Source organism: Streptomyces sp. NPDC004266 (assembly GCF_042874095.1).
Taxonomy (GTDB): Bacteria; Actinomycetota; Actinomycetes; order Streptomycetales; family Streptomycetaceae; genus Streptomyces.
Window position 1 is genome coordinate 36,235 of sequence record NZ_JBIAMM010000015.1, and the last position, 57,671, is coordinate 93,905.

At 73.1% G+C, this 57,671-nt stretch carries 48 protein-coding genes (1 of these 48 running past the window's edge); 33 read left to right on the forward strand and 15 right to left on the reverse strand.

The genetic code is table 11. From position 1 onward, the window contains the following. Positions 1-124 precede the first annotated feature (124 nt). From ACFYUZ_RS30315 to ACFYUZ_RS30330, 4 genes are all read right to left on the reverse strand, one after another. A complete protein-coding gene (locus tag ACFYUZ_RS30315) occupies positions 125-1,015 on the reverse strand; it encodes an amino acid ABC transporter permease (RefSeq protein WP_389314564.1) in 891 nt (296 codons plus the stop codon). Beyond that, the gene (locus tag ACFYUZ_RS30320) at positions 1,012-1,686 is read right to left on the reverse strand and encodes an amino acid ABC transporter permease (protein WP_389314566.1); all 675 of its coding nucleotides are present in this window, start codon (positions 1,684-1,686) and stop codon (positions 1,012-1,014) included. The genes ACFYUZ_RS30315 and ACFYUZ_RS30320 overlap by 4 nt, the downstream gene beginning before the upstream one ends. 119 nt (positions 1,687-1,805) lie before the next feature. Then, positions 1,806-2,627 (reverse strand): glutamate ABC transporter substrate-binding protein, encoded by an 822-nt coding sequence (locus ACFYUZ_RS30325; protein WP_389314568.1) that lies wholly within the window; start codon positions 2,625-2,627, stop codon positions 1,806-1,808. Positions 2,628-2,680: 53 nt separating this feature from the next. Further along, positions 2,681-3,478: an amino acid ABC transporter ATP-binding protein gene (locus tag ACFYUZ_RS30330; protein WP_389314570.1), complete on the reverse strand. Its 798-nt coding sequence runs from the start codon at positions 3,476-3,478 to the stop codon at positions 2,681-2,683. A 283-nt stretch (positions 3,479-3,761) separates the two neighbouring features. Here ACFYUZ_RS30330 and ACFYUZ_RS30335 point away from each other — a divergent pair, with 283 nt between their 5' ends. Beyond that, positions 3,762-4,475, forward strand: a complete 714-nt coding sequence (locus ACFYUZ_RS30335) for a response regulator transcription factor (RefSeq protein WP_389314572.1) — start codon at positions 3,762-3,764, stop codon at positions 4,473-4,475. Between the two features lie 18 nt (positions 4,476-4,493). Beyond that, on the forward strand, positions 4,494-5,891 hold the full coding sequence (locus ACFYUZ_RS30340) for an ATP-binding protein (protein WP_389314574.1): 1,398 nt from the start codon (positions 4,494-4,496) through the stop codon (positions 5,889-5,891). Positions 5,892-5,909: 18 nt separating this feature from the next. Here ACFYUZ_RS30340 and ACFYUZ_RS30345 read toward each other — a convergent pair whose 3' ends face one another. Both ACFYUZ_RS30345 and ACFYUZ_RS30350 read right to left on the reverse strand, forming a co-directional pair. Further along, a complete protein-coding gene (locus ACFYUZ_RS30345) occupies positions 5,910-6,908 on the reverse strand; it encodes a TAXI family TRAP transporter solute-binding subunit (protein WP_389314576.1) in 999 nt (332 codons plus the stop codon). Positions 6,909-7,557: 649 nt separating this feature from the next. Further along, positions 7,558-9,192 carry a glutamate--tRNA ligase gene (locus tag ACFYUZ_RS30350; protein WP_389314578.1) on the reverse strand — a complete coding sequence of 545 codons (1,635 nt, stop codon included), beginning with the start codon at positions 9,190-9,192 and terminating at the stop codon, positions 7,558-7,560. A gap of 235 nt (positions 9,193-9,427) precedes the next feature. On the opposite strand from ACFYUZ_RS30350, the gene ACFYUZ_RS30355 reads away from it, so the two are divergent. The 13 genes from ACFYUZ_RS30355 to hemL all read left to right on the forward strand — a co-directional run bounded on the left by ACFYUZ_RS30355 (position 9,428) and on the right by hemL (position 23,586). Then, a complete protein-coding gene (locus tag ACFYUZ_RS30355) occupies positions 9,428-10,648 on the forward strand; it encodes an MFS transporter (protein WP_389314580.1) in 1,221 nt (406 codons plus the stop codon). Then, positions 10,645-11,562 (forward strand): TIGR03619 family F420-dependent LLM class oxidoreductase, encoded by a 918-nt coding sequence (locus ACFYUZ_RS30360; protein ID WP_389314582.1) that lies wholly within the window; start codon positions 10,645-10,647, stop codon positions 11,560-11,562. Before ACFYUZ_RS30355 ends, ACFYUZ_RS30360 begins: the two co-directional genes overlap by 4 nt. Positions 11,563-11,590: 28 nt before the next feature. Beyond that, on the forward strand, positions 11,591-12,511 hold the full coding sequence (locus ACFYUZ_RS30365; RefSeq protein ID WP_389314583.1) for a LysR family transcriptional regulator: 921 nt from the start codon (positions 11,591-11,593) through the stop codon (positions 12,509-12,511). 157 nt (positions 12,512-12,668) lie between these two features. Beyond that, complete coding sequence (locus tag ACFYUZ_RS30370; protein WP_389314585.1) at positions 12,669-13,598, forward strand: DMT family transporter; 930 nt, start codon at positions 12,669-12,671, stop codon at positions 13,596-13,598. A gap of 119 nt (positions 13,599-13,717) precedes the next feature. Further along, the gene (locus ACFYUZ_RS30375) at positions 13,718-14,308 is read left to right on the forward strand and encodes a LuxR C-terminal-related transcriptional regulator (protein WP_389314587.1); all 591 of its coding nucleotides are present in this window, start codon (positions 13,718-13,720) and stop codon (positions 14,306-14,308) included. A 25-nt stretch (positions 14,309-14,333) separates the two neighbouring features. Beyond that, positions 14,334-14,768: a 4-oxalocrotonate tautomerase family protein gene (locus tag ACFYUZ_RS30380; protein WP_389314588.1), complete on the forward strand. Its 435-nt coding sequence runs from the start codon at positions 14,334-14,336 to the stop codon at positions 14,766-14,768. A 163-nt stretch (positions 14,769-14,931) separates the two neighbouring features. Beyond that, positions 14,932-15,711: an arylmalonate decarboxylase gene (locus ACFYUZ_RS30385; protein WP_389314590.1), complete on the forward strand. Its 780-nt coding sequence runs from the start codon at positions 14,932-14,934 to the stop codon at positions 15,709-15,711. Continuing rightward, positions 15,708-16,958 (forward strand): FAD-dependent oxidoreductase, encoded by a 1,251-nt coding sequence (locus ACFYUZ_RS30390; protein ID WP_389314592.1) that lies wholly within the window; start codon positions 15,708-15,710, stop codon positions 16,956-16,958. Before ACFYUZ_RS30385 ends, ACFYUZ_RS30390 begins: the two co-directional genes overlap by 4 nt. Next, on the forward strand, positions 16,927-17,727 hold the full coding sequence (locus tag ACFYUZ_RS30395; protein WP_389314594.1) for an aspartate/glutamate racemase family protein: 801 nt from the start codon (positions 16,927-16,929) through the stop codon (positions 17,725-17,727). Before ACFYUZ_RS30390 ends, ACFYUZ_RS30395 begins: the two co-directional genes overlap by 32 nt. Before the next feature lie 112 nt (positions 17,728-17,839). Beyond that, positions 17,840-18,859 (forward strand): porphobilinogen synthase, encoded by a 1,020-nt coding sequence (gene hemB / locus ACFYUZ_RS30400; RefSeq protein ID WP_030692336.1) that lies wholly within the window; start codon positions 17,840-17,842, stop codon positions 18,857-18,859. 4 nt (positions 18,860-18,863) lie between these two features. Continuing rightward, positions 18,864-20,219 carry a glutamyl-tRNA reductase gene (hemA, locus tag ACFYUZ_RS30405; RefSeq protein ID WP_389314596.1) on the forward strand — a complete coding sequence of 452 codons (1,356 nt, stop codon included), beginning with the start codon at positions 18,864-18,866 and terminating at the stop codon, positions 20,217-20,219. Next, positions 20,216-22,288: an acetate--CoA ligase family protein gene (locus tag ACFYUZ_RS30410; RefSeq protein WP_389314598.1), complete on the forward strand. Its 2,073-nt coding sequence runs from the start codon at positions 20,216-20,218 to the stop codon at positions 22,286-22,288. Before hemA ends, ACFYUZ_RS30410 begins: the two co-directional genes overlap by 4 nt. After that, entirely contained in the window at positions 22,285-23,586 is a 1,302-nt protein-coding gene (gene hemL / locus ACFYUZ_RS30415; protein WP_389314599.1) for a glutamate-1-semialdehyde 2,1-aminomutase, read from the forward strand. The genes ACFYUZ_RS30410 and hemL overlap by 4 nt, the downstream gene beginning before the upstream one ends. A gap of 67 nt (positions 23,587-23,653) precedes the next feature. Here the strand turns inward: hemL and ACFYUZ_RS30420 are convergent, their stop codons facing one another. Further along, a complete protein-coding gene (locus ACFYUZ_RS30420) occupies positions 23,654-24,070 on the reverse strand; it encodes an organic hydroperoxide resistance protein (RefSeq protein WP_389314601.1) in 417 nt (138 codons plus the stop codon). A 152-nt stretch (positions 24,071-24,222) separates the two neighbouring features. On the opposite strand from ACFYUZ_RS30420, the gene ACFYUZ_RS30425 reads away from it, so the two are divergent. After that, the gene (locus ACFYUZ_RS30425; RefSeq protein ID WP_389314603.1) at positions 24,223-25,308 is read left to right on the forward strand and encodes a CaiB/BaiF CoA transferase family protein; all 1,086 of its coding nucleotides are present in this window, start codon (positions 24,223-24,225) and stop codon (positions 25,306-25,308) included. Here ACFYUZ_RS30425 and ACFYUZ_RS30430 read toward each other — a convergent pair. The 3 genes from ACFYUZ_RS30430 to ACFYUZ_RS30440 all read right to left on the reverse strand — a co-directional run bounded on the left by ACFYUZ_RS30430 (position 25,293) and on the right by ACFYUZ_RS30440 (position 27,864). After that, positions 25,293-25,937: a response regulator gene (locus tag ACFYUZ_RS30430; protein WP_389314604.1), complete on the reverse strand. Its 645-nt coding sequence runs from the start codon at positions 25,935-25,937 to the stop codon at positions 25,293-25,295. The two genes, ACFYUZ_RS30425 and ACFYUZ_RS30430, sit on opposite strands and share 16 nt — an antisense overlap. Then, positions 25,928-27,085, reverse strand: a complete 1,158-nt coding sequence (locus ACFYUZ_RS30435; RefSeq protein WP_389314606.1) for a sensor histidine kinase — start codon at positions 27,083-27,085, stop codon at positions 25,928-25,930. The genes ACFYUZ_RS30430 and ACFYUZ_RS30435 overlap by 10 nt, the downstream gene beginning before the upstream one ends. 68 nt (positions 27,086-27,153) lie before the next feature. Next, positions 27,154-27,864 carry a DedA family protein gene (locus ACFYUZ_RS30440; RefSeq protein ID WP_389314608.1) on the reverse strand — a complete coding sequence of 237 codons (711 nt, stop codon included), beginning with the start codon at positions 27,862-27,864 and terminating at the stop codon, positions 27,154-27,156. Between the two features lie 183 nt (positions 27,865-28,047). On the opposite strand from ACFYUZ_RS30440, the gene miaB reads away from it, so the two are divergent. Beyond that, a complete protein-coding gene (gene miaB / locus ACFYUZ_RS30445) occupies positions 28,048-29,571 on the forward strand; it encodes a tRNA (N6-isopentenyl adenosine(37)-C2)-methylthiotransferase MiaB (RefSeq protein ID WP_389314610.1) in 1,524 nt (507 codons plus the stop codon). A gap of 320 nt (positions 29,572-29,891) precedes the next feature. Beyond that, positions 29,892-30,632, forward strand: coding sequence for a class III extradiol dioxygenase subunit B-like domain-containing protein (locus tag ACFYUZ_RS30450; protein ID WP_389314612.1), 741 nt, complete (start codon positions 29,892-29,894; stop codon positions 30,630-30,632). A 99-nt stretch (positions 30,633-30,731) separates the two neighbouring features. Here the strand turns inward: ACFYUZ_RS30450 and ACFYUZ_RS30455 are convergent, their stop codons facing one another. Continuing rightward, on the reverse strand, positions 30,732-31,028 hold the full coding sequence (locus ACFYUZ_RS30455) for an antitoxin (RefSeq protein WP_389314614.1): 297 nt from the start codon (positions 31,026-31,028) through the stop codon (positions 30,732-30,734). Positions 31,029-31,282: 254 nt separating this feature from the next. Between ACFYUZ_RS30455 and miaA the strand changes: the two genes are divergently transcribed. The 6 genes from miaA to hflX all read left to right on the forward strand — a co-directional run bounded on the left by miaA (position 31,283) and on the right by hflX (position 39,723). After that, positions 31,283-32,221 carry a tRNA (adenosine(37)-N6)-dimethylallyltransferase MiaA gene (gene miaA, locus ACFYUZ_RS30460; RefSeq protein ID WP_389314616.1) on the forward strand — a complete coding sequence of 313 codons (939 nt, stop codon included), beginning with the start codon at positions 31,283-31,285 and terminating at the stop codon, positions 32,219-32,221. A gap of 108 nt (positions 32,222-32,329) precedes the next feature. Then, positions 32,330-32,842 carry a hypothetical protein gene (locus tag ACFYUZ_RS30465; protein WP_389314843.1) on the forward strand — a complete coding sequence of 171 codons (513 nt, stop codon included), beginning with the start codon at positions 32,330-32,332 and terminating at the stop codon, positions 32,840-32,842. A gap of 288 nt (positions 32,843-33,130) precedes the next feature. Next, positions 33,131-34,009: a diaminopimelate epimerase gene (gene dapF, locus ACFYUZ_RS30470; RefSeq protein WP_389314618.1), complete on the forward strand. Its 879-nt coding sequence runs from the start codon at positions 33,131-33,133 to the stop codon at positions 34,007-34,009. A 175-nt stretch (positions 34,010-34,184) separates the two neighbouring features. After that, positions 34,185-36,323 carry a RelA/SpoT family protein gene (locus tag ACFYUZ_RS30475; RefSeq protein ID WP_389314620.1) on the forward strand — a complete coding sequence of 713 codons (2,139 nt, stop codon included), beginning with the start codon at positions 34,185-34,187 and terminating at the stop codon, positions 36,321-36,323. 269 nt (positions 36,324-36,592) lie between these two features. Beyond that, entirely contained in the window at positions 36,593-38,083 is a 1,491-nt protein-coding gene (locus ACFYUZ_RS30480; RefSeq protein ID WP_389314622.1) for a M1 family metallopeptidase, read from the forward strand. Between the two features lie 146 nt (positions 38,084-38,229). Next, positions 38,230-39,723, forward strand: coding sequence for a GTPase HflX (gene hflX, locus ACFYUZ_RS30485; RefSeq protein ID WP_389314624.1), 1,494 nt, complete (start codon positions 38,230-38,232; stop codon positions 39,721-39,723). Between the two features lie 101 nt (positions 39,724-39,824). On the opposite strand, the gene ACFYUZ_RS30490 is transcribed toward hflX, so the two are convergent. Then, entirely contained in the window at positions 39,825-40,997 is a 1,173-nt protein-coding gene (locus ACFYUZ_RS30490) for a trypsin-like serine peptidase (protein ID WP_389314626.1), read from the reverse strand. Positions 40,998-41,113: 116 nt separating this feature from the next. Beyond that, entirely contained in the window at positions 41,114-42,286 is a 1,173-nt protein-coding gene (locus tag ACFYUZ_RS30495; protein WP_389314628.1) for a trypsin-like serine peptidase, read from the reverse strand. A 327-nt stretch (positions 42,287-42,613) separates the two neighbouring features. Here ACFYUZ_RS30495 and ACFYUZ_RS30500 point away from each other — a divergent pair, with 327 nt between their 5' ends. From ACFYUZ_RS30500 to ACFYUZ_RS30520, 5 genes are all read left to right on the forward strand, one after another. Further along, entirely contained in the window at positions 42,614-44,059 is a 1,446-nt protein-coding gene (locus ACFYUZ_RS30500) for a diaminobutyrate--2-oxoglutarate transaminase family protein (protein WP_389314630.1), read from the forward strand. Positions 44,060-44,402: 343 nt separating this feature from the next. Next, positions 44,403-46,274: an IucA/IucC family protein gene (locus tag ACFYUZ_RS30505; protein WP_389314844.1), complete on the forward strand. Its 1,872-nt coding sequence runs from the start codon at positions 44,403-44,405 to the stop codon at positions 46,272-46,274. Positions 46,275-46,334: 60 nt separating this feature from the next. Next, positions 46,335-46,991, forward strand: coding sequence for a GNAT family N-acetyltransferase (locus ACFYUZ_RS30510; protein ID WP_389314632.1), 657 nt, complete (start codon positions 46,335-46,337; stop codon positions 46,989-46,991). A 60-nt stretch (positions 46,992-47,051) separates the two neighbouring features. Further along, positions 47,052-48,896: an IucA/IucC family protein gene (locus ACFYUZ_RS30515; RefSeq protein ID WP_389314634.1), complete on the forward strand. Its 1,845-nt coding sequence runs from the start codon at positions 47,052-47,054 to the stop codon at positions 48,894-48,896. Positions 48,897-48,933: 37 nt separating this feature from the next. After that, positions 48,934-50,907, forward strand: a complete 1,974-nt coding sequence (locus ACFYUZ_RS30520; RefSeq protein WP_389314636.1) for an ATP-dependent DNA helicase — start codon at positions 48,934-48,936, stop codon at positions 50,905-50,907. 74 nt (positions 50,908-50,981) lie between these two features. Here ACFYUZ_RS30520 and lexA read toward each other — a convergent pair whose 3' ends face one another. Next, positions 50,982-51,770, reverse strand: coding sequence for a transcriptional repressor LexA (gene lexA, locus ACFYUZ_RS30525; RefSeq protein ID WP_389314638.1), 789 nt, complete (start codon positions 51,768-51,770; stop codon positions 50,982-50,984). A gap of 437 nt (positions 51,771-52,207) precedes the next feature. On the opposite strand from lexA, the gene nrdR reads away from it, so the two are divergent. Together nrdR and ACFYUZ_RS30535 are read left to right on the forward strand one after the other, a co-directional pair. Further along, positions 52,208-52,717 carry a transcriptional regulator NrdR gene (nrdR, locus tag ACFYUZ_RS30530; RefSeq protein ID WP_030325324.1) on the forward strand — a complete coding sequence of 170 codons (510 nt, stop codon included), beginning with the start codon at positions 52,208-52,210 and terminating at the stop codon, positions 52,715-52,717. A gap of 174 nt (positions 52,718-52,891) precedes the next feature. After that, positions 52,892-55,792 carry a vitamin B12-dependent ribonucleotide reductase gene (locus tag ACFYUZ_RS30535; protein ID WP_389314640.1) on the forward strand — a complete coding sequence of 967 codons (2,901 nt, stop codon included), beginning with the start codon at positions 52,892-52,894 and terminating at the stop codon, positions 55,790-55,792. Positions 55,793-55,898: 106 nt separating this feature from the next. Here the strand turns inward: ACFYUZ_RS30535 and ACFYUZ_RS30540 are convergent, their stop codons facing one another. Next, positions 55,899-56,429 (reverse strand): TerD family protein, encoded by a 531-nt coding sequence (locus ACFYUZ_RS30540; RefSeq protein WP_389314642.1) that lies wholly within the window; start codon positions 56,427-56,429, stop codon positions 55,899-55,901. A 142-nt stretch (positions 56,430-56,571) separates the two neighbouring features. Between ACFYUZ_RS30540 and ACFYUZ_RS30545 the strand changes: the two genes are divergently transcribed. Further along, positions 56,572-57,402, forward strand: coding sequence for an arylamine N-acetyltransferase (locus ACFYUZ_RS30545; protein WP_389314643.1), 831 nt, complete (start codon positions 56,572-56,574; stop codon positions 57,400-57,402). Positions 57,403-57,444: 42 nt separating this feature from the next. Beyond that, positions 57,445-57,671, forward strand: partial view of a YdbC family protein gene (locus ACFYUZ_RS30550; protein WP_389314645.1) — the 5' portion only. It continues 379 nt past the right edge of the window; the window shows 227 of its 606 coding nt (coding positions 1-227); the start codon lies at positions 57,445-57,447; its stop codon lies off the right edge, out of view.

Genomic DNA, 57,671 nt, shown 5'->3' on the forward strand with positions numbered 1-57,671 from the left:
CCCGGGGAAACGGGGGGGGGGGGGGGGGGGGGGGCGCCCGGGGGGCCCGCCCCGCCCGGCCCCCCCGGGGGGGGCCCCGGGGGGGGGCGGGGGCCCCCCCCCCCCCGGCGCCCCCCCTCCGGGGTCAGGCGCCGCTGACGGCGTCCGACTTCACCTCGGTGGCTCCCGCCTGGGCAGGGAGAGTCACGGAGGGGGACTTCCTGCCCTGCCGCAGCCGCTTCTCCAGACGGCCCGCGAGGGTGGTGAGGAGGGCGTTGAGGGCGATGTAGAGCAGGGCGATGACCGTGAGGGTGGCGATCGTGTTGGCGCCGTAGTTGGCGGTGATCTGCCGGTTCTGGCTGAGCAGCTCCGCGAAGCCGAGCAGGGCGCCGCCGAGCGCGGTGTCCTTGACGATGACGACGAGCTGGCTGACCAGGGCGGGCAGCATGACGGTCACGGCCTGCGGCAGCAGGACGTACAGCATGGTCTGGCCCTTGCGCATGCCGAGCGCCACGGCCGCGTCGCCCTGGCCCCGGGGCAGCGAGAGCACGCCGGCCCGGACGACCTCGGCGATCACCGAGGCGTTGTAGAGGACCAGGCCGGTGACGACCGCGTACAGCGGGCGGAAGTCGGAGCTGACCGTCGTGAACTCACGGTAGAGGGCGCTCGCGAACATCATCAGGAGCAGCACCGGGATGGCGCGGAAGAACTCCACGACCGCGCCGACCGGCACGCGCACCCAGCGGTGGTCGGAGAGCCGGCCGATGCCGAGCACCGCGCCGAGCGGCAGGGCGATCACGATGGCGAGGGCCGCGGCCTTGAGGGTCTCGGTGAGGCCGGGCAGCAGATACGTCGTCCAGACCTTGGAGTCGGTGACGAACGGACTCCACTTGTCCGCGTCCAGCTGGTGCTTGTCGTCCAGGGCTCCCAGCACCCACCAGGCCACCAGGGCGAGGACGGCCAGGAACACGATCGTGTAGACGACGTTGCGCCGCTTCGCGCGCGGGCCGGGGGTGTCGTACAGGACGGAGCTCATCGCTTCACCGCCAGTCGCTTGGCCGCCCAGCCGAGGATCAGGCCGGTGGGGAGGGTGAGGACGATGAAGCCGAAGGCGAAGATCGCGAACACCACGAAGAGCGCGTCGGTCTCGTTCTCCATCATCGTCTTCATCAGGAGCGACGCCTCGGCGGCGCCGATCGCGGCCGCCACGGTGGTGTTCTTCGTGAGGGCGATCAGGACGTTGGCCAGCGGGGTCACCGCGGCGCGGAAGGCCTGCGGAAGGACCACGAGCCGGAGGACCTGGGTGAAGCTCAGGCCCAGCGCGCGGGCGGCCTCGGCCTGGCCCGGGGGAACGGTGTTGATGCCCGAGCGCAGCGCCTCGCAGACGAAGGTGCCGGTGTAGGCGACGAGGCCGAGGACGGCGAGCCGGAAGCCGATGTCCTCGGACCGGTCCGCGCCGAGCGAGACGAGGAGGGTCTGGTTGAGGCCCAGCAGGCAGGCGACGAGGACGACCGTCAGCGGGGTGTTCCGGACGACGTTCACGTACGCGGTGGCGAAGCCCCGCATCAGCGGGACCGGGCTGACCCGCATCGCGACCAGGGCCGTGCCCCAGATCAGCGAGCCGATCGCCGAGTAGAGGGCGAGCTGCGCCGTCACCCAGAAGGCGCCGAGCAGGTCGTACTGCCCGGAATCAAGAAAGTCGAACACGATGCCCCGCGCTCTCCCCTGGTGGTCGGTCGGTGTGGAGGCCGCCGCGTCGGCGGCGGCCGGTTCCGCCGTGACGGCCGCCCGTGCGCGGGGCGGCCGTCACGGCGTGGCGCGTGGGGTCAGTTCTGGACCTTCGGCGCGGGCTCGTACTTGTAGCCCGAGGGGCCGAAGTTCTGCTTGACGAGCTTCTCCCAGGTGCCGTCGGCGACCATCTTCTCCAGCGCCTTGTTGATCTTGCCGCGGAGCTCGTCGTCACCCTTCTTCAGGCCGATGCCGTAGTTCTCGTCGCTCATCTTCAGGCCGACGAGCTTGAACTTGCCCTGGAGCTCCTTCTGCGAGGCGTAGCCCGCGAGGATGGAGGCGTCCGTGGTCAGGGCGTCGACGGCCTTGTTCTCCAGGCCGGTGAGGCACTCGGAGTAGCCGCCGAGCTGCTGGAGGTCGGCCTTCGGGGCGAGCTTCTCCTTGACGTTCTGCGCGGAGGTCGAGCCGGTGACCGAGCAGAGCTTCTTGGAGTTGAGGTCCTCGACCTTGGTGATCGACTTGTCGTCGGCGCGGACGAGGAGGTCCTGGTGGGTCAGGAAGTACGGACCCGCGAAGTCGACCTCCTTCTTGCGCTTGTCGTTGATCGAGTAGCTGGCGACGACGAACTTCACGTCGCCGTTCTTGATCAGGTTCTCGCGCTCGGCGCTCGGCGCCTGCTTCCAGTTGATCTTGTCCTCGGAGTAGCCGAGCTCCTTGGCCACGTACTTGGCGACGTCGACGTCGAAACCGGCGTACGTGCCGTCCGGGGTCTTCAGGCCGAGGCCCGGCTGGTCGAACTTGATGCCGATGTTGATCTTGTCGCCGTTGCTGCCGGAGTCGGAGCCGCCGCCACAGGCGGTGGCGGTCAGGGCGAGGACGACGGCGGCCGCGGCGGCGGCGGAGGCGCTGCGAAGCTTCATGGTGGAAAGTCCCTTGAGTAGGCGTGAGTTGGGAAGAATAGGTCCGAACCCGCTCAGTGGTGAAGGATCTTGGAGAGGAAGTCCTTCGCCCGGTCGCTGCGCGGGTTGCTGAAGAACTCCTCGGGCGTCGCCTGCTCGACGACGCGTCCGTCGGCCATGAAGACCACCCGGTTGGCGGCGGAGCGCGCGAAGCCCATCTCGTGGGTCACGACCACCATCGTCATGCCGTCCCGGGCCAGTTGCTGCATGACCTCCAGGACCTCGTTGATCATCTCCGGGTCGAGGGCCGAGGTCGGCTCGTCGAAGAGCATGACCTTCGGGTCCATCGCGAGCGCGCGGGCGATCGCCACGCGCTGCTGCTGGCCACCGGAGAGCTGAGCGGGGTACTTGTCCGCCTGGGTGCCGACCCCGACCCGGTCGAGCAGGGCCCGGGCCTTGGCCTCGGCGGCCTTCTTCTCCGTCTTGCGGACCTTGATCTGGCCCAGCATCACGTTCTCGAGCACCGTCTTGTGCGCGAAGAGGTTGAACGACTGGAAGACCATGCCGACGTCGGAACGCAGCCGGGCGAGCTCCCTGCCCTCCTGTGGCAGCGGCTTGCCGTCGATGGTGATGGTGCCGGAGTCGATGCTCTCCAGCCGGTTGATCGTGCGGCACAGCGTCGACTTGCCGGACCCGGACGGTCCGATGACGACCACGACCTCGCCGCGGGCGATCGTCAGATCGATGTCCTGGAGGACATGCAGCGCGCCGAAGTGCTTGTTCACGTCGGACAGTACGACCAGGTCGTCCGCGGCACGCGGGGTGTCCTCGGGCCCCCTGGGCACGGACTTGGACACTGACTCTCCGCTCATCGGCCTCTTGCTCCGTCCTCCTCGGTTGGGGAGGACACTAGAGACCCGATGTGACGAGCGTCATCACATCTGAGCGGAAATTGAGGATAACGATACGGCCGCGAACGGACACGGCGCGTGAAGGCGGCACCCGGGCCGTACCGGCTCCATAACGGAAACGGCGCCGTCACCGGGGGACACTTGACTGTGACACCCATGTTCGGTGTTCATGCCCTGGTAGCACCTGGTACACAGAGAGCCGCCATCGGCACATCACCACGGAATCATCACGGAGGAGGTACGCATGCGACTGCTGCTCGTCGAGGACGACGACCACGTCGCCGCCGCACTCTCCGCGATCCTCGCGAAGCACGGCTTCACGGTCACGCACGCACGCAACGGTGAGGAGGCGCTCCAGGCCGTCCTGCCCACCGCCCAGGGCGAGCGGCCCTCCTACGGGGTGATCCTGCTCGACCTCGGCCTGCCCGACCAGGACGGCTACCAGGTCTGCGGCCGCATCCGGAAGCTCACCACCACCCCGGTGATCATGGTGACCGCGCGCGGTGACGTGCGCTCCCGCATCCACGGGCTCAACCTCGGCGCCGACGACTACGTCGTCAAGCCCTACGACCCCGGCGAGCTCCTCGCCCGCATCCACGCCGTCAGCCGGCGCAGCACCGGAGCGGAGGAGACCGGCGGGACCGCGAGCGCCGCCGAGGGGACCGTGCTGCGGCTCGGCCCCGTCACCATCGAGCTGCCCACCCGCCGGGTCAGCGTCGACGGCGAGAGCGTCCCGCTCACCCGCAAGGAGTTCGACCTGCTCGCCCTCCTCGCCCAGCGGCCCGGTGTCGTCTTCCGCCGCGAGCAGATCATCAGCGAGGTCTGGCGCACCAGTTGGGAGGGGACCGGCCGCACCCTGGAAGTGCACGTCGCCTCCCTGCGCTCCAAGCTGAGGATGCCCGCCCTGATCGAGACCGTACGGGGCGTCGGCTACCGCCTCGTCGCCCCCGCCGCGTGATTCCCGACGGCCCCTGACGTGCGCACCCGACTCCTCCCCCTGCTCATCGTGCTGATGGCCGGCGTCCTGCTGGCCCTGGGCTTCCCGCTCGCCGCCAGCCTCGCCGCGTCCGAGCAGCAGCGGGTCGTCGTCGACCGGCTCGACGACGCCGCGCGCTTCGCCGCCCTCGCCCAGTTCGTCGACGAGAGCAGCGACGGATCCGACGAGCGGCGCGCCACCCTCGGCGGCGAACTCGCCAGCTACCACGACGTGTACGGCATCCGCGCCGGGATCTTCTACCGCGACAACCGCGCCATGGCCGCCGCCCCCGAGGACTGGGTCGTCCCGTACGACGGAGAGGGCCGGCGCGCCTTCAACGAGGCGCTGCTCGGGCGCCGCAGCCACGACCCGCCCCAGGTCTGGCCCTGGCAGGGGGACGCGCGCCTCCCCATCGCCTCCCCCGTCGTCCGCGACGGGGACGTCGTCGCCGTCGTCGTCACCGACTCGCCCACCGGACAGCTCCGCTCCCGCATCCTGCGCGGCTGGCTGCTGATCTTCGCGGGCGAGGCCGCCGCGATGCTGCTCGCCGTCGGCGCCGCCTTCCGGCTCACCGGCTGGGTGCTGCGACCGGTCCGCGTCCTCGACGCCGTCACCCACGACATCGCCACCGGGCGGATGAACTCGCGCGTCGCCGCCACCGGCGGCCCGCCCGAACTGCGGCGCCTCGCCCACTCCTTCAACGAGATGGCCGACAACGTCGAGGACGCCCTCGAACAGCAGCGGGCCTTCGTCGCCGACGCCTCCCACCAGCTGCGCAACCCGCTGGCCGCGCTGCTCCTGCGGATCGAGCTCCTCGCCCTGGAGCTCCCCGAGGGCAACGAGGAGATCGCCTCCGTACGGACCGAGGGCAAGCGCCTCGCCCAGGTCCTCGACGACCTCCTGGACCTGGCGCTCGCCGAGCACGCGGCGGCCGAGCTGCGGCTCACCGACGTCGGGGCGCTCACCGCCGAGCGGGTCGCGTCCTGGCGCCCGGTGGCCGAGGACAAGGGCGTCACGCTGACCGGGGCGTACGGCGCGGTCACCGCCTGGGCGGACCCGGTGGCCCTCTCCAGCGCCCTCGACGCGGTGATTGACAACGCGCTGAAGTTCACCCCCGCCGGGGAGGAGGTCACGGTCACGGTCGTCCCCGACCGGTCGACCGTCGCCGTGGTCGTCGCCGACCACGGGCCCGGCCTCACCGAGGAGGAGCTCGGCCGGGTCGGCGACCGCTTCTGGCGCTCGGGCCGGCACCAGAACGTCAAGGGCTCGGGCCTCGGCCTCTCCATCGCGCGCGTCCTGCTGACGGCGGGCGGCGGAGGCGTGGCCTTCGCCCCGAACGAGCCGCACGGCCTGCGGGTGACGGTCACCGTCCCCCGGCGCGCCCCCGCCGACCTGTAGGACGCGGTACGCGGCGCCTCAGGGCTTCACCGACCGGTAGTAGCGGCGGGCGCCGTCGTGGAGCCGCAGGGGTTCCGTGTACACGGCGGTGCGCAGGTCCACCAGCTGGGCCGGGTGGACCTGGCGGCCGATCCCGTCCCGGCTCCTGATCACCGTACGGGTGAAGCCCTCGACCAGGTCCTCGTCCGCGTCCACCGTGGTGACCAGCAGGTTCGCCACCGCCAGGGTCTCGATCCGCTGCCCGTCCTGCGCCTCGGAGTACGAGTCCGCCGGGATCACCGCCGACCGGTAGTAGCGGGTCGAATCGCCGACGTCGTGCAGCGCGTCGACCAGGTGCGCGTCCAGCGGGATCAGGCGGATCGGGAAGCGCTCGGACAGCGTCTGCACCGCCTGGGTGGGCAGTCCGCCGGACCAGAAGAAGGCGTCGAGCTCGCCCCGCTCCAGGAGGTCCGGCATCGTGTCGATGCCCGCCGAGACCGGCCGGACGTCCCGGTCGGGGGTCAGGCCCGCGGCCGCGAGGACCCGGTCGGCGATCAGGCGCACGCCGGACCCGTCCTGGCCGACCCCGACCCGGAGCCCGCGCAGGTCCTGGACCTTCTGCAGCGAGGAGCCCTTGCGCACGACGAGCTGTACGTAGTCGTCGTAGAGCCGTGCGCAGCCGCGCAGCCGCTCGAAACCGGGCCTGCGCTCGCGCTGGTACTGGGCCACCGCGTCGGCCGTCGCGACCGTGAAGTCGGCCTCGCCCGTGGCGACCCGGGCCAGGTTCTGCTGGGATCCCTCGCTCTCCTCGAGCGTTATCGACACCTCGGGGAGGTCCTGCGCCAGGGCGTTCTTCAGGAGGTTGCCGTACCGCTGGTAGACGCCCGTGCGGACTCCCGTACTGAAGGTGACCGAGCCGCTCGGTGCGGGGGAGCCGAAGGGGACGAGCCACCACACCAGCACCCCGCACAGCGCGAGCAGCGCGGCCGAGACCGCCAGGACGCGGCGGCGGGCGGTACGGGAGAGCGAGGTGGGCATGCCTGCGATCCTGCCAGGTCGCCGGCGGGTCTGGCCAGGCTCGACGGTGCGGGCCCCGGCCCGGCCCGCGGACGACCCGGATCCGGGCCCCGGGGCGGACCCGTGAGTGCGCTCCGCCGAAGTGGTGAGCGGGGCCGTCGGCGCGCACCGCGCCGTGTGTCCTGCCGGGGTGCCGGGGCCACGGCGGTTAGCGTCGGGGCACGCTCGGTGATCTTGAGGACAGTCCCCGTCCGCCCCTGGCACTTCCCGCCGAGCTCGGCGACCGACCTCCGTCCCGAGGGAGTCACCGTGCCCGGATCGAGGAGCCGGGCGGCACGTCGTGTGCCGCCCGCCCCTGACCGCGACCCCGGTCGGGGCGGACGCGCCCGCGAGCTCCGGCGACAAGGGCCTCGAAGCGCCGGCGCCGACCGCGCCGGTGCCGACCGCGCCGGGCGTCCGTGTGGGGCGTCCGCGGCGGTGTTGACCGCACCCGGCGTCCGTGTGGGGCGTCCGCGGCGGTGTTGACCGCACCCGGCGTCCGTGTCGGGCCTCCGCGCCGGTGCCGTCCGCGCCGGGTGTCCGCGCCTCGGCCCGGAGCCTGCCGCCGGAGCAGGTCCCGTCCGGCGGCTCCCGTCGGGCCCGGGTCGTCCGGCACGCGGGCCCCGCCGCCTCACCCCGCCACGGCGGTGAGGCGGCGCACCACCTCGTCCCGGCCCAGGGCGCGGGCCACGGCGGAGAGGTCCGGGCTGCGGGTGGCGCCCGTCAGCGCGACCCGGACCACGTTCGCGACCGCCCTCGGCGGCCCCGCCCAGCGGTCCGGCTCCCGGCGCCAGGAGGCCGTGTCCGGGGCATGGCCGTGGCGTACGGCGATCTCCCCGAGCCGCGCGAACCACTCCTCGGGGGGGACGGCGGCGAAGTCGGCGGCGATCCGCCGCACCCGGTCCTCGGGAAGGCCGCCGTAGCGGTCGTCCCCGGGCGCCGGCACCGGGCCGAAGAGCTCCGCGAAGAAGAAGCCGTACCGGTCGCGGAAGCACGACCAGCGCTCCAGGTCCTTGCGGGCGGGCGCGCCCTCCGGTCGGCCCGTCGCCACGGCCGCCAGGGCGAGGTCCTCGTGGCGGGCGAGGACGGAGGCGAGCTCCGGGTCGTGCTCCCGCGCCCAGGCGAGCAGCTGCCCGTACAGCTCCCGGGGGGTGAGCGAGGCGATGAACTCGCGGCTCAGCGAGTGCAGTTTGGGCAGGTCGAGCAGGGGACCCGAGGGGCGCATGCCGTCCAGCCGGATGTCGGCGGCGAGCGCCTCGGCGGTGGGGACGTCCATCAGCCGCACGTTGGCGAGGCCCCGCAGATAGTGCTGGACGGCGGCCGGGGGATACCCGGCGGACAGGTAGTAGTCCACCGACGCCTCGGGGTCCTTGCGCTTGCTCAGCTTGCGGCGCGAGGGGCCCTCCGCCTTCATGAGGGGGGCGAGGTGCGCGTACGCGGGCGGCTCGAAGCCGAGCGCCGCGTGCAGCTGCAGATGGACCGGCGTCGAGGAGAGCCACTCCTCACCGCGCACCACCAGCGTCACCCGCATCAGCCGGTCGTCCACGACGTGCGCGAAGTGGTAGGTGGGAAGCGGCAGTTCCTCCTCGGAGGACTTCAGGAGGACGATGTCGTTGCCGTTGTCCTGCATCGTGACGGAGGCCCGGATGCGGTCCGTGAACCGGACCCGGCCGGGGAACTCGTACGGGCAGCGGAACCGCACCACGTACGGCTCGCCCGCCGCGAGCCGCCGCGCCGCCTCCTCCGGCGCCAGCGTCCGGCACGGCGCCCACCGCCCGTAGTAGCCCAGCGGGGAGCGGCCCGCGCGCTGCTCCTCCGCGCTCCGCGCGAGGAGGTCCTTGCCGCAGAAGCAGGGGTAGGCGCGGTCGCGGCGAAGGAGGTCCCGGACATGGCTGAGGTAGACGTCCCGGCGCTCCGACTGGAGGTACGGTCCCCACGCCCCGTCCCCGGCGGCGCCCCCCTCGTCCGGGGCGAGGCCGAAGGCGCCGAGCAGCCGGGAGAACTCCTCCGCGGCGCCCGCCACCTGCCGGGACCGGTCGGTGTCCTCGACGCGCAGCACGTGCACCCCGCCCGACTGACGGGCGAGCGCCCGGGCCACGGCCGCCGTGTAGAGGCCGCCGATGTGCAGGTGTCCGGTGGGGCTCGGGGCGAAGCGCGTGACCTCGGCGCCGTCCGGCAGGGCGCGCGGTCCGAACCGCCGCTCCCAGTCGGCCGGTTCCGGGAGGTCGGGCGGGAACATCGCGTTGATGACGGACAGGTCGAGCACGGTGGACTCCCTCCTGGAGAGCCAGGGTTCCTGGAGAGATCCACCGTAGGCCGGTGACCGGTCGATCCGAGAGGAGCGGGGACCGGAGGCTGCGGAACTCCGAACCCTCTTCGGCCTCGTGGGCTGCGGCGGGGAAGCCCGATCAGTAGCGTCCCGAGGACCGCCCCGTACGCGAACCGTTTCCGTACGAGGACCGTACGAGGACCGTTCCCGACGACGACCACAAGGGGGTGTGATGGGCGGCACGCGCGCGGTGGGCCTGCTCGCGCTCGGCTCCTTCGCCATGGGGACCGATGCCTACGCGATGGCCGGACTGCTCCCGGACATGGGCGCCGACCTGGACGTCTCCGTCTCCCTCGCGGGCCAGTCCGTCACCGCCTTCACCCTCTGCTACGCGCTGGCCGCGCCGCTCCTCTCGGCCGTCCTCGCCCGCCGGGGCACCCGGGCGGTCCTCGTCGCCGCGCTCGTCGTCTTCGTCCTCGCCAACACCGGCACGGCGCTGGCCGGTTCGTACGCCGCGCTCCTCGGCACCCGTGCCCTCGCCGGCGCCGGCGCCGGCCTCTTCACCCCCGCGGCGGCCGCCGCGGCCGTCGCGCTCGTCCCGCCCGAGCGGCGCGGACGCGCCCTCGGCCTGGTCCTCGGCGGGATGAGCGCGGGCACCGTGCTCGGCGTGCCGCTCGGGCTGCTCGTCGCGGCCGCCTCCGGCTGGCGGGCCGCCCTGTGGCTGATCACCGCGCTCGGCCTGGTCGCGCTGCTCGGCGTCGCGACGGCGCTGCCGCCCGTGCGGGGAGCCGCCGCGCCCTCGCCGCGGGCCCGGATCGGCGCCCTCGCCCGGCCCCGGGTCGCCGTGGTCGTCGCCGTCACCTTCACCCAGACCGTGGCCAGCCTCGGGCTCTACACCTACCTCGAACCGGTGCTGCGCCGCGTCGCCGACGTGGACAGCGCGGTGCCGTACCTGTGGGTCTGGGGCGTCGGCGGGGTCTGCGGCAGCCTCCTCGCCGGCACCCTCGTCGACCGGACGGGACGGCCCGCCCGCCTCGCCGTCGTGCTCCTCGGCGTCCTCGGCGGCGCCCTGGCACTGCTGCCGTGGACCGGCGCCCCGCCCGGCCTCGTCCTGCTGCCCCTGCTGGTCTGGGGCGCGGTCGGCTGGGCCTTCGTCGTCCCGCAGCAGCACCGGCTGCTCGCGCAGGACGGCGGGGCCGCCGCCGTCGGCCTCAACAGCTCCGCCACCTACCTCGGCGGTGCCGTCGGCTCCGCGCTCGGCGGCCTCGCCCTCGCCCGGGGGCTCGACGCCCGTCTGCTCCCGCTCCTCGCCGCCGGGGTCGCGCTCGCGGGGGTCCTCTTCCACCTCGCGGTGGCCCGACGCGTCACCGGGCCACCCCTTCAGGACAACGCCCACGGGGCCGGAGCCGCGGACGCGCCCGCGGCCGGGGCCCCCGAAAGGAACGCCTCATGAAGTTCGGCGTCAATCTGCCCAACTACGGCCCCGAAGCCACCCCCGACGCCCTCGCCGACTGGGCGCTGCGGATCGAGGCGATGGGCTACCACTACGCCATGGTCTCCGACCACGTCGCGCTCACCCCGGACGTCCAGCACCTCTTCCCCGCCCCGTTCTACGACCCCTTCGCGACCCTCGCCTGGCTCGCCGGCGTCACCAGGACGGTGGGGCTCGGCACGACGGTGACGATCCTCCCGTACCGGCACCCCGTGCACACCGCCCGCGTCGCCGCCAACATCGACCGGTTCAGCAACGGCCGGCTGGTGTTCGGCGCGGCGGCCGGCTGGGCCGCCCGGGAGTTCGCGGTCCTCGACGTCCCGTACCGCAAGCGCGGCGCCATCAGCGACGAGTACCTCGCCGCCATCAAGGCCTGCTGGGCCGACGAGGTCGCCTCCTTCGACGGCGCCCACGTCTCCTTCCGCGAGGTCCACACCGGGCCGCTGCCCGTGCAGCGCCCCGGGCCGCCCGTCTGGGTCGGCGGCCACAGCTACGGGGCGCTGCGCCGGGCCGTCCGCCTCGGCGACGCCTGGCACCCCACCTCCGTCTCCGGCGACTGGCTCCTCGGCGTCGGCCTGCCCACGCTCCGCCAGGTCGCCGAGGAGCAGGAACTGCCGGTGCCCGGCCTCTGTCCCCGGATCAAGCTGCGGGTCACGTCCCGGCCGCTGGGCCCGGGCCGGCTGCTCGGCGAGGGCACCCTGGCGCAGATCGCCGACGACCTCGGGCTCCTCCAGGACCTGGGCGCCCGGGCCGTCGTCCTCGACCCCACCTACCCGGGCGACCGGCGGGAGGCCGGGCGCACGGCACGGGACCTGGACGTCCTGGAGACGCTGGTCAAGGAGGTCATCGACGTGGACGCCGGCTGCGTACGATGAGAAAGCGCTGACGGAGGGCGGGGGAGGGGTGCGGGACGTGACCGATCTGGACCTGCGGAAGCTGCGCGTGCTCAGGGAACTCAGCGAGCGCGGCACCGTCAGCGCCGCCGCCCGGGCCCTCCACCTCACCCCCCAGGCCGTCTCGCAGCAGATCAGCGCCCTGGGACGGGAGTTGGGCGTCCCGCTCACCGAGCCGTCCGGGCGCCGGCTGCGCCTCACCGGCGCGGCGCGGATCGTGCTCCGGCACGCCGACGCCGTCTTCACCCAGGTCGAGCAGATGCGGGCGGAGCTCGCCGCGCACGGCAGCGGCGAGCGCGGCGAGGTCGCGGTGGCCGGTTTCTCCACCACCCTCTCGGCGCTGATCCTGCCCGCCGTGGCCCGGCTGCGGGAGAGCCGGCCGCTCCTGCGGACCTCGCTCGCCGAGGTCGACCCGCCGGAGAGCTTCTCCATGCTGCACCGCGGCGAGACGGACGTCGTCATCTCCGCGGACACCGCGGGGACGGCCGGCGAGGACCCGCGCTTCCACCGGGTCGCGCTCTGCGAGGACCCCTTCGACATCGCCCTGCCCGGGGGCCACCGGCTCCTCGGCAGCCCCCGGCTGCTCCTCGCCGACCTCGCCGAGGAGACCTGGATCTTCGCGACGACGGGCCTGTGCCACGACATCGGCGTCGCCGCCTGTACGGCCGCCGGGTTCACCCCGCAGGCCTCCCACGCCATCGGCGACTGGGACGCCACGCTGGCGGCGGTGCGATTCGGCCTCGGGGTCGCGCTCGTCCCGCGGATGGCCAAGCCGGCGCCGCGGCCCGAGGTGACGATCCGCGCGTTCAGCGAGCGGGCCCCGTCCCGCACGGTCTTCGCGGCCGTGCGGGAGGGCAGCCAGACCTCCCCGGAGATCGCCGCCGTCCTGGACGCGCTCCGCACGGTGGCCCGGGCGGCCGTCGCCCTCTGACCGGGCGGAAGACGATTCGCCACGGCTCGTGGACGGTACCGTCCACGAGCCGTTGCTGGACCCGCCCGGCCGCCGCTGCGAGGCTCGTTCCCGTACCGCGGACCACTTCGCGCGCCCCTTCTTCTCCGCCTTCTCCCCTCCTGGATCGGGAACACCCATGTCCAAAGCCACGTACGCGCGGCTGGCCGCGCTGAGCCTCATCTGGGGCTCCGTCTTCCTGTGGATCAAGATCGCCGGATACGGCTTCTCACCCGTGCAGATGGTGCTGATCCGGCTCGCCCTCGGCGCCGTCGTCATCCTCGCCATCGGCTACGCGAAGGGGCTCAGGCTGCCCAGGGAGCCCGCCGTCTGGGGACACCTGACGGTCGCCGCGCTCCTCGGCAACGCCGTCCCCTGGACCCTCTACGCCGAGGGCGAGATCGCCGGCTCCAGCAGCGTCGCCGCCGTGGTCAACGGCAGCGCGCCGATCTGGACCCTGGCCGCCGCCCTGCTCCTCGGCCAGGAGAAGCGGGTCTCCGGATTCAAGGCGGGCGGTGTGCTGCTCGGCCTCGGAGGCACCGCGCTCATCGCCTCGCCCTGGAACGCGGCCTCGGCGGGCACCGGTTGGAGCATCCTCTGCTTCGTCCTCGGCTCGATCAGCTTCGGCGCCAGCTTCGCGTACATGGGCAAGTTCCTCGTGGGCAGGGGCGTTCCGCCGCTGATGCTGGCGGGCGGGCAGCTCAGCGCGGCGACCGTGCTGCTCCTCGCCGCCTTCCCGTTCCTGGGCCTCCAGGCCGTGACCTGGCGCGCCGACTCGGTGATCTCGGTCCTCGTCCTCGGCGTGGTCTGCACCGGCTTCGCCGCGCTGCTCAACTTCGAGCTGATCATCAAGGACGGGCCCACGGTGGCCTCCACCGTCACCTATCTGATGACCGCGGTGGCCGTCGTCCTCGGCGCCGTCGTGCTGCGCGAGCCGCTCGGCTGGACCGTGTGGCTCGGCGCGGTGGCGGTGCTCGCCGCCACCGGTCTGCTGCGGCGCAAGCCGAAGCCGGCGGCCGAACCGGCCCCCGAGGCCGCCCCCGTGCCGGCGCCGGCGGCAGCAGATTAGCCGGACGCATTCAGCAGGACCGAGGAACCCAGAAATGCCGGGCCGTCATCCGCAATATTGTGTTCACCAATGGAGCGGGTGCCGGGTGATAGCGTCGCAAGCGGAAACACCCGGCCTTTATGGGGGAGTCGCACGTGGCTTTTGTGGTCGAACTCGTTTTCCGTGGAAATGAGACGGACCGGTTGAGTTTCGGAGAAGCTCACCGGGCCTACTGGAAAAGAATGGCCGCGCGCGGCATCCTGCTCGGCGGCGGGCCCTGGCGGGACGGCACCGGGGAGTTCCTGGTCTGCGAGGCCCCCGACCGCCGCACCCTCTTACGGGTGCTGTACGCCGACCCGTACGCGCAGGCGCAGGTCATCGGCGAACTGCGGGTCCGGGAGTGGAACGCCGTCATGGGCCACGTGGTGCTGGCCGGTCTCGAACGGTCCACCGGAGGCGCCGGGACCCACGAGCGAATACGCGGGGGCGTGCCGGCACCCGTCGCGCCGCTCGCCCCGCCGAGCGCCCGTGAGGAGCTGACCGCCCACGAGCGGCGCATCGCCACGATGATGCTCGACGGCCTGACCAACAAGCAGATCGCCGAGTCCTTCACGGTCTCCACCCGGGCCGTGGAGCTGCACATCACCCGGATCTACCGGAAGCTCGACATCCGCAGGCGCGCCCAACTGGCCGCTGCCATCGACCGGTTCGAAGCCGCGCTGGCCTGCTGATCCGCACCTCCGCACGCACACACCGATGATGGGAGTCGTCATGCCGCTGGTCGAGATAACCGTTCCCGAGGGCACCCTCTCCGAGGCCGCCGCGGAGGTCCTGCAGCAGCAGGTCGCCGACTCCGTGCTGACGGCCATGGAGCTGCCCCGCACCGACTTCTTCGCCGCCGCCACCTGGGTGTACGTCCGCGAGGCCGCCAAGGGGCTCGCCACCACCGGCGCCGGCCGGCCCCCGGGCGTGCTGGTCGTCGTCACGCCCCTGGAGGGCTTCCTCACCCCCGAGCGGAACGAGGCGCTGGCCGTCGAGGTCACCCGGCACGTGCACGGGGCCACGGGACCCGACACCGTCGTCTGGCTCGTCGTGAACGAGATCCCGGAGGGGAACTGGGCCGTGAACGGCGGACTGACCCGCCGCGCGAAGATCGACGAACTCGTCGCCGAGGCGGCCCGCGCGAGCTGAATTCCGTATTCCAGCCGGCGGAAGGCGCCGCACCGTATTCACGGTGCGGCGCCTTCCGTATTTCCGGCGCCTCGTGGAGGGGTGCGGATTCCCGTATCGATGTGCGGGTCGCCCCGCCCGTACGGTGATGTCAATGGCACCGACGGATGGGAGAGACTCGTTCATGGCTCTGCAATCGGCGCCGCGGCTCGGTGTGGTGGTTCCGTCCGGAAACGCCGCCGCCGAACCCGAGATCGGCAGCCTCGTCAGCCCCGCGTTCAATGTCCACACCTCGCGATTTCCGGTGCTTCCCGGAAAAGACCTGCGCGGTCGTCTGGAGAAGTACAACGACGTGCTCCCCGAAGTGCTGGGGAATTTCGGCGGCCTGCGTCTCGACGCCGCCGTGGTCTCCTGCACCGGCTCGCACTACCTCCTCACCCCCGAAGGCGACCGCGCCCTCTGCGCGGAGCTCTCCGAGCGCGTCGGAGCACCCGTACGGTCCGCCGCCCTGGCCATCCTCGACACCGCGCGGGCCGTGGGCGCCGAGCGGCTCGTGCTCGTCTCGCCGTACGAGCCCTGGCTCACCGAACTCTCCCACGCCTACTGGGAGTCGGCCGGACTCACGGTCGACCGGATCGTGAAGATCCGGGCCGGTGCGCGCTTCTCCCCGTACGACGTGACCACCGAGGAACTCGTCGCCCAGGTCCGGGACGCCGAACTCCCGGAGGACGCGACGCTGCTGTTCACCGGCACCGGCATGTTCACCTTCGACGCCCTCGCCGAGCTCGGCCGGGACAGCGGGCGCACCCTGCTCACCTCCAACCTGGCGAGCGCCTGGTGGGCCCGCGACGCCCTCGGCCTCCCGGCCGACGGCCCCGACGCCCACCCGCTGCTGCGCCGGCTGGCCGAGAAGACCGGCGGCCGGGACGGTGCCCACGGGCCCGCCGCCGTGGCCGTGTCGTGAGCGGCCACAGAGCACCCCACGGCCCTGTCGCGGTCGTCGGCGCCGGACCGGTGGGACTGACCGCCGCGCTCGTCCTGGCCCGCGCCGGGATCCCGGTGACCGTCCTGGAGTCCAGGAGCGAACTGGCCACCGAGTCCCGCGCCTCCACCTTCCACCCCGCCACCCTCGACCTCCTCGACGAACTCGGCGTCGCGGCCGCCCTGCGCGTCCGGGGCCGCACCGTCGACCGCGTCCAGTGGCGCGACCTGGACGGCGGCGTGCACGCCGAGCTGGACTACGCCCTGCTCACCGGACACACCCGCCATCCGTACCGGCTCCACGTCGAACAGGCCCGGCTCACCCCCCTGCTGCTCGACGCGCTGACCGCCACCGGCCTCGCCGACGTGCGGTTCGGGGCCACCGCCGTCGGGGCCGACGAGACCGGCGGCGGGGTGCGGCTGCGCACCGAGGACGCGTCGGGGCGGGCCACCTCCACCCACCACCCGTACGTCCTGGCGGCCGACGGCGGCCGGAGCCGGCTGCGGGCGCTCGCCGGGCTGCCCGGCACGGCCGAGGAGTACCCGGACTACGCGCTGCGCGTCGTCACCGACGCCCCGCTGGACGAACTGGTCCCCGGACTCGCCGCGCTGACGTACGTCCGCGACCCCCGGGGGTCGGTCAGCGTGCTCGGGATGCCCGACCACTGGCGGCTCATCTTCCGGATCCGGCGCGGGACGCCCCGCGACGAGGTGCTCGACCCGGACGCCGTGCGCGCCCGGGTCGACCGGGCCCTGCCGGGCGGCGCCGGACGGGCCGTGCGCGTCACGGACGCGCACACCTACCGGCTCGCGCGGTTCCTGCTGCCGCGCTACCGGGCCGGCCGGTTGCTGTTCGCCGGGGACGCGGCCCACCTCACGTCCACCGCCGGCGGACTGAACATGAACTGCGGGATCCACGACGCCGTGGAGACCGGCCGGGCCCTCGCCACCGTCCTGCGGACGGGCACGGGCGACGAGACACCCCTCGACGCGGCCCTCGGCCGACGCCGCTCCGTCGTCGAGAGGGCCGTCATCCCGCGCAGCGAGGCCCGCACGGCCGGCCTCGACAGCCCGGCCGAACTCGCCGCCCGGATCGACGGCCTGCGGCGCACCGCGGCGGACCCCCGCGCGGCCACCGACTACCTGCTCAAGGCATCACTTCTCGACGTCGCACCACGACCCCTGAAAGGTGACGCACATGCGGATCTGGTTTCACAAGCACACCGTTGAGGGACGCCTGCCGCTGCTCGACCAGTGGTACCGCGAGCACCTCGACGCGATCGCCGCACCCGGCACCACCGTCGACATCAAGACCCTGCCGGCCGACACGTACCCCGACCGCACCCCCTTCGGCCTCGTCGGCCACCACTCCGCCCAGGTGCTCTTCAGCCGGCACTTCTCCGAGTCCGCGCTGGTCGCGGAGCGGGAGGGCTACGACGCCTGGGTGATCGCCGCCGGCCAGGACCCCGGCCTGCGGGACGCCCGCCACCTCGCCTCCATCCCGACCCTCGGCTACGGCGAGACGGCCTTCTTCCTCTCGGCGCTCACCGGCCAGCGCTTCGGCGTCCTCGGCTTCATGCCGCCGCTGGAGGAGCCCATCAGGGCCAACATCCGCCAGTACCGCCTGGAGTCCTCGCTCAGCTCGTACGAGGTCGTGCCCGGCGGCTGGGACTCCGTGCACCGCTCCCTGGAAGGCGACTTCGACGAGTTCGTCGAGGTGTACTCGGCGGCCGCCGAGCGGGCCGCCCGGGCCGGCGCCGAGGTCATCATCCCCGCCGAGGGCATCCCCAACGAGATCCTCTGGCACCTCGGCATCCACGAGCTCCACGGCCTGCCCGTGATCGACCCCGCCGGACTCGCCGTGAAGCTCGCGGAGACCCTCGTCCGGCTGGGCGAGCTGAAGCTCTTCCAGCGCAGCGGCCACGGCTACTGGTTCAGCCGCCCCGACGAGCCCGTCTCCAAGCACCTGGAGCAGGTCTTCCTGGGCTCGGCCCTCTAGGAGATGCCGTGTCCGCAGGACCGGCCCTGCCAGGGGCCCGACGCCCCGCCCCGCGCCCGTACCCCCACCGTCACGCACCGCACGCCGTCACGCCTTCGAGGGAGTCACGCCCATGACGTACGACGCCTACGGCCGCAACACCGCGGCCACCGACCCCGCCGCCCCCTACTACCGGCCGCGCCGCCTCCGCCGCACCCCCGCGCTGCGCCGCTTCGCCGCCGAGACCCGCGTCGGCCCCGCCAACCTCGTCCAGCCCCTCTTCCTCCGCGAGGGCCTCACCGAACCGCGCGAGATCCCCTCCATGCCGGGCGTCTTCCAGCACACCCGCGACACCCTCCGCAAGGCCGCCGCCGAGGCCGTGGCCAACGGGGTCGGCGGACTCATCCTCTTCGGCATCCCCGAGCACAAGGACCCCACCGGCACCGGCGCCGTCGACCCGGACGGCATCCTCCAGGTCGCCCTGCGCGACGTCGTCGCCGAGGTCGGCGACTCCACCGTCGTCATCGGCGACATCAACCTCGACGAGTACACCGACCACGGCCACACCGGCGTCCTCGACGCGAACGGCGACGTCGACAACGACGCCAGCATCGAGCTGTACGCACGGGCCGCAGTCGTCCAGGCCGACGCCGGCGCCCAGATCGTCGCCCCCAGCGGCATGATGGACGGCCAGGTCCGCCGCATCCGCGAGGCCCTCGACCAGGCCGGACACCAGTCCGTCGCCATCCTCGGCTACTCCGCCAAGTACGCCTCGCACTTCTACGGCCCCTTCCGCGACGCCGTCGAGTCCACCCTGCGCGGCGACCGCAAGGGCTACCAGCAGTACCCCGGCAACATCCGCGAATCCCTCCTGGAGGTCTCGCTCGACGTCGCCGAGGGCGCCGACCTGGTCATGGTCAAGCCCGCGCTCGCCTACCTCGACATCGTCCGGCTCATCGCCGACCACGTGCAGGTGCCCGTCTCCGCCTACCAGGTCTCCGGCGAGTACTCCATGGTCGAGGCGGCCGCCGCCAAGGGCTGGATCGACCGCGACCAGGTCGTCCGGGAGAGCCTCGCCTCCATCCACCGCGCCGGCGCCACCCAGATCATCACCTACTGGGCCTCCGAGTTCGCCCAGAGCCTGGACCGGTGACCCGGTGACCTCGTCCTCCTCCATGCTGGTCCTCGGCATCAGCCACGCCAGCGCCCCGCTCGACCTCCTGGAGAGACTCGCCGGCACCGACCGGCCCGCCGAGGAACTCGTCTCCGACGTGACCTCCGTCGACGGCATCGACGCCGCCGTCGTCGTCTCCACCTGCAACCGCCTGGAGATCTACGCCGAGACCCGCGGCGGCGCCTCCGACCTCGGCGACCCCTCCTCCTCCGTCCACGGCGACCTCGGCGAGCTGTTCGCCCAGCACACCGGCGTCGACCGCGCCGAGATCGCCCCGCACCTCTACAGCCACCACGCCGACGGAGCCGTGCGCCACCTCTTCGCCGTGGCCTCCGGACTCGAATCGGTCGTGGTCGGCGAGGACCAGATCCTCGGCCAGGTGAAACTGGGCCTCGAACGGTCCCAGCGCCTCGACCGGACCGGCCGGGTCCTCGCCAAGGCCGTCCAGACCGCCCTGCGGGTCGGCAAGCGGGCCCGCAACGAGACCGGGCTCAACGAGGCCGGCCGCTCGCTCGCCACCGCCGGACTCGGCTTCTTCGAGCGCCGCGTCGGCTCCCTGCACGGCAAGACCGCCCTCGTCATCGGCGCCGGCGCCTTCGCCGGCGTCGTCGTCGCCGCCCTGCGCCGCTCCGGCCTCGACCGGGTCCACGTCGCCAACCGCACCCCGGAGAAGGCCCAGCGGCTCGCCGAGACCACCGGGGGAGCGGGCTACGACCTGGCCGACGTGCCCCGGCTGCTCACCGAGGTGGACGTCGTCGTCGGCGCCACCGCCGCCACCGGCCACCTCGTCACCGCACGGCACGTCGAGGAGGCGCTCGCCGCCCGGGACGGCCGCGAGCTGTTCCTGCTCGACCTGTCGCTGCCGCACAACATCGCCCCCGCGGCGGCGGAACTGCCCGGCGTCACCTTCGTCGACCTGCGCCGGATCGCGGAGGAGGGCCAGGAGGACGAGATCTCGGCCGCCAGCGTCCAGGCCGCGCACGAGCTGATCGACGCCGAGGTCGAGCAGTTCCGCACGGGCCTGCGGCTCGCCGGCGCCAAGCCCGTCCTCACCGCCCTGCGCACCGCCGCCACCGAGGCCGCCGAGGCCGAGCTCGACCGGCTCGCCCGCCGCCTCGACGGGCTCGACGGCGCGGCCCGGCAGGAGATCGGCCGCAGCGTCCGCCGCATCGTCGACAAGGCCCTGCACCAGCCCACCGTCCTGGTGCGGGAGCTGGCGGCCGACCCGGACGGCGCCCGGCACATCGCCGCCTTCACCCGCCTCTTCGCCGCGGCGGAACCTCCCCGCGACAGCGACACGAACGACCCGAACGAGAAGAAGATCGAGGCCATCGCATGAGTGACATCTCGGCCCTCTGGGAAGCCGAATCCATCGCCGTCATCGGGGCCAGCGAGCGCCCCGGCGCCCTGGGCCGCAAGCCGCTCGACTACCTCCTCCGGTACGGCTACAAGGGCCGCATCCTGCCGGTCAACCCGCGCTCCCCGGAGATCCTCGGCGTCCCCGCGTACCCCAGCGTCAAGGACGCCCCGGGCCCCGTCGACCTGGCCCTGATCATGGTCTCCGCCGAGCGGGTCCCCGGCGCCGTCGACGACTGCGTCGCCGCCGGCGTCAAGCTCGCCGTCATCGCCTCCTCCGGCTTCGCCGAGACCGGCGAGGAGGGCGCCCGCCTCCAGGCGGAGGTCGTCGCCAAGGCCCGCGCCGGAGGCCTGCGGATCATCGGCCCCAACTGCATCGGCGCCGTCGGCTACGAGAACCGCGTCCTCGCCACCTTCAGCCCGCTCTTCGGCGCCGAGTCCGTGCCCTTCGAGCCCGGCACCCTCGCCTTCGTCAGCCAGAGCGGCGCCCTCGGCTTCGGCGCCGCCAGCCTCGCCCTGGAGCGGGGCCTGCGCCCCGGCTGGGTGGTCAGCACCGGCAACGACGCCGACGTCACCGCCCTCGAAGTCCTCCGCGAACTGGCCGCCGTCCCCGAGGTCACCGGCCTCCTCGGCTACCTGGAGGACACCCCGGACATCGGCACCCTCCGCGAGCTCGCCGGCTCCGGCAAGCCCGTCGCCCTCCTCAAGTCCGGCCGCACCGAGGCGGGCGGCCGCGCCGCCGCCTCGCACACCGGCGCCCTCGCCACCGACGACCGGGTCCTGGACGCCGCCCTGCGCGGCCTCGGCATCGTCCGGGTCGAGGACATCGACGAACTCCTCGACGTGGCCCGGGTCTTCGAGTCCGAGCGCCGCCCCGCCGGCAACCGCGTCGCCGTCGTCACCACCTCCGGCGGCTCCGGCATCCTCGCCGCCGACGCCGTCGAGGCCCACGGCCTGGAGCTCAGCACCCTGGAGCCGCGCAGCAAGGAGGCGCTCGCCGAGATCGTCCCCGCCTTCGGGGCCATCGACAACCCGGTCGACATCACGGCCACCGTCCTCAGCGACCCCTCCCTCTTCGACCGCTCCCTCGACGTCCTGATCGCCGACGACACCGTCGACATCATCGTCGCCGCCTTCTGCGTGATGGCCGGACCCGACGTCGAGAAGGCCGTCAACGCCCTCTCCCGCGCCGCCGAGAAGGGCGGCAAGCCCATCCTCGTCGCCCGCACCGGTGCCGACTTCCTCGCCCCCGACGCCCCGCGCGACCTGCGCGAGGCCGGGCTCCCCGAGTACCCGACCCCGGCCCGCGCCCTGCGCGCCGCCGCCGCCCTCTGGGAGGTCAGCCGCCCCCGGACGCTGCCCGAGGCACCGCGCCCCGGCACGGTGCCCGGCCCCGGCGCCGAGGCCACGGAGCCGCAGCTGAAGGCACTCCTCGCCGAGGCCGGGATCGCCGTGCCGAAGGGCCGGATCGCGGCGAGCGCCGAGGACGCGGCGGCCGCCGTCACCGAGGTCGGCGGCACGGCGGTCCTCAAGGCCGTCGTCCCCGGCCTGCTGCACAAGACGGAGGCCGGCGGCGTCGAGATCGGCGTCACCGCCGACACCGCGCCCGAGGCCTTCGGCCGGCTCGCCGCGCTCGGCGGCCAGGTGCTCGTCGAGGAACTCGTCGACGAGGGCGTCGAGCTGATCGTGGGCGTCCACACCACCGACCTGGGCCCCGTCCTCACCGCCGGCCTCGGCGGGATCTTCACCGAGGTCCTCGACGACGTCGGCCACCGGCTCCTGCCGCTGGCGCCGGGCGAGGGCGCCGAGCTCCTCGCCGGGCTGCGCGGCGCGAAGATACTCGCCGGCACCCGCGGCCGGGACGCCGTGGACGTCGAGGCCGCCGCCGAACTCCTCCACAGGGTCGGCGAACTGGTCCAGGACTGGCCGGCCGGCTTCGCCCTCGACCTCAACCCGGTACGGGTCCTCACGAAGGGCGCGGTCGTCCTGGACGCCGCCCTGAGCCTCGACGCCGCCCCCGGCCCCGACGCCTCCGAGGAGACGGTCCGATGAGCACGGGAGAGACGAACAGCAAGGCCCTCTTCGAGCGCGCCCGCAAGGTCACCCCCGGCGGCGTCAACTCGCCCGTCCGCGCCTTCGGCGCCGTCGGCGGCACCCCCCGCTTCATCGCCTCCGCCGAAGGGCCGTACCTCACCGACAGCGACGGCAACGAGTACGTCGACCTCATCTGCTCCTGGGGCCCGATGATCCTCGGCCACCGCCACCCCGCCGTCGTCGAGGCGGTCGCCCGGGCCCTGGAGCGGGGCACCTCCTTCGGGGCGCCGTCCACCGGAGAGGTCGAACTCGCCGAGGAGATCGTCGACCGGGTCGCCCCCGTCGAGCAGGTCCGTCTGGTCAGCTCCGGCACCGAGGCCACGATGTCGGCGATCCGCCTGGCGCGCGGCTTCACCGGCCGCAGCAAGATCGTGAAGTTCGCCGGCTGCTACCACGGCCACGTGGACGCGCTCCTCGCCTCGGCCGGCTCCGGCCTCGCGACCTTCGCGCTGCCCGACACCCCGGGCGTCACCGGCGCCCAGGCGAGCGACACGATCGTCCTGCCGTACAACGACCTGGCGGCCGTCGAGAAGGTCTTCGCCGAGATCGGCGCGGAGATCGCCGCCGTCATCACCGAGGCGGCCCCCGGCAACATGGGCGCCGTCCCCCCGCTGCCCGGCTTCAACGCCGGCCTCAAGGAGATCACCGCCCGCCACGGCGCGCTCTTCGTCTCCGACGAGGTCATGACCGGCTTCCGGGCCAGCCGCTCCGGCTGGTACGGCCGGGACGGCGTCGCCCCCGACCTGCTGACCTTCGGCAAGGTCATGGGCGGCGGCTTCCCCGCGGCGGCCTTCGGCGGACGCGCGGACGTCATGGCCCACCTCGCCCCGGCCGGCCCCGTCTACCAGGCGGGCACCCTCTCCGGGAACCCGGTCGCCACCGCCGCCGGCCTCGCCACCCTGCGGCACAGCACCCCCGAGGTGTACGAGCGGCTCGACCAGGTCTCGGCCACGATCGGCGCCGAGGTCTCCGCCGCCCTCACCAAGGAGGGCGTCGCACACCGGCTGCAGTACTCCGGCACCATGTTCTCGGTCTTCTTCGGCGAGGACGAGGTGGTGGACTTCGACGGGGTCCGCGCCACCGAGGCGTACCGCTACACGCCGTTCTTCCACGAGCTGCTGCGCCGGGGCGTCTATCTGCCGCCCTCGCCCTTCGAGGCCTGGTTCGTCTCGGCCTCGCACGACGACCGGGCCGTGAGCCGGGTGGTCGAGGCGCTCCCGGCCGCGGCGGCGGCCGCGGCGGCGGCGAAGCGCTGACGGCAGGGCCGTACGGAAGAGGGAAGAGCCCCCGTGGACCACGGGGGCTCTTCCTGTGCCGGGCGGTTCAGGCCGCGAGGTCGATCCGCACCTCGACGTTCCCCCGGATCGCCTTCGAGTACGGGCAGCGCCCGTGGGCGGCCTCCGCGAGCCGCCGCGCCTCGGCCGCGTCGAGTCCGGGCAGTTCGACGGTGAGGACCACCGACAGGTGGAAGCCGCCCTCCTCCTTGTGCAGCGCCACCTCGGCGGTGACCGTGTCGTCCGTGAGCGCGGTCCGGGACTCGCGCGCGGAGACCCGGAGCGCGCTGTGGAAGCAGGCGGCGTAGCCGGCGGCGAAGAGCTGCTCGGGGTTGGTCGCGGTGCCGGAACCGCCGACGGCCTTGGGGCTCGACAGCGGCAGGTCGAGAAGCCCGTCGGAGGAGCGCACGGCGCCGTTGCGCCCGTCTCCGGTGGAAGCGACCTCGGCGGTGTAGACGACGGCCATGCGTCATTCCTTTCGAAAGCGGAGAAGGGGAATTCCTCCCAGTCTCCGGCGCCGCCGAATTCCCGGCGCTACGGATCTCCGCAGTCCTCCCCGGCGGAACGCGCAATAGCGTGAGGGGCGTCAAGTAATCATTTCTTCCAAGGGAGTTGGCCATGGCCGGACCGCTGACCGGAGTGCGCGTACTGGAATTCGCGGGCTCGGCGCCCACCGCGTTCGTCGGCACCGTCCTGTCCGGTCTCGGCGCCGATGTCGTACGCGTCGACAGGGCGCCCGCCGCCCCCGAGGGCGCACGGCCCCCGGAGAACCCGCTCTCCCGAGGCCGCCGTTCGGTCGCCCTGGACCTCAAGAGCCCCGAGGGGATCGAGCGGGCGCTCTCCCTCGCCGAGCACGCCGACGTCCTCGTCGAGGGCTTCCGCCCCGGCGTCGCCGACCGCCTCGGCATCGGCCCCGAGGCGGCCCTCGCCCGCAACCCGCGCCTCGTCTACGGACGGCTCAGCGGCTGGGGCGGCCAGGGCGAGTGGGCCGGACGCGCCGCCCACGACCTCGCGGTCCTCGCCCTGACCGGCGCCCTCGATACCGACCCCGCGACCGGAGCACCGGTGCCGCCCCCGACCGCGTACCTCTCCAGCTTCGCCGGGGGCGCCAACGCCCATGTGCACGGGCTGCTCGCCGCGCTCCACGAGCGGGAGCGCTCGGGCCGGGGCCAGGTCGTCGACACCGCCCTCGCGGACGGTGCCGCCCTGATCGCCACCCTGATCCACCAGTGGCGCGCGGTCCCCGGCAACCACACCGTCACCGACGCCCCGCACTACTCCTTCTACGCGGCCGCCGACGGCCTGCACCTCGCCGTCGCCGCCATCGAACCCCGGCTCTACCGGAACCTCCTGGAGCAGCTGGACCTGACGGACGGCGACGCCCTCCCCGACCGTGCCGACCCGGCCGCCTGGCCCGAGCTGCGCGCCCTGATCGCCGCCCGCTTCGCGACCCGGGACCGCGCGCACTGGGTCAAGGCCTTCGACGCCGTGGACGCCGGAGTGGCCCCGGTCCTGACCGCCGCCGAGGCGGCCGAGCACCACCAGCTGGCCGCGCGCGGAGCCTTCGTGGACGTCGGCGGGACCCTCCAGCCGGCCCCCGCCTCCCGCTTCGGCCGCACCCCGGCCGACGCCCCGGGCCGTGCCCCGCTCCCGGGCGAGCACACCGACGAGGTGTGGGCCGAGTGGGCTCAGGCCTCCAAGTAGCGCAGCACCGCCAGGATCCGCCGGCTGTAGCCGTCGGTCCGGTGCAGCTCCAGCTTGTCGAAGACGACGCCCAGGTACTTCTCCACCGCGCTCAGCGAGAGGTGCAGCTGCCGTGCGATGGCCGCGTTCGTGTACCCCTGGGCCAGCACCTCCAGGACCTCCCGCTCGCGCGGGGTGAGCCGGGCCAGGGGATCGGCGTGGGCGCTGCGCACGACGAGCTGGCGCACGACCTCCGGGTCGATCGCCGCCCCGCCCGCCTGGATCCGGTCCAGCGCGTCGAGGAACTCCTCGACCTGGGCCACTCGGTCCTTGAGGAGGTAGCCGACCCGTTCCGCGCCGGCGGCGAGCAGCCGGGCCGCGTAGCTGCGCTCGACGTACTGGGAGAGCACGAGCACCCCGGTCTCCGGCAGTCGCTCGCGGATCTCCACGGCGGCCCGCAGCCCCTCGTCGGTGTGGGTCGGCGGCATCCGGATGTCGGCGACCACGACGTCCGGGCGCCGCGCCTCCACCTCGGCGACGAGGCCCTCCGCGTCGCCGAACGCGGCGAGCACCTCATGGCCCTCCTCGACGAGCAGCCGCACCAGGCCCTCCCGCAGCAGGGTCGAGTCCTCGGCCAGGATCACGCGCACGGCAGCTCCGCGACAAGAGTGGTGGGTCCCCCGAGGGGGCTTTCGACGCGCAGGGTCCCGTCGAGCGCGGCGACCCGGCTGCGCAGCCCGGTGAGCCCGCTTCCGGCCGGGTCCGCGCCGCCCCGGCCGTCGTCCTCGACCCGCACGGTGAGCAGCGGGCCGACGCGCGCCACCCGGACGGAGACGGCGGAGGCGGAGGAGTGCTTGGCGGCGTTCGTGACCGCCTCCGACACCACGAAGTACGCGGCGGTCTCCACCGGCCGGGGCAGCGGCGCGTCCCCCGCCTCGAACAGGACGCGCAGCGGGATCGCGCAGCGCTGGGCCACCCCGCCGAGCGCCTCCTCGAGCCCGAGGCTGTCGAGGGCCGCCGGATACACCCGCCAGGCCACGTCCCGCAGCTCGGCCAGCACGTCCTGGGCCTCCCGGTGCGCCTGCCGCAGCAGGGCGTCCGCCTGCTCCGGGTCGCGCTCCCGGCCCCGCCGGGCCCGGCCGAGCAGCATGGCCAGGGCCACGAGCCGCTGCTGGACGCCGTCGTGCAGGTCGCGCTCGATCCGCCGGCGCTCGGTGTCCACGGCCTGGACCACGGCGGCCCTGCTGAGGGCGAGTTCGTCGATGCGCCGCCGCAGCAGCTCCCGCTCGGAGGGGCCGAAGCACGCGCGCGCGAGGCGGGCGTCGAGCGCGCTCAGCGCGTACAGGCCCTGGACGTCGAGGAAGAGCAGGACGCCGCCGAGCAGGAGCTGACCGAGGAGTTCGGTCCAGCCGAGCGAGCCCCGGACCAGGCCCCGGACGAGCAGCACGGCCAGGACCTCGCCGAAGACGAGGAGCCCGAGGACGATCCCGGACACGAGACCGGTGCCGACACGGGCCGCGAGGTACCGCAGGACCCGCCGGTCGGGGACCTCGTACGGGCCGGGGAACCGGTCGCCGAAGAAGAACGAGCGGCGGCCCCGCTCCAGGGCCACGAGCCGCCGGGCCCCGGCCATCAGGACCCGCCGCGCGCGGGGCCGGGTGCGGGGCCCCGGCAGGAAGGGACCGAGGACGGCCCCGGCCACCAGGAAGAAGAGCCCGCCGAGGAGGGCGGTGAGACAGCCGAGCAGGACGCCGACGAACCGCCGGCCCGCCGTAGCCTCCCCTTCGCCCCCGCGCACGGTCCCGGAGCCTAGTTCCGGCTCCGACCCCGTACAAGATCGGTGCGGTACGGGCGCGCCCTCCCCGCTCACGAGCTGCGTCGGTGCGGGGCGCGGCCCCGGGCGTGCCCGGCGACCCGGCCGCGCCCCTTGAGCCGTACGGCGAGGAACGCGGCCAGGGCCACCAGGACCAGCACCAGGACCGCCTTGGACAGCACGCCCACGTATCCCCCGACCAGGTCCCAGCGCTCCCCGAGCCAGTAGCCGGCCATGACGAGGACGCTGTTCCAGACGAGACTGCCGAGCGTCGTGAGCGCGAGGAAGACGTGCATCGGCATCCGCTCGACCCCCGCGGGGACGGAGATGAGACTGCGGAAGATCGGCACCATGCGTCCCAGGAACACGGCCTTCGTGCCGTGCCGGGCGAACCACCGCTCGGTGCGCTCCAGATCGGAGACCTTCACCAGCGGCAGCCGGGCCCAGAGCGCGTGCATCCGCCGCCGCCCGAAGAGCGCGCCGATCCAGTAGAGGGCCACCGCCCCCACCACCGAACCCAGCGTCGTCCAGAACAGCGCCGAGGCCAGACCGAGCACGCCCTGCCCGGCGGCGAAGCCGGTCAGGGGCAGGATCACCTCGCTGGGCAGCGGCGGGAAGAGGTTCTCCAGCGCGATGGCCAGCCCGGCGCCGGGGCCGCCCATCGTGTCGACGAGCCCGGCGGCCCATCCGGCGAATCCGTCGGCGGGCTCCCCGGCCAGGGCCGTGGGAAGGGACGGGTGAGAGACGAGCGCGGTGATCGGCACGGTGGGTCTCCAAGGTGACGAGCGGCTTCCCGGGACCCTCGCCCCGGCACCCCTTCACGCTAGAAATCCCAGCTCGCCCCGGGTACGGGGCTTCCCGCCCGGCCACCCTGCGGAAAACCGCAGGGGCGGCCCGGGCTCCGGCGTGGGACGGGGGCTCTCCCCGGACGGCCTACCCTTGGAGCCATGACGAGCAGCAGCGACCGGAGCACCGCAGTGAGCGTTGACGGCACCAAGACCTACGAGATCCGCACCTACGGGTGCCAGATGAACGTCCACGACTCCGAGCGGCTCTCCGGTCTGCTGGAGGAGGCGGGTTACGTCCGGGCCCCCAAGGGCGCGGACGGCGACGCCGACGTCGTCGTCTTCAACACCTGCGCGGTCCGCGAGAACGCCGACAACAAGCTGTACGGCAACCTCGGCCGGCTCGCCCCCATGAAGACCGCGCGCCCCGGCATGCAGATCGCCGTCGGCGGCTGCCTCGCCCAGAAGGACCGCGACACCATCGTCAAGAAGGCCCCCTGGGTCGACGTGGTCTTCGGCACGCACAACATCGGCAAGCTGCCGGTCCTCCTGGAGCGCGCCCGCGTCCAGGAGGAGGCGCAGATCGAGATCGCCGAGTCGCTGGAGGCCTTCCCCTCCACGCTGCCGACCCGCCGCGAGTCCGCGTACGCCGCCTGGGTCTCGATCTCCGTCGGCTGCAACAACACCTGCACCTTCTGTATCGTCCCGGCCCTGCGCGGCAAGGAGGAGGACCGCCGGCCCGGTGACATCCTCGCCGAGATCGAGGCGCTGGTCGCCGAGGGCGTCTCCGAGATCACCCTGCTCGGCCAGAACGTCAACGCGTACGGCTCCGACCTGGGCGACCGCGAGGCCTTCAGCAAGCTGCTGCGCGCCTGCGGCGAGATCGAGGGCCTGGAGCGCGTCCGCTTCACCTCCCCCCACCCCCGCGACTTCACGGACGACGTCATCGCGGCCATGGCCGAGACGCCGAACGTCATGCCGCAGCTGCACATGCCGCTCCAGTCCGGCTCGGACTCGATCCTCCGGGCGATGCGCCGCTCCTACCGGCAGGAGCGTTTCCTCGGCATCATCGAGAAGGTCCGGGCGTCCATCCCGCACGCCGCGATCTCCACCGACATCATCGTGGGCTTCCCCGGCGAGACCGAGGAGGACTTCGAGCAGACCATGCACACCGTCCGCGAGGCCCGCTTCGCGAACGCCTTCACCTTCCAGTACTCCAAGCGCCCCGGCACCCCCGCGGCCACCATGGAGGGCCAGATCCCGAAGGAGGTCGTGCAGGCGCGCTACGAGCGCCTCGTCGCCCTCCAGGAGGAGATCTCCTGGGAGGAGAACAAGAAGCAGGTCGGCCGCACCCTGGAGGTCATGGTCGCGGAGGGCGAGGGCCGCAAGGACGGCGAGACCCACCGCCTCTCCGGCCGCGCCCCCGACAACCGGCTCGTCCACTTCACCAAGCCGGCCGAGGAGGTCCGTCCCGGCGACGTGGTGACGGTCGAGATCACCTACGCGGCCCCGCACCACCTGCTCGCGGAGGGCGAGGTCTCCTCGGTCCGCCGCACGCGCGCGGGCGACGCCTGGGAGAAGCGCACGGCCGCGCCGAAGCAGACGGGTGTCCTCCTGGGCCTCCCGAAGATCGGCGCCCCGGCCCCCCTCCCGACCCCGACCGCCCCGGCCTGCGGCAACCACTGACCCACCACCGGGACGGCGCCCCTCCCGCACAGGCCGGGGCGGTGCCCACCCCGCGCCCCCGTGTGGGCGATCGTCCCGCTGGGCGAGGGGGTCCCCCCTGCTCGAGCGAAGCCGAGAGCTTGGGGGAGGGTGGGCACACGGGACGGCGCCCTTTCGCGGCGCCTCCGCCTTCCGCGCCTGGACCCGCACCACTTTGCGCGGCGCGCATCCGGTGCGGGTCCAGGCGCGGGAGCCTCTGGCGCCGCCCCGGTGGGCGCGGCGCGGAGCCGACCCCCGCAGGCGGCGACGCGCGCGCACCCCCGCCCAGTAGGCTGCGGATCATGCTTGTCGCCGCAGCCGTCTGCCCCAGCCCCCCGCTCCTCGTCCCCGACGTCGCGACCGGCGCCGCCCCCGAGCTGGACGCCGCGCGTGCGGCGTGCGCGGATGCCGTCGGGCTGCTCGCGGCCGCCCGTCCCGACCGGCTGTACGTCGTCGGGCCCGCCGACGAGGGCGCGCACGGCGGTTACCCGGCCGGCGCGACGGGCTCCTTCGCCGGTTTCGGAGTGGACCTCTCCGTACGGCTCGGCGCGGAATCCCCCCAGGACCAGGCCCAGGCCCGGACCCAGGGTGAAGACGACCGCCCCCTGCCCCTCTCCCTCACCGTCGGCGCCTGGCTCCTGGCCCGCGCCGGCTGGGCCGACGCCCCGATCGAGGGCCTGGGCGTGGCCGCCTCGACGACGGCGGACGTCTGCGCCGGGACCGGCCGGGAACTCGCCGCCTCCGCCGAGCGCGTCGCCCTCCTCGTACTGGGCGACGGCAGTGCCTGCCGGACGGTGAAGGCCCCCGGCTACCTGGACGAGCGGGCCGCCGGTTTCGACGCGGAGGCGGCCCGGGCCCTGGGCGCGGCCGACGTGACGGCGCTGCTCGCGCTGGACGCCGGGCTCGCGGCCGAGCTGAAGGCGGCCGGCCGCGCCTCCTGGCAGGTGCTGGCGGGTGCGGCGGAGGGCGCCGGGCTCGACGGCCGGCTGCTCTTCGAGGACGCCCCGTACGGCGTGGGGTACTTCGTCGCGGCCTGGTCCTGAGGGACGGCGGGGACGGCGGGAACGAGAACGGCGGACGGCCGCGGAGCGCGATGCTCCGCGGCCGTCCGCCGTGCGGAGGGACTGCCGACGACGCGGCCGTCAGGCGGTCGGCGGCGGCGGCGTCACGCCACCGCTCGCGGGCGTGCCGTCGCTCCCGGGCGTGCCACCGCTCCCGGGTGTGCCGTCGTCCTTGTGACCGATCCGGTCGATGGCGCCCTTCGCCTTGTCCGTACCGGTGTGGATCTTGTCGCTGTACTTGCCCTTGGTCTTCTCGTCGACCAGCTTCGCGGCCTTGTCCAGGCCGTGGTCGATCTTCTCGCCGTGCTGCTGCGCGAGGTCGGCGACCTTGTCCTTGGCGGGGGCGAGCTTGGCCTTCAGCGAATCCATGAGACCCATGGAGCACCTTCCCTCCGCGGACCTGTGGGGTCCGTGTTCCGTGTAGTGCGTTCCGCGTCCTGCTTCTTCCGGAGAAGGATGGCGAAAACGCCCATATCCACCCCATAGAGTACTCGGACGGAAGAGATCCGTGGCGGTCGGCGGCCGGGATCCGAGATGGTCCACGGCCGGAGCCCCGCCCGGGTGACGAAGCCGGACGGGGTCGTTTCGCGGCTCGTTCGGGGGCAGGCCGGGAGGTTTGCGAGACTGGGACGGTGAGAAGCGCAGCTCCCGCCCCGCGGGTCATCGCCGTCGTCGGCCCCACGGCAGCCGGAAAGTCCGATCTGGGTGTATTCCTGGCCCAGCAGCTCGGCGGCGAGGTCGTCAACGCCGACTCGATGCAGCTCTACCGGGGGATGGACATCGGCACCGCCAAGCTGACGCCGGAGGAGCGCGGCGGCATCCCGCACCACCTCCTCGACGTCTGGGACGTGACCGAGGCCGCCAGCGTCGCCGAGTACCAGCGCCTCGCGCGCGCCGAGATCGACCGGCTGCTCGCCGCCGGCCGCACCCCGGTCCTCGTCGGCGGTTCCGGACTGTACGTGCGGGGGGCCGTCGACGCCCTCGAGTTCCCCGGCACCGACCCCGCCGTCCGGGCCCGCCTGGAGGCCGAGCTGGAGGAGCGCGGCTCCGGCGCCCTGCACGTCCGGCTCGCCGCGGCGGACCCCGAGGCGGCCCGCGCGATCCTGCCCGGCAACGGACGCCGCATCGTCCGGGCCCTGGAGGTGATCGAGATCACCGGCAAGCCCTTCACCGCCAACCTGCCGGGTCCCGACTCCGTCTACGACACCGTCCAGATCGGCGTCGACGTGGCCCGCCCCGAGCTCGACGAGCGGATCGCCACGCGTGTGGACCGCATGTGGGAGGCCGGTCTCGTCGACGAGGTGCGGGCCCTGGAGGCACGGGGGCTGCGCGAGGGACGCACGGCGGCCCGCGCCCTGGGCTACCAGCAGGTTCTCGCGGCGCTCGCGGGGGAGTGCACCGAGGACGAGGCGCGCGCGGAGACCGTGCGGGCCACGAAGCGCTTCGCGCGGCGCCAGGATTCGTGGTTCCGCCGCGACCCGCGGGTGCACTGGCTCAGCGGAGCCGCCGATCACCGGGAGGAACTCCCGGGGGAGGCGCTGTCGTTGGTCGAACGAGCGGTTACAGCCTGATCACGTGATGGCATCGGGACGCACTGCCCGTCATTTCGGCGGTCATGAGCGTGCCATCATCGAGCATCGATCGACCAAGTGGAGTCCGAGTGGGGAGGGCGCGTGGCGATGGAGGCCGGCCCTCGCGACAGAGAACAGCACGAGGCGGCCCTGGGTGACCCGACGGCGGATCCGTCGGGCGACACGCCGGGCCATCCGACGGACGACGCTCCCGTCGGGACCCCGGGGCTGACCCCGGACGGACCCGACGACGCCGTGGGCACCGCCGTCGAGGTCGACGCCGACGAGGTCGAGGTCGAGCTGCGCCCCCAGCGCCGGCTGCGGATCTGGCAGCTCGCCCCGATCGTGGGCCTGGCCGCCCTCGGCTCGCTGATGTTCGCCTTCCCCCTCGCCTTCGGTTCGGGCGACGGCGGCGCCGTCGTCGCCATGCTGGGACTGCTCATCAGCTCCTGCGCGGCGGGCTGGGGCATGATGGCCGCCCGCAAGGTCGGCTACACCTGGCCGGGACTTCCGCAGCGCGGCTCGGGCGAGCGCCCGGACTGGCGCTTCCTCGTCCTGTACGTGTCGACGATCGCGGCCCTGGTCGCCCTCGCGGTCTGGCGCGTCGCCCGCCTGCGCTGAGCCCCGGCACGGGCCCGCCCCCGCACGGAACGCGACCCCGCTCCACGGACCCCGCCCCTGCCCCGCCCGCGCTGAACACGGCCTCGTCCCCTCCGCGGCCAGGCCCGCCCCGCCCCGCCCCGTTTTGCGCCGGCCCGCGCGAAACGGGGTCCCGTCGCGGCCGCGCCCCGGCCCGGCCCCGGCGGAATCGGGCCCGGGGCTCAGGGGACCCGAGCGCGCCCCTCCCCGTGGGGCCCGGTCCGTGGACGGGGCGGTCCGGTGTCGGGCCCGACCCGTACAGTTGATCGCGTGACCAGCACGCAGACCTCGCCGATCCCCTTCCTCAAGGGCCACGGCACCGAGAACGACTTCGTGATCGTCCCCGACGCGGAGAACGCCGTCGACCTGCCCCCCGCCGTCGTGGCGCGCCTCTGCGACCGGCGGGCCGGCATCGGGGGCGACGGGCTGCTGCACGTCGTGCGCAGCGCCGCCCACCCCGACGCCCGCCACCTGGCCGACGAGGCCGAGTGGTTCATGGACTACCGCAACGCCGACGGCTCCGTCGCCGAGATGTGCGGGAACGGCGTCCGGGTCTTCGCCCGCTACCTGGAGCACGCGGGGCACGTCACCGCGGGCGAGGTCGCGGTCGCCACCCGGGGCGGAGTCAAGCACGTCCACCTGGACAAGGACGGTTCCGTCACCGTCGCCATGGGCCGCGCGGTGCTCCCCGAGGCCGGCGTCACCGTCACCGTCGACGGCCGCAGCTGGCCCGCGCGCAACGTGAACATGGGGAACCCGCACGCGGTCGCCTTCGTCGAGGACCTCTCCCACGCGGGGACCCTGTACGACGAGCCGCCGTACGCGCCCGCCGAGGTCTACCCGGACGGGGTGAACATCGAGTTCGTCGCCGACCGCGGCCCCCGCCACGTCGCCATGCGGGTCCACGAGCGCGGCGCGTCCGAGACCCGCTCCTGCGGCACCGGCGCCTGCGCCGTCGCCGTCGCCACCGCCCGCCGGGACGGCGTCGACCCCGCCGAGAGCGGCACCCCCGTCACGTACACCGTCGACGTGCTCGGCGGGACCCTCGTCATCACCGAGCACCCCGACGGCCGGATCGACATGACGGGCCCCGCCGTCATCGTCGCCGAAGGCACCGTCGACCCGACGTGGCTGAACCCGGCGACGTGATCGCGCGCGACGGAATCGAAACTGTCAACGACTGATTTATCGCTCGAATGGGTGATCCCTTTCACGCTGAGCGAGAGCGTGACTGCGCCGCGTGGTGGGGTCGGTAGCATCAAGCACCGGCCCCCCGGGCACGCCTGGCCCGCCCACCGCCGGTCGATGTTGCCGGAGGTGCCCCATGAGCGCAGAGGCCACCAACCCCGAGGCCGCCCCCACCGACGTGACCGTCCGCAGACGCGGACGGGCCCGGATCGACCTGCGCCGCCTCGGCCGCGCCGCCCTGCTGAACGCCACCGCGGGCCCGGCGCCCCGTGACCGGCTGCCCGACGCCATCGGCCATGTGGCGGAGGCCCACCGGGCCCACCACCCCGAGGCCGACCTGACGGTGCTCGGCCGGGCGTACGTCCTCGCCGAGTCCTCGCACCGCGGCCAGTTCCGCAAGAGCGGCGAGCCGTACATCACCCACCCGCTCGCGGTCACCCTCATCCTCGCCGAACTCGGCGCGGAGACCACCACCCTGACCGCCTCCCTCCTCCACGACACCGTCGAGGACACCGAGGTGACGCTCGATCAGGTCCGCCGCGAGTTCGGCGACGAGGTCGCCTACCTCGTCGACGGCGTCACCAAGGTCGAGAAGATCGACTACGGCGCCGCCGCCGAGCCCGAGACCTTCCGCAAGATGCTCGTCGCCACCGGCAGCGACGTCCGGGTCATGTCGATCAAGCTCGCCGACCGCCTCCACAACATGCGCACCCTCGGCGTGATGCGCCCCGAGAAACAGGCCAGGATCGCCAAGGTCACCCGGGACGTCCTCATCCCGCTCGCCGAGCGGCTCGGCGTCCAGGCCCTCAAGACCGAGCTGGAGGACCTGGTCTTCGCGATCCTCCACCCCGAGGAGTACGAGACCACCCGCGCGCTCGTCGCGGACCACCCCGGCGCCGTCGACGAGCTCGGCGCCGTCGCCGAGCAGGTCACCGCCGTCCTGCGCGAGGCGGGCATCGGCGCCGAGGTCCTCGTCCGCCCCCGGCACTTCGTCTCCGTCCACCGCATCCGCCTCAAGCGCGGCGAGCTGCGCGGCTGCGACTTCGGGCGGCTCCTCGTCCTCGTCGCCGAGGACGCCGACTGCTACGGGGTCCTCGGCGAGCTCCACACCTGTTTCACGCCGGTGATCTCCGAGTTCAAGGACTTCATCGCCGCCCCCAAGTTCAACCTCTACCAGTCGCTGCACACCGCGATCGCGGCCCCCGACGGCGCCGTCGCCGAGGTCCTCATCCGGACCCACCGCATGCACAAGGTCGCCGAGGCCGGAGTCGTCGCCCTCGGCAACCCCCACGTGGGCCAGGAACCGGACGGCACCGCCCCGCCGACCGAGGACGGCGAGCGCGTCGACCCCACCCGCCCCGGCTGGCTCTCCCGCCTCCTCGACTGGCAGCAGTCCGCCCCCGACCCCGACACCTTCTGGACCTCGCTCCGCGCCGACCTCGCCGAGGACGACGAGATCACCGTCTTCCGCGCCGACGGCAGCGCCCCCGGCACGATCAGCCTGCCCGTCGGCGCCAGCTGCGTCGACGCCGCGTACGCGCAGCACGGCGAGGCCGCCCACGCCTGCCTCGGCGCCCGCGTCAACGGCCGCCTCGCACCGCTGAGCACCGTCCTCGGCGACGGCGACACCGTCCAGCTGCTGCTCGCCCAGGACACCGTCTCCGGGCCGTCCCCCGACTGGCTGGACCACGCCCGCACCCCCGCCGCCCGGATCGCGATCACCGGCTGGCTCCGGGCCCACCCCGAGAGCGCCGCGCCCCCCGCCCCCACCGGCACCCGCCCGCAGGTCAGCGTCCCCGCCGACCGCCGCTCCGGCGCCGAGCTCCACGCCGACCTCGACGGCGAGCCGCCCGCGGCCGTCCGCCCGGCGGGCTGCTGCACCCCCGTACCGCCCGACGAGATCACCGGCTTCCGCGTGCGCGGCGGATCGGTCACCGTCCACCGGGCCCGCTGCTCCGCCGCCGACGCCATGCGCGACCTCGGCCGCGAGCCCGTCGCCGTCCGCTGGGGCGACACCGCCCAGGGCAGGGTCACCCTCGTCGCCGAGTCCTTCGGGCGACCCGGGCTGCTCGCCGACCTCACCGAGGCCATCGCCACCTTCGGCGCCGCCGTCGTCTCGGCGAACGTCGAGCCGCCCACCGAGCAGCGGGTCCGCCACACGTACACCCTCCAGCTCCCCGACACGGCCGGCCTCGCCGCCCTCATGAAAGCCATGCGGGACGTCCCCGGCGTGTACGACGTCAGCCGCGCCCGCCACGCGCGGGGCCTGGGCTGACCTCGCCCCTCCGGGGGCCGGTACTCGCGCGGCCTGGGCCGACGTGGCTCCTCGGGGCGGCCCGAGCCGGCGCCGTTCCTCAGGGACCGCCACGCGCGGCCCGAGCCGGCGACGCCACGCGCGGCCCGAGCCGGCGACGCCCCTTCGGGTGACCGCCACTCGCGGCCCCGGCCGACGACCCCCTTCGGGTGGCCGGCGCGCGCGCCGCCCCGGTGTGCGGCGGCGGTCCTGGTAGCCGTAGGGCCATTCCTCCGGAAAGGCCCTGGCCCATGCCGCTCGTCCGAACGTCCCCGCCCCGCGCCCGGTGGCTCCGCTCCGCCGTCCTGGTCGCCGCCTCGGCCGGACTCGTCGCCGCCGCCCTGCCCGCCCCCGCGCCGCTCGGCATCGGGGACCCGCTCTTCCCCCACCTCGGCAACCCCGGCTACGACGTCCTCGCCTACACGCTCGACCTCACCTACCCGGGGGTGAACACCAAGCCCCTCGCCGCCGTCACCCGGATCGACGCCCGCGCCACCGAGGACCTGGAGCGGCTCAACCTCGACTTCACCCACGGCACGGTCTCCGCCGTCACCGTCGACGGCCTGCCCGCCGAGTACACCACCAGCGGCGAGGACCTGGTCGTCACCCCCCTCGTCCCGATCGACGCCGGCGAGGACGTCGCGATCACCGTCACCCACACCAGCGACCCCACCGGCCCCGCCTCCACCGGCGGCTGGGTCCGCACCGGCGACGGCCTCGCCATGGCCAACCAGGCCGACGCCGCCCACCGGGTCTTCCCCTCCAACGACCACCCCTCGGACAAGGCCCGGTTCACCTTCCGGGTCACCGCCCCCAGCGAGCTCACCGTCGTCGCCAACGGACTCCCCGAGGGCCGCGTCGACCACGGCGCCACCACCACCTGGACGTACCGCACCCGGCACCCCATGGCCACGGAGCTCGCCCAGATCTCCATCGGCCGCTCCACCGTCGTCCACCGCGAGGGCCCCCACGGGCTGCCCGTACGGGACGTGGTGGCCACCGCCGACCGGCAGCTCATGGAGCCCTGGCTGCGCCGCACCCCCGGTCACCTGGAGTGGATGGAGCGGCAGGTCGGCCCGTACCCCTTCGAGACGTACGGCGTGCTCGTCGCCGACGCCGACACCGGCTTCGAGCTGGAGACCCAGACCCTCTCGCTCTTCGAGCGCGGGATCTTCACCCAGCCCGCCTACCCCGAGTGGTACGTCGACGCCGTCATGGTCCACGAGCTCGCCCACCAGTGGTTCGGCGACAGCGTCTCGCCCCGCGCCTGGTCCGACCTGTGGCTCAACGAGGGACACGCCAGCTGGTACGAGGCGCTGTACGCCGAGGAGACCGCCGGCAAGTCCATGGAGCAGCGCATGAAGGCCGCCTACGCCGCCTCCGACGGCTGGCGCGCCGCCGGCGGCCCGCCGGCCGCTCCGGAGCCCCCCTCGCCCGGCCACAAGATCAGCCTCTTCCGGCCCGTCGTCTACGACGGCAGCTCCCTCGTCCTCTACGCGCTCCGCCAGACGATCGGCACCGAGGCCTTCCGGACCCTGGAGCGCCGCTGGGTCGCCGAGCACCGGGACGGGACCGCCACCACCGCCGACTTCATCGCGCTGGCCGGCGAGGTCGCGGGCCGGGACCTCACCGCCTTCTTCCACGGCTGGCTGTACGAGGCGAAGACCCCCGCGATGCCCGGGCGCCCGGACTGGCGCAGCCGTCCCGTCGAGGCCGCGAGGACCGCGCCGAAACCCGGGTGACGGGCCCGGTGGGGCCGTGACACCATCTTCAGGTCGGCGACGCGGCCGGTTCCTCCGGCCGACGCGGCCGGGCGCGGGAATCTTCCGGCGCCCGCAGGCGTTGTGACCGGCACAGACACACATCTCCTCATCGACGTAAGGACCCAATGACCTCCTCTTCTTCCCCTTCCCAGGACAAGCAGAGCTTCGCGGAGACGAGCCGTACCGAGAGCCTTCGGGCCGATGCCCTGATGGAAGAGGACGTCGCCTGGAGCCACGAGATCGACGGAGAGCGGGACGGCGACCAGTTCGACCGCTCCGAGCGTGCGGCGCTGCGCCGTGTCGCGGGCCTCTCCACCGAGCTCGAGGACGTCACCGAGGTCGAGTACCGCCAGCTGCGCCTCGAGCGCGTCGTGCTGGTCGGTGTCTGGACCTCCGGGACGGTGCAGGACGCGGAGAACTCCCTCGCGGAGCTCGCGGCCCTCGCCGAGACGGCGGGCGCCCTCGTGCTCGACGGCGTGATCCAGCGCCGCGACAAGCCGGACCCGGCCACCTTCATCGGCTCGGGCAAGGCGCGCGAGCTGCGCGACATCGTGCTCGAGACCGGCGCCGACACCGTCGTCTGCGACGGCGAGCTCAGCCCCGGCCAGCTCATCGCCCTCGAAGACGTCGTCAAGGTGAAGGTGGTCGACCGGACCGCCCTCATCCTCGACATCTTCGCCCAGCACGCCAAGTCCCGAGAGGGCAAGGCGCAGGTCGCGCTCGCGCAGATGCAGTACATGCTGCCGCGACTGCGCGGCTGGGGTCAGTCGCTCTCCCGTCAGATGGGTGGCGGCGGCGGTGGCGGCATGGCCACCCGTGGTCCCGGTGAGACCAAGATCGAGACCGACCGGCGCCGCATCCGCGAGAAGATGGCGAAGATGCGCCGGGAGATCGCGGAGATGAAGACCGGCCGCGACATCAAGCGGCAGGAGCGCCGCCGGAACAAGGTGCCCTCGGTCGCCATCGCCGGATACACCAACGCCGGCAAGTCCTCCCTGCTCAACCGTCTGACCGGCGCGGGCGTCCTCGTGGAGAACGCCCTGTTCGCCACCCTCGACCCGACCGTCCGCCGGGCCGAGACGCCCACCGGCCGGGTCTACACCCTGGCCGACACCGTCGGCTTCGTCCGGCACCTGCCGCACCACCTGGTCGAGGCGTTCCGCTCCACCATGGAGGAGGTCGGCGAGTCCGACCTCATCCTGCACGTGGTGGACGGCTCGCACCCCGCCCCGGAGGAGCAGCTGGCCGCCGTGCGCGAGGTCTTCCGCGACGTCGGCGCGGTGAACGTGCCGGAGATCGTCGTCGTCAACAAGGCCGACGCGGCGGACCCGCTGACCCTCCAGCGCCTGCTGCGGATGGAGAAGCACTCCATCGTGGTCTCGGCCCGTTCGGGCCAGGGCATCGACGAGCTGCTCGCGCTCATCGACCGGGAGCTGCCGCGCCCGGAGGTCGAGCTGGAGGTCCTCGTGCCGTACACCCAGGGCGGCCTCGTCTCGCGGGTGCACGCCGAGGGCGAGGTGGAGTCCGAGGAGCACACCCCGGAGGGCACCCTGCTCAAGGCCCGGGTGCACGAGGAACTGGCGGCGCTGCTCGCGCCGTACGTTCCGGCCGCGCACTGACGCCGTACGGTCCGGCGCACTGACGAACGGCGAAGGCGCCGGCTCCCCCTTCCGGGGGGAGCCGGCGCCTTCTGCTGTCCTGCCGTGTCCCTCTCGGCGCGTCAGCGGGCGAACTTCTTGCTGACCATCTCGTGGACGGCCTTGGCGCCGCGGCCCAGCTGCGGTCCGGCGAGCCAGCCGTTGCCGCCGGCCGGACCGATCGAGGTGTTCGACACGAGCGCCGTCCTGCCGTTCGGCAGCACGCGGAACCAGCCGCCGCCCGAGGAACCGCCGGTCATCGTGCACCCGATCCGGTACATGGTCGGCGTGGCCGGGGCCGTGGTGAGACGCGTGGGCCGGTCGAGGCACTTGTGCATGATCATGCCGTTGTACGGCGGCGCCGCCGGGTAGCCCCAGGCGCCCATCGTGCCGGACTGCGCGGCCGTCGGCGCGGAGAAGTCGACCGGCAGGGCGTTGCCGACGGTCTCCTCCAGCGACTTCGAACCGCGCTCGGGCTGCACGTGCAGCACGGCGTAGTCGTACGGCCAGGCCTGGTTGGTGCCGCCCGCGTTGATCCACTCGCCCGAGGTCACCGCCCAGTCGGCCCAGAACTGACCGTACGGGTACACCTCGTGCGGCTGCGCGTTCTGCAGCGCGGCGGGGGACTTGCCCAGGTCGTTGAAGGCCGGGACGAAGGCGATGTTGCGGTACCAGCCGCCCCTCTTGCCCGCGTGGACGCAGTGTCCGGCCGTCCAGACCAGGTTCGACTTCCCGGGGTGGCGCGGGTCCTTCACGATGGTGCCGGAGCAGACCATGTGGCCCTCGGGCGCGTCGAAGAAGATCTTGCCGACCGGGGCCGCGTAGTCGTGGTACGGCGTCTTCTCGCGCTGCGCCCTGACGGGCCGGGGCGTCGGGTCGGTGCCGCCGGTGCCGGCCTGCGCGGTGATCGTCTGGTCCGGGCTCTTCGCCGACTGCATGCGCGGCGGGTCCCAGAGCCCCTCGATCACCGGGTTGACGAAGTCCTCGGCCTCACGCAGCCACTTGTCGCGGTCCCAGTTCTTCCACTCGCCCTGCTTCCACTCGTCCAGGTCGACGCCGTGCTTCTTGAGCCTGTCGGCCAGGTCCTTGGTGAGGTCGGCGCCGGCGTCGCCGCCGTCGGCCGCGGGCGCGGAGCTGCTCGCCCCGGCGGTCGGCCTGCCGTCGGCAGGGGTCTCGGTGGGGCCGCAGGCCGTGGCGGTCAGCGTGAGCGCGGTGACCAGACCGAGGGCGGCGGGTAGGAGTCGTACGGAACGCATGGATGTATTCCCCGTTGGTATTGCCATGGACGTGTCATGAGCGGTGCACAGTATGCCGGTCGGACCGGACACGGGGGAGGCGGGACCCCGGGGCCCCGCCTCCGTACCCGCCGTGCCTACTGGCCGGCGTACTTCTTGCTGACCTCGTCGAAGACGGCCTTGGCCTCGGGACCGAAGCGCGGACCCGCGAGCCAACCGGCCGTCGACGGGCCGATCGAGGTGTTCGACACCAGCGCCGGCTTGCCGTCGCCGCCCTCGGCGACCCAACCGCCGCCGGAGGAACCACCGGTCATCGTGCAGCCGATCCGGTACATCGTCGGCTGCTCCGCCTTCAGGGACAGCCGACCCGGCTTGTCCTGGCACTGGAACATCTTCTGACCGTCGAACGGCGGCGCCGCCGGGAAACCGGTCGCCGTCATGCTCGCGATCTTCGGCACGGCGGGGGCGTTGAACTCCACCGGGAGCGCCGAACCGACCGTCTCCTCCAGCGACTTGCCCGAGGATCCCTTCTCCGGCGTCACCTTGATGACCGCGAAGTCGTAGGGAGCGCCGGCGCCGCCGGTGGACGCGCCCTCGGCGATCCACTGGTCGGAGGTCTTGACCCAGTCCGCCCACCACACGCCGTACGGGGCGATCTGCTGCCGCGTCGCCTTCTCCAGCGCCGAGGTCTCCATCGCCGAGTCGTTGTACGAGGGCACGAAGGCGATGTTGCGGTACCAGCCGCCCTGCTTGCCCTTGTGCACGCAGTGACCGGCCGTCCAGACCAGGTTGGACTTGCCCGGGTGCGCGGGGTCCTTCACCACCGTGGCCGAGCAGACCATCGAGCCCTCGGGGCCGTCGAAGAAGACCTTGCCGGACTCGGGGGCGTTGTCGTGGTACTTCGCCGCCACGGCCTTCGCCTTCACCGGCTCCGGAGTCGGGTCGGTGACGCCCTTGTCGCCCGAGATGTCCTCCTCCTCGACCGGCTTGTCGGGACGCTCGGCCTCGCGCATCCGGTCCGGGTCCCAGAGGTCCTCGATGATCGGGTTGACGAAGTCCTTGGCCTCACGGAGCCACTTGTCGCGGTCCCAGTTCTTCCACTCGCCGTTGCGCCACTTGTCGAGGTCTATCCCGTGTTCCTTCAGGCGGTCCTTCAGGTCCTGCGGAATCTTGATCTTGTCCGGGTCCAGGCTCACGGGAGCGACGGGCTTGTCTCCCGCGTTCTCCTCGCTCGGACCGCAGGCCGTGACGGTGAGCGTCAGCGCCGCGACGGCGGAAGCCGCCATCAGCAGCGGACGAATCGATCGCATCTGGTGATCCCCCTGGGACTACGTCAACGTGTGCAATGTGCGTGGGCGAACGGCGGCCGGGTCCTCGCGGACACGACCGACGGCCCCCACTATGCCGGTGCCGGAGGGGACGGTACGCGCCCCACCGGCGGTTCCGGGCACCGTTCAGCCGTTGCCGTGCCGTGATCCGGGACACGCCAAGTTCCTTCCCTCCGGCCCGTGATCCCCGGCAGTCCCCGTCGTTGGTACGGACGGGGGACACAACGGCGGCGTTCGGGACGGCCTTTGCGACGGCTCCGCGACGCCCCGATGTGCAACGCAACTGTTACAGCGGGAGGACACCGAGCCGTGGCCGTGACCGAATCAGCTCCGGCCGTCCCACCGGCCGCGCGCACGCAGAGCCGGCCGGCGGACCCAGGGGACGGGTACGAGGGCATCCTGCGCCGCCAGTCCCAGCGCGAGTCCGCCGCCCGCACCTACGCCCGCTCCCTGCCGATCGTTCCCGTGCGGGCCCGGGGGCTGACCATCGAGGGCGCCGACGGCCGCCGTTACCTCGACTGCCTGTCCGGTGCCGGGACACTCGCCCTCGGCCACAACCACCCCGTGGTCCTGGAAGCCATCAGGAAGGTCCTCGACTCGGGCGCGCCCCTCCACGTCCTCGACCTCGCCACCCCCGTCAAGGACGCCTTCACCTCCGAACTGTTCGCCACCCTCCCCGGCGCGCTCGCCGACGACGCCCGCATCCAGTTCTGCGGGCCCGCGGGCACGGACGCGGTCGAGGCGGCCCTGAAACTCGTCCGAACCGCCACCGGCCGGAGCGGGCTCCTCGCCTTCACCGGCGCCTACCACGGCATGACGGCCGGAGCCCTCGACGCCTCCGGCGGAGCGACCGACGTCCGCGTCACCCGGCTGCCCTACCCGCAGCAGTACCGCTGCCCCTTCGGCGTCGGCGGCGAGCGCGGCGACGAACTCGCCGCCCGCTGGACCGAGAGCCTCCTCGACGACCCCAAGAGCGGCGTCACCACCCCCGCCGGAATGATCGTCGAGGCCGTCCAGGGCGAGGGCGGGGTCGTCCCCGCCCCCGACGACTGGATGCGCCGGATGCGCCGGATCACCGCAGACCGCTCCATCCCCCTCGTCGTCGACGAGGTCCAGACCGGCGTCGGCCGCACCGGGGCCTTCTGGGCCGTCGAACACAGCGGCGTCGTGCCCGACGTGATGGTCCTCTCCAAGGCCATCGGCGGCTCCCTCCCGCTCGCGGTCATCGTCTACCGGCCGGAACTCGACGCCTGGGAACCGGGCGCCCACGCCGGCACCTTCCGCGGCAACCAACTCGCCATGGCCGCCGGCACGGCCACCCTCGCGTACGTCCGCGAGAACAAGCTCGCCGAACGGGCCGGCACCCTCGGCGCCCGGATCCTCGGCCGGCTCCAGGGCCTCGCCTCCGCCCACCCCTGCGTCGGCGACGTCCGCGGCCGGGGCCTGATGATCGGCGTCGAACTCGTCGATCCCGACGCGGCCGGGCCGGACGACTCCGTCCCGCCCCCCGCCCCCGCGCTTGCCTTCGCCGTCCAGCAGGAGTGCCTCGCCCGCGGACTCATCGTCGAACTCGGCGGCCGCCACTCCGCCGTGGTCCGGCTCCTGCCCCCGCTCACCCTCACCGACGAGCAGGCCACCGCGGTCCTGGACCGCTTCGCCGACGCCCTGGCCGCGGCCGAGCGGGCCCACACCCCCCACCCGCCCGCCTCCCGTCGGGCCACGGCCCCCCGGAACGCCTCCGGCCCGTCCCACTGACCCGGACCGCCCCGGCCCCACCCCCAAGGAAGCCCCCGTGAACGCCACCCCCACCCCCTCGGCCCCCACCACCGACCGCCCCCACCCCATCGCCCCCCACCCGGAACCGCCCCACCCCACGGAGCCCCTCCACTCCGATGCCCTCCACGCGGAGGCCCTCCGCTCCGAGGCCCTCCGCTCCGAGGCCTTCCGCTCCGAGGTCCGCTACGCGGAGCCCCCTCGCTCCGAGGCCCTCCACGCGGAGGCCCTCCACTCCGAGCCCCGTCACGGGGAGACCTTCCACGGGGCGGCCCGTCACGGGGAGGCCATCCGCCCCGAAGGCCCCCATACGGCGTCCCTTCCCGTGGGGGCCCTCCACTCCGTGGCCCCCCACGTCGAGCGTCGGGGTGCCCCGGGGCGGGAGCCCGGGCCGGATCCGGTCGGCTCCGACGAGCCCACCGTCCCCCGCCAGCACCCCGGGCCGTACGAGCCCCGGCCCCTTCGCCCGGCCGACACCCCCGACCCGCTGGACGACCCCGACCCGCAGCGCGCCGCCGACGCCGCCGCCGTCGAGAACCTCCTCCGCTGCTGGGTCCGGGAGAAGAACCTGCCGGCCCCCGGAGCCACCACCCTGCGCATCCCCCTCGACGCCAGCGGCACCGCCCTCCTCGTCCCCGTCCGCTACTGGTCACCCACCGGCTGGCACCGCTTCGGCGCCCCCGCTCTCGAAGGACTCCCGGCCACGGCGCCGGCCGCCGACGCCGTCACGGTGGCCGCCCTGCTCAGCCGGGAGACGGGCCGCTCCGAGGGCACCGATCTCGTCGGCCGCGTCGCCGATTCCGCCCGCCGCACCGCCGACTTCCTCACCGAACGCCGCCGCAGGCCCGAGCCGCACCCGGACGCCGACTTCTTCCTCGCCGCCGAACAGTCCCTGCTGCTCGGCCACCCGCTCCACCCGACCCCCAAGAGCCGCGAAGGACTCTCCGAGGCCGAGGGCCGGCTCTACTCACCCGAACTGCACGGCTCCTTCCCCCTCCACTGGTTCGCCGTCGACCGCACCGTCCTCGCCGCCGACTCCGCCTGGACCGAACAGGGCCGGCCCGTCACCGCCGAGCAGCTCGCCGCCGGACTCGCCGAAGGACTCGCCCTCCCCGCCGGCACCACCCCCCTCCCCCTGCACCCCTGGCAGGCCCGCGAACTCCTGCACCGCCCCGACGTCCGCGCCCTCCTGGACGCGGGCCTCCTCCACGACCTGGGTCTCCACGGAACCCCCTGGCACCCCACCTCCTCCGTCCGCACCGTGCACCGCCCCGGCGCCCGCGCCATGCTCAAGCTCTCCCTCGGCCTGCGCATCACCAACTCCCGCCGCGAGAACCTCCGCAAGGAACTCCACCGCGGCGTCGAGGTCCACCGGCTGCTCCGCACCGGCCTCGTCGACGAGTGGCAGGCCGCCCACCCGAGCTTCGACATCGTCCGCGACCCCGCCTGGCTCGCCGTCGACGCCCCGGACGGCACCCCCGTCCCCGGCCTCGACGTCATGATCCGCCACAACCCCTTCGGTCCCGGCGACGACGCCGTCTGCATCGCCTCCCTCACGGCCCCCCGCCCCTGGCCCGGAGCCACCACCATGCGCTCCCGGCTCGCCAACGTCATCGGACGGCTCTCCGCCCGCACCGGCCGGCCCACGACCGCCGTCGCCGCCGAGTGGTTCCTCCGCTACCTCGACCAGGTCGTCCGCCCCGTCCTCTGGCTCGACGGCCACGCCGGCATCGCCCTGGAGGCCCACCAGCAGAACACCCTGGTGCTCCTGGACCCGGCCGGCTGGCCGATCGGCGGCCGCTACCGCGACAACCAGGGCTACTACTTCCGCGAGTCCCACCGGGGCGAGCTGGAGAGCCGCCTCCCCGGCATCGGCGACGACAGCGACACCTTCGTCTCCGACCAGGTCACCGACGAGCGCTTCGCCTACTACCTCGGCATCAACAACGTCCTCGGTCTCATCGGCGCGTTCGGCGCCCAGCACCTCGCCGACGAACGCGTCCTGCTCGCCGCCTTCCGCAGCTTCCTCACCTCCGCCACCAGCCTCGGCTCCCCCCTCCCGCACCGGCTCCTGGAAGCCGCCACCCTGCGCAGCAAGGCCAACCTCCTCACCCGCCTGCACGGCCTGGACGAGCTCGTCGGACCCGTCGACACCCAGTCCGTCTACGTCACCGTCACCAACCCCCTCCGTACCTGAACCCGCGCCGGCGCCGTCCCACGCCCGCCCCGACCGCACCGCCGAGAGGAGAGCGACACCGTGTCACCCACCCGCCCACCGGTCGACCCGCCGGGGGATGACACCCTGAACCTCAGGGTCGACGACCTCGTCGCCCTCCTCGACGGCGATCTGCTCGACTCCGTCGCCGCCTGGGGGCCCGTCGACACCCCCGTCGGCTCCTTCCGGCTCGTACCCGTGCGCCTCGAACGGGACCTGCCGCTGCTCACCCGATGGATGAACGACCCCGCCGTCGCCGCCTTCTGGGAGCTCGCCGGACCCGACACGGTCACCGCCGAACACGTCCGCGCCCAACTCGAGGGCGACGGCCGGAGCGTCCCCTGCCTCGGCGTCCTCGACGGCACACCCATGAGCTACTTCGAGATCTACCGCGCCGACCTCGACCCGCTCGCCCGCCACTACCCGGCGCTTCCCCACGACACGGGTGTCCATCTGCTCGTCGGAGGCGTCACCGACCGGGGCCGTGGCGTCGGAACCACGCTGCTGCGCGCCGTCGCCGATCTGGTCCTCGACCACCGTCCCCGCTGCACCCGCGTCGTCGCCGAACCCGACATCCGCAACACCCCCTCCGTCTCCGCGTTCCTCAGCGGCGGCTTCCGCTACGCGGCGGAAGTCGACCTTCCCGACAAAAGGGCCGCCCTCATGATCCGTGACCGGGCCCTACGTCACGTTCTGTGAACCGTTCCTTTCTCATACGCACCGCTCGGCCCACAGCGGTGCCCACCCCGAGGAGTCCTCGTGTCGACATCCCCTGCACCTCATGACTCCGCACCATCCACCCCGGCCGTCCCGGCTCCCACGAAGAGCCCCGTCCCGGTCCCCGAACTGCTCGCGCCCCCCGAACTGAACGCCGCAGCCTGGACGAGGGCGTCCTCCCGTCTCCTCGCCAAGGCCCTCTCCGAGTTCGCCTACGAGGAGATCGTCGAACCCGTGCCCACCGACGACGGCGAGCCCGACCGCCACGCGCTACGGCTCGACGACGGCACCACACTCACCTTCCGTGCCCGCCGAGGGGCCTACGGCAGCTGGCACGTCACCGCCGGCTCGATCACCCACGAGGGCCGGCCCCTCACCGACCCCTTCGACTTCCTGGCCCGCGCCCGTCACCTCCTCCGACTCGACGGCGCCACCCTCGGCCATCTGATCCGCGAACTCTCCGCCACCCTCACCGCCGACGTCCGCCTCGACCACACGGCGCTCACCGCCGACCGGCTCGCCGAGCTCTCCTACGCGGAACTCGAAGGCCACCAGACCGGCCACCCCTGGCTCGTCCTCAACAAGGGACGCATCGGCTTCTCCGCCACCGACGCCGCCCACTGGGCCCCCGAGGCGCGCCGCGCGACCCGGCTGCCGTGGATCGCCGTCAGCAACCGCCTCGCCGCCTACCGCGGCGTGGCGGGCCTGGAGACCCCCGACCGCCTCTACGCCCGGGAGCTCGACCCCGACGTCCACGAAGCCTTCCGGGCCGCCCTGACCGCCCGCGGCCACGACCCCGACGGCTACCTCCTGCTGCCCGTCCACCCCTGGCAGTGGGACGAGGTCCTGCTCCCGCTCTACGCCCCGGCCGTCGCCGCCGGGACCGTCGTCCCGCTCCCCGCCGACGGCGACCTCCGGCTGCCGCAGCAGTCCGTCCGCACCTTCCTCAACACCAGCCGCCCCGACCGGCACACCGTCAAGCTGCCCCTGTCGGTGCTCAACACCCTCGTCTGGCGCGGACTGCCCACCGAGCGGACCCTCGCCGCACCCGCCGTGACCGCCTGGGTCCACGGCCTGCGCGAAGCCGACCCGTTCCTGCGGGACGAGTGCGGAGTGATCCTCCTCGGCGAGGTCGCCTCCGTCACGGTCGAACACCCCCTGTACGACCGGCTTCCCGAAGTCCCGTACCAGTACAAGGAGCTGCTCGGCGCGATCTGGCGCGAGCCGCTGAGGCTGCCCCCGGGAGAGCGGGCCCGCACCCTCGCCTCGCTCCTCCACACCGACCCGGAAGGCCGGGCGTTCGTCGCCGAGCTCGTCGAGCGCTCCGGGCTCGCCCCCGCAGTCTGGCTCCAGCACCTCTTCACCGCTCTGCTCCCCCCGCTGCTGCATTTCCTCTACCGGTACGGCACGGTCTTCTCGCCCCACGGCGAGAACGCCATCGTCGTGTACGACGGTGACGACGTCCCGGTCCGACTGGCGATCAAGGACTTCGTCGACGATGTGAACATCAGTGCCCAGCCGCTCCCCGAACACGCCACCCTCCCGGATGATGTCCGCGACGTCCTGTTGACGGAGGAGCCCGGATTCCTGACCCAGTTCATCCATGCGGGGCTCTTCGTCGGCGTCTTCCGCTACCTGGCGCCCCTCTGCGAGGAACAACTCGGCGTACCCGAGGAGGACTTCTGGGGGCTCGTCCGCGCCGAGATCCTGCGGTACCAGGCACGCTTCCCCGAGCTGAAGGAACGGTTCGAGCTCTTCGACCTCCTGACCCCGCGGATCGAGCGGCTCTGCCTCAACCGCAACCGTCTGCACCTGGACGGCTACCGGGACCGGCCCGACCGCCCGCACGCTGCCGTCCACGGGACCGTCCCCAACCCCCTCGCGTGACCCGGCTGTCAGTCCCGCCCCGTAGGGTGGAAGGGCTATGACGAAGCCATCCCTCCCCGACCTCCTCCATGCCGCCGTCTCCGCCGTCGGCGGCACGGAGCGGCCCGGCCAGGTCACCATGGCCCAGGCCGTGGCCGAGGCCATCGACGACAACTCCCACCTCCTCGTCCAGGCCGGCACCGGCACGGGCAAGTCGCTCGGCTATCTGGTGCCGGCGCTGGCCCAGGGCGAGCGGGTGGTGGTGGCCACGGCCACCCTGGCGCTCCAGCGCCAGCTCGTCGAGCGCGACCTCCCCCGGACGGTCGAGGCGCTGCACCCGCAACTGCGTCGCCGACCGCAGTTCGCCATGCTCAAGGGCCGGTCGAACTACCTCTGCCTGCACCGGCTCCACGAGGGAGTCCCGCAGGACGAGGAGGACGGCCTCTTCGACCCCTTCGAGGCGGCCGCGCCCAGCAGCAAGCTGGGCCAGGACCTGCTGCGGCTGCGGGACTGGTCGGACGAGACGGAGACCGGCGACCGGGACGACCTGACGCCCGGCGTCTCCGACAAGGCCTGGGCCCAGGTATCGGTCTCCTCCCGGGAGTGCCTCGGCGCGAGCAAGTGCGCGTACGGTCCGGAATGCTTCGCCGAGGCGGCCCGCGAGCGCGCCAAGCTCGCCGACGTGGTCGTCACCAACCACGCCCTGCTCGCCATCGACGCCATCGAGGGCGCCCCCGTGCTCCCGCAGCACGAGGTGCTGATCGTCGACGAGGCCCATGAGCTGGTGTCCCGGGTCACGGGTGTCGCCACCGGCGAGCTCACCCCGGGCCAGGTCAACCGTGCCGTGCGCCGGGCCGCGAAGCTCGTGGACGAGAAGACGGCCGACCAGCTGCAGACCGCCGCGGAGGGCTTCGAGCGGGTCATGGAGCTGGCGCTGCCGGGCCGCCTGGAGGAGATCCCGGAGGACCTGGCGTACGCGTTGATGGCGCTGCGGGACGCGGCCCGCGCTGTGATCACGGCCCTGGGCAACACCCGGGACCGGGCCGTGCAGGACGAGGACGCGGTCCGCAAGCAGGCCATGGCCTCGGTGGAGACCGTGCACGGCGTGGCGGAGCGGATCACCCACGGTTCCGAGTACGACGTCGTCTGGTACGAGCGTCACGACCGGTTCGGGGCCTCGCTGCGGGTCGCGCCGCTGACGGTCTCCGGTCTGCTGCGGGAGAAGCTGTTCACGGAGCGGTCCGTGGTGCTCGCCTCGGCCACGCTCAAGCTCGGCGGCGACTTCAACGGGGTCGGGGCCTCGCTCGGTCTGGCCCCCGAGGGCACCGAGGGCGACGACCTGCCCGTCTGGAAGGGCATCGACGTCGGTTCCCCGTTCGACTATCCGAAGCAGGGCATCCTCTACGTCGCCAAGCACCTCTCGCGCCCCGCGCGCGACGGGGAGCGGGGCGACATGCTCGACGAGCTGACCGAGCTGATGCAGGCGGCCGGCGGTCGGACCCTCGGCCTGTTCTCCTCCATGCGTGCCGCGCAGCAGGCGGCGGAGGAGCTGCGGAGCCGTGTCCCGGAGCTGCCGATCCTGCTCCAGGGCGAGGACACGCTGGGCGAGCTGATCAAGAACTTCGCGGCCGACCCGAAGACCTGCCTCTTCGGCACCCTCTCGCTCTGGCAGGGCGTGGACGTCCCGGGGCCCAGCTGTCAGCTGGTCGTCATGGACAAGATCCCGTTCCCGCGCCCGGACGACCCGCTGATGAGCGCTCGGCAGAAGGCCGTCGAGGAAGCCGGCGGAAACGGCTTCATGGCGGTCGCGGCGACCCACGCGGCCCTGCTGATGGCCCAGGGCGCCGGCCGGCTGGTGCGGGCCACCGGCGACCGGGGTGTCGTGGCGGTCCTCGATCCCCGGCTGGCCACCGCTCGCTACGGCAGCTATCTGAAGGCCTCGCTGCCCGATTTCTGGTACACGACGGACCGCAACCAGGTCCGGAAGTCGCTCGCGGCCATCGACGCCGCCTCGAAGGCGGCGGCGGGCTAGGGATTCAGGACACGGCAGGGCCCCGGGACCGGCGCAGTGGGTCCCGGGGCCCGGTCAGAGCCGGCGGGGGAGTGTCACACCCGCCGCAGCACCGCCACGACCTTGCCGAGGATGGTGGCCTCGTCGCCGGGGATGGGCTGGTACGCCGCGTTGTGCGGGAGGAGCCAGACGTGGCCGTCCTCGCGCTTGAAGCGCTTGACGGTGGCCTCGCCGTCGAGCATCGCGGCGACGATGTCGCCGTTCTCCGCGACGGGCTGACGGCGGACGGTGACCCAGTCGCCGTCGCAGATGGCGGCCTCGATCATCGAGTCGCCGACGACCTTCAGGACGAACAGCTCGCCGTCGCCGACCAGCTGGCGGGGGAGGGGGAAGACGTCCTCGACGGACTCCTCTGCCAGGATGGGGCCGCCGGCCGCGATGCGACCGACCAGCGGGACGTACGACGCGGCCGGCTTGCCGGTGGTGTCCGTCGGCTGGGTGCTGGGCTGGTCGGAGCCGCGGACCTCGTAGGCGCGGGGCCGGTGGGGGTCGCGGCGGAGGAAGCCCTTGCGCTCCAGCGCCATGAGCTGGTGCGCCACCGAGGAGGTGCTGGAGAGGCCGACCGCCTGCCCGATCTCCCGCATCGACGGCGGGTAGCCGCGCCGCTGGACCGAGTCACGGATGACTTCGATGACCCTGCGCTGCCGGTCGGTGAGCCCGGAGCTGTCGGCACGGATGCCTGGAGGTCGCCCGGGGAGGGCGCGGGCGGGTCGCCCGGGCTCCTCGCCGTTCATGCTCACGTCATTCGTGGCGTGCACCGGCTCGAGTCGGCCCTGGGAGCGGTCCTGGGCGGTGATGGTGGCGCTGTCTGCGGTGGTGGTCACGTCGTCGGCCCCTCTCGAATGGTCTCCCTGCCTGGCACAACGGTAGTGGCTTTCGAAAGGTTGCGCCAAACACACGTTCGAGTGAAAATTCGCAGTTTGCCTTACGTGCGTATGTACGGAGGTGTATAGGTGCGCCGGCGTCGCCGCTCCGAATCGATCGTTGCGATAGCCTTCGCCGCTGGGCCGTGAGCGAGTGGCGAGCCGTCCCAGTGTCGCATCCGGAGGCATCGATCCCCGGGAGCGCCCGCGTCGCGACACGCGGAGGGGTGGAAGTGCCCCTAACCCAAGATCTAGTGGTTGGATGGCATCGACCGCCCAGGGGTAGTGGTCCCCGGTCTGCCGGGGGTGCCCACATCGCCTATGCTGGTGGTCGCTTCGCGGGGCCTTGACGGGCCGGGCGAGGCTCGTCAGTCGTGCCATGAGGAGGGTCGGAACCTATGCACTGCCCCTTCTGCAGGCACCCCGACAGCCGCGTCGTCGACAGTCGCACCACCGACGACGGGACGTCGATCCGACGCCGTCGCCAGTGCCCCGACTGCTCCCGTCGTTTCACGACGGTGGAGACGTGCTCGCTCATGGTGGTGAAGCGTTCCGGCGTCACCGAGCCCTTCAGCCGTACCAAGGTCATCTCCGGTGTGCGCAAGGCGTGCCAGGGGCGACCGGTCACCGAGGACGCCCTCGCCAAGCTCGGCCAGCGGGTCGAGGAGGCGGTGCGCGCCACCGGGAGCGCCGAGCTGACCACCCACGACGTGGGCCTGGCCATCCTCGGCCCCTTGCAGGAGCTCGACCTCGTCGCCTACCTGCGCTTCGCGTCCGTGTACAAGGCTTTCGACAGCCTCGAAGACTTCGAGGCCGCCATCGCGGAACTCCGCGTGCGGCCTCCCGCTGAGAATCGCGGGACCGGCGCGACCCCAGAGGTCCCCGTTCCCGCCACCGCCGCCGACTGACCGGCGGTCCGGGCCGCCCGGCGGCCCGGCGACCGGCCGCCGAGCGGCCTGGCAGACGTGCCCCGGGCGACCCTCTGCGGTTCCTGTGGCAGCAGTACAGAACGACGTACAGAAGACGGTGCCCTGGGACTATCTGGGTGCCAAAGTGTGTTTTGCCCGTATATGGGAGGCGGCATGACAGAGACGGCGAGCGGCCCGGCACGTGGTTCCCGCACCAAGGGAGCCAAGTCGGCGAGCAAGGGCCTGCGTATCGAGCGCATCCACACCACCCCCGGCGTGCATCCGTACGACGAGGTGGCGTGGGAGCGCCGTGACGTCGTCATGACCAACTGGCGCGACGGCTCGATCAACTTCGAGCAGCGCGGCGTCGAGTTCCCCGACTTCTGGTCGGTGAACGCGGTCAACATCGTCACCAGCAAGTACTTCCGCGGCGCGGTCGGCACCCCGCAGCGCGAGACCGGTCTCAAGCAGCTCATCGACCGGATCGTGAAGACGTACACGAAGGCCGGCGAGGACCACGGCTACTTCGCCTCGCCCGCCGACGCCGAGATCTTCGAGCACGAGCTGGCCTACGCCCTCCTGCACCAGATCTTCAGCTTCAACTCGCCGGTCTGGTTCAACGTCGGCACGCCCCAGCCCCAGCAGGTCTCCGCCTGCTTCATCCTGTCCGTCGACGACTCCATGGAGTCCATCCTCGACTGGTACAAGGAAGAGGGCATGATCTTCAAGGGCGGCTCCGGCGCTGGCCTGAACCTCTCCCGCATCCGCTCCTCCAAGGAGCTGCTCTCCTCCGGCGGCAACGCCTCCGGCCCGGTCTCCTTCATGCGTGGCGCCGACGCCTCCGCGGGAACGATCAAGTCGGGCGGCGCCACCCGTCGCGCGGCCAAGATGGTCATCCTCGACGTCGACCACCCCGACATCGAGGACTTCATCGAGACCAAGGTCAAGGAGGAGGAGAAGATCCGCGCCCTGCGCGACGCGGGCTTCGACATGGACCTGGGCGGCGACGACATCACGTCCGTCCAGTACCAGAACGCCAACAACTCCGTCCGCGTGAACGACGAGTTCATGAAGGCCGTGGAGTCCGGCGGGAAGTTCGGCCTGCGCGCCCGCATGACCGGCGAGGTCATCGAGGAGGTCGACGCCAAGGCGCTCTTCCGCAAGATGGCCGAGGCCGCGTGGGCCTGTGCCGACCCGGGCATCCAGTACGACGACACGATCAACCACTGGCACACCTGCCCCGAGTCCGGCCGCATCAACGGCTCGAACCCGTGCAGCGAGTACATGCACCTGGACAACACGTCCTGCAACCTCGCCTCGCTGAACCTGATGAAGTTCCTCAAGGACGACGGCAAGGGCAACCAGTCCTTCGACGTCGAGCGCTTCGCCAAGGTCGTCGAGCTCGTCATCACCGCGATGGACATCTCCATCTGCTTCGCCGACTTCCCCACCCAGAAGATCGGCGAGAACACCCGCGCCTACCGCCAGCTCGGCATCGGCTACGCCAACCTCGGCGCCCTGCTGATGGCCACCGGCCACGCGTACGACTCCGACGGCGGCCGCGCCCTCGCCGGTGCCATCACCTCCCTGATGACCGGCACCTCGTACAGGCGCTCCGCCGAACTCGCCGCGGTCGTCGGCCCGTACGACGGCTACGCCCTCAACGCCGAGCCGCACCAGCGCGTCATGCGGCAGCACGCCGACGAGAACACCAAGGCCGTCCGCATGGACGACCTGGACTCGCCGATCTGGGCCGCCGCCACGGAGGCCTGGCAGGACGTCATCCGCCTCGGCGCCAAGAACGGCTTCCGCAACGCCCAGGCCTCGGTCATCGCCCCCACCGGCACCATCGGTCTCGCGATGTCCTGCGACACCACCGGCCTCGAGCCCGACCTCGCCCTGGTCAAGTTCAAGAAGCTCGTCGGCGGCGGCTCGATGCAGATCGTCAACGGCACCGTCCCGCAGGCCCTGCGCCGCCTGGGCTACCAGGAGGAGCAGATCGAGGCGATCGTCGCCCACATCGCCGAGCACGGCAACGTGATCGACGCCCCCGGCCTGAAGACCGAGCACTACGAGGTCTTCGACTGCGCCATGGGCGAGCGCTCCATCTCCGCGATGGGCCACGTCCGCATGATGGCCGCCATCCAGCCGTGGATCTCGGGCGCCCTCTCCAAGACCGTGAACCTGCCGGAGACGGCCACGGTCGAGGACGTCGAGGAGGTCTACTTCGAGGCCTGGAAGATGGGCGTCAAGGCGCTCGCGATCTACCGCGACAACTGCAAGGTCGGCCAGCCGCTCTCCGCCAAGAAGAAGGAGGACGAGAAGGCCGAGGTCACCGCGAAGTCCGAGGCGACGATCCGCGAGGCCGTCGAGAAGGTCGTCGAGTACCGCCCGGTCCGCAAGCGCCTCCCGAAGGGCCGCCCGGGGATCACCACCTCCTTCACCGTCGGTGGCGCCGAGGGCTACATGACCGCCAACTCCTACCCGGACGACGGTCTCGGCGAGGTCTTCCTGAAGATGTCCAAGCAGGGCTCCACCCTCGCCGGCATGATGGACGCCTTCTCCATCGCCGTCTCCGTCGGCCTGCAGTACGGCGTCCCGCTCGAGACCTACGTCTCGAAGTTCACCAACATGCGCTTCGAGCCGGCCGGCATGACGGACGACCCGGACGTGCGGATGGCGCAGTCGATCGTCGACTACATCTTCCGCCGCCTGGCGCTGGACTTCCTGCCCTTCGAGACCCGCTCCGCCCTCGGCATCCACTCGGCCGAGGAGCGCCAGCGCCACCTGGACACCGGCTCGTACGAGCAGCCCGATGACGAGGACGTCGACGTCGAGGCCCTCGCCCAGTCCGCGCCCCGCACCCCGGAGCTGAAGGCCGTCGCGGTCCCGGCCCCGGTGGTCAAGGCCGAGGTCCCGGCCCCGAAGCAGGCGCACACCTCGGCGGAGCTCGTCGAGATGCAGCTCGGCATCAGCGCCGACGCCCCGCTCTGCTTCTCCTGCGGCACGAAGATGCAGCGCGCCGGCTCCTGCTACATCTGCGAGGGCTGCGGCTCGACCAGCGGCTGCAGCTGACCCCGCCCCGGTGCGCTGAGGGGCGGAGGCCGCTGAGCGCACCGGATCGCCCGTGAGGGGGCGCCGACCACCGGTCGGCGCCCCTTTTCGCGTGCGCCGACGGACCTCAGGACACCGCGGAGCCCAGGAGCGTGCCGAAGGTCTGCGGGTCGGCGTCGAAGCCGTGGGTGATCGAGCGGTACGACCAGCCGTCCGTCTCGTCGCGGGTGAACTCCACGACCGTCGCCGAACGGGCCCCGGGGACGTCCGCGAAGTCATGGGTGAGCAGGTCGGTGTAGCCCTCGCGGACGCGTATGCCCGTGTTCGCTATGTCGCCGAAGGTCAGCCGTCCGCCGCCCTGCTGTATGGCCACACCCACCACCACGCGCGCGTACCGCGCGTCCAGCCGGTCCAGCTCCAGGGTCATGGCCTCGTCGTAGCCGAACCCCTGGCCCGTGCGGCTGTCCCGGTGGAGCGTGATCGTGCCGTCCGGGGAGCGACTGCCGAAGTGCACCAGATGGACCGGCGCGCCGTGCGGGTCGCCCGCGGCGAAGACCCCGGCGACGAGATCCAGGTCGTGGGCCGGCGCGCCGGCCGGGGCGGGGTCCCACTTGAGCGTGACCTCGACGCGTCCCACCCCTTTGTTGAGTCCGCTCATGGTGCTTCCCCTCTCCGCGCGCGCCCCCGCGCACGCCTCTTCTCGTACCGTAGGCCCGCACAAAAGCCCTTGGTACCGGGCCGATTGCTCATGGTGTCATGTGCCTACGACAGAGGGCCCGGCGCTGGAGGGGGAGAGCGGTTTGTGGAGCGGTGACGAGCTGGATCTCGACGCATATCTGGCTCGAATCGGATACGACATCGGGCGGGACGGGGAACTCGCACCCGACCTCAGGACCTTGACGGCCCTTCACCGAGCGCATGTCGCGGCCGTTCCGTTCGAGAACCTCGACGTCGCCCTCGGCCGGCCGGTTCCCCTGGACGTGAAGAGCCTCCAGGCCAAACTCGTCGGGCGCCGCCGGGGAGGCTACTGCTACGAGCAGAACTCCCTCTTCGCGGCGGCCCTCGAACGGATCGGCTTCCAGGTGGCCGGCCGGGGCGCGCGCAACCGCTCGCGGGGCGCGACGCTGCCGCCGGTCACCCACGCGCTCCTCGCGGTCACCACCGAAGGCGAACAGTGGCTCGCCGACGTCGGGTTCGGCTGGCAGGGTCTGCTGGAGCCCGTGCCGCTGAGGGACGGCGCACGCGTGGAGCAGGGCGGCTGGACGTTCGGCGTCCACGTCGAGGACGAGGGCGTCCACGTGCTGCGCTCGCTGCGGCCGGAGGGCTGGAAGGACCTGTACGCGTTCTCGCCCCAGGCGTACCACCCCGGTGACTTCACCGTCCTGAACCACTACAGCTCCAGCCATCCGCGGTCGCGCTTCCTCGGCCAGGTCGTGGCCCAGCAGCCGGGCGCGGACGCCGGAAGATCCCTGTTGCGCGCGACGCTCTCGGTCCTGCGCCCGGACGGGTCGGCGGAGGAACGGCTCGTGACCGCAGACGAGTTGGCCGCGACCCTGGAGGCCGAATTCGGCATCGAACTGGATGCCGAGGAGCGCGCGGGTCTGGAACGACTGCACGCGGAGGGAGTCTGACGGGGTCTGCCGGGGTGCTCTCCGGCCCCGTACGATGGCGCGGTGCTGGTCAAGTGGATTCGCTGCACCGTGGTGGACCGTCGAGGGTTCGAGCGGGGGCAGCGGAAATGGGCGGGGCTGCTCGGTGAGCCGGGATTCCGGGGACAGGGCGGGGGGTGGAGCCGGGGTCGCCCGGACGTCGCCCACATCTTCGCGTTCTGGGAGAGCCGGGCCTTCTACGACTCGTTCATGGCGCGGTCGCACGATCGTCTGGCGGCCGCGCAGGTGGG

Bases quoted from the DNA above. Each gene is read 5' to 3' on its own strand.
- ACFYUZ_RS30315 (WP_389314564.1), bottom strand. From the start codon at position 1,015: ATGAGCTCCGTCCTGTACGACACCCCCGGCCCGCGCGCGAAGCGGCGC.
- ACFYUZ_RS30325 (WP_389314568.1), bottom strand. From the start codon at position 2,627: ATGAAGCTTCGCAGCGCCTCCGCCGCCGCCGCGGCCGCCGTCGTCCTC.
- ACFYUZ_RS30330 (WP_389314570.1), bottom strand. From the start codon at position 3,478: ATGAGCGGAGAGTCAGTGTCCAAGTCCGTGCCCAGGGGGCCCGAGGAC.
- ACFYUZ_RS30335 (WP_389314572.1), top strand. From the start codon at position 3,762: ATGCGACTGCTGCTCGTCGAGGACGACGACCACGTCGCCGCCGCACTC.
- ACFYUZ_RS30345 (WP_389314576.1), bottom strand. From the start codon at position 6,908: ATGCCCACCTCGCTCTCCCGTACCGCCCGCCGCCGCGTCCTGGCGGTC.
- ACFYUZ_RS30355 (WP_389314580.1), top strand. From the start codon at position 9,428: ATGGGCGGCACGCGCGCGGTGGGCCTGCTCGCGCTCGGCTCCTTCGCC.
- ACFYUZ_RS30360 (WP_389314582.1), top strand. From the start codon at position 10,645: ATGAAGTTCGGCGTCAATCTGCCCAACTACGGCCCCGAAGCCACCCCC.
- ACFYUZ_RS30370 (WP_389314585.1), top strand. From the start codon at position 12,669: ATGTCCAAAGCCACGTACGCGCGGCTGGCCGCGCTGAGCCTCATCTGG.
- ACFYUZ_RS30375 (WP_389314587.1), top strand. From the start codon at position 13,718: ATGGGGGAGTCGCACGTGGCTTTTGTGGTCGAACTCGTTTTCCGTGGA.
- ACFYUZ_RS30380 (WP_389314588.1), top strand. From the start codon at position 14,334: ATGATGGGAGTCGTCATGCCGCTGGTCGAGATAACCGTTCCCGAGGGC.
- ACFYUZ_RS30385 (WP_389314590.1), top strand. From the start codon at position 14,932: ATGGCTCTGCAATCGGCGCCGCGGCTCGGTGTGGTGGTTCCGTCCGGA.
- ACFYUZ_RS30395 (WP_389314594.1), top strand. From the start codon at position 16,927: ATGCGGATCTGGTTTCACAAGCACACCGTTGAGGGACGCCTGCCGCTG.
- hemB (WP_030692336.1), top strand. From the start codon at position 17,840: ATGACGTACGACGCCTACGGCCGCAACACCGCGGCCACCGACCCCGCC.
- ACFYUZ_RS30410 (WP_389314598.1), top strand. From the start codon at position 20,216: ATGAGTGACATCTCGGCCCTCTGGGAAGCCGAATCCATCGCCGTCATC.
- hemL (WP_389314599.1), top strand. From the start codon at position 22,285: ATGAGCACGGGAGAGACGAACAGCAAGGCCCTCTTCGAGCGCGCCCGC.
- ACFYUZ_RS30420 (WP_389314601.1), bottom strand. From the start codon at position 24,070: ATGGCCGTCGTCTACACCGCCGAGGTCGCTTCCACCGGAGACGGGCGC.
- ACFYUZ_RS30425 (WP_389314603.1), top strand. From the start codon at position 24,223: ATGGCCGGACCGCTGACCGGAGTGCGCGTACTGGAATTCGCGGGCTCG.
- miaB (WP_389314610.1), top strand. From the start codon at position 28,048: ATGACGAGCAGCAGCGACCGGAGCACCGCAGTGAGCGTTGACGGCACC.
- ACFYUZ_RS30450 (WP_389314612.1), top strand. From the start codon at position 29,892: ATGCTTGTCGCCGCAGCCGTCTGCCCCAGCCCCCCGCTCCTCGTCCCC.
- ACFYUZ_RS30455 (WP_389314614.1), bottom strand. From the start codon at position 31,028: ATGGGTCTCATGGATTCGCTGAAGGCCAAGCTCGCCCCCGCCAAGGAC.
- ACFYUZ_RS30465 (WP_389314843.1), top strand. From the start codon at position 32,330: ATGGAGGCCGGCCCTCGCGACAGAGAACAGCACGAGGCGGCCCTGGGT.
- ACFYUZ_RS30475 (WP_389314620.1), top strand. From the start codon at position 34,185: ATGAGCGCAGAGGCCACCAACCCCGAGGCCGCCCCCACCGACGTGACC.
- ACFYUZ_RS30480 (WP_389314622.1), top strand. From the start codon at position 36,593: ATGCCGCTCGTCCGAACGTCCCCGCCCCGCGCCCGGTGGCTCCGCTCC.
- hflX (WP_389314624.1), top strand. From the start codon at position 38,230: ATGACCTCCTCTTCTTCCCCTTCCCAGGACAAGCAGAGCTTCGCGGAG.
- ACFYUZ_RS30490 (WP_389314626.1), bottom strand. From the start codon at position 40,997: ATGCGTTCCGTACGACTCCTACCCGCCGCCCTCGGTCTGGTCACCGCG.
- ACFYUZ_RS30495 (WP_389314628.1), bottom strand. From the start codon at position 42,286: ATGCGATCGATTCGTCCGCTGCTGATGGCGGCTTCCGCCGTCGCGGCG.
- ACFYUZ_RS30520 (WP_389314636.1), top strand. From the start codon at position 48,934: ATGACGAAGCCATCCCTCCCCGACCTCCTCCATGCCGCCGTCTCCGCC.
- nrdR (WP_030325324.1), top strand. From the start codon at position 52,208: ATGCACTGCCCCTTCTGCAGGCACCCCGACAGCCGCGTCGTCGACAGT.
- ACFYUZ_RS30535 (WP_389314640.1), top strand. From the start codon at position 52,892: ATGACAGAGACGGCGAGCGGCCCGGCACGTGGTTCCCGCACCAAGGGA.
- ACFYUZ_RS30540 (WP_389314642.1), bottom strand. From the start codon at position 56,429: ATGAGCGGACTCAACAAAGGGGTGGGACGCGTCGAGGTCACGCTCAAG.